Annotated in this window: 45 protein-coding genes and 1 pseudogene (2 of these 46 running past the window's edge); 20 read left to right on the top strand and 26 right to left on the bottom strand. The window is 63.3% G+C overall.

Annotated features, from left to right (window positions below):
* Both F8N66_RS05225 and F8N66_RS05220 read left to right on the top strand, forming a co-directional pair.
* Positions 1 to 3,180, top strand: partial view of an efflux RND transporter permease subunit gene (locus F8N66_RS05225; protein WP_150769159.1) — the 3' portion only. 30 nt of this gene lie to the left of the window's left edge; only the last 3,180 of its 3,210 coding nucleotides appear in the window; the start codon falls outside the window, past its left edge; it ends in the stop codon at positions 3,178 to 3,180.
* 1 nt (position 3,181) lies between these two features.
* Positions 3,182 to 4,612, top strand: coding sequence for an efflux transporter outer membrane subunit (locus F8N66_RS05220; RefSeq protein WP_150769158.1), 1,431 nt, complete (start codon positions 3,182 to 3,184; stop codon positions 4,610 to 4,612).
* A 20-nt stretch (positions 4,613 to 4,632) separates the two neighbouring features.
* Here the strand turns inward: F8N66_RS05220 and F8N66_RS05215 are convergent, their stop codons facing one another.
* The 4 genes from F8N66_RS05215 to arcD (F8N66_RS05200) form a co-directional block, all read right to left on the bottom strand.
* On the bottom strand, positions 4,633 to 6,420 hold the full coding sequence (locus F8N66_RS05215; protein WP_150769157.1) for a SulP family inorganic anion transporter: 1,788 nt from the start codon (positions 6,418 to 6,420) through the stop codon (positions 4,633 to 4,635).
* 32 nt (positions 6,421 to 6,452) lie between these two features.
* Positions 6,453 to 7,277: a polyphosphate kinase 2 gene (gene ppk2 / locus F8N66_RS05210; RefSeq protein ID WP_150769156.1), complete on the bottom strand. Its 825-nt coding sequence runs from the start codon at positions 7,275 to 7,277 to the stop codon at positions 6,453 to 6,455.
* Between the two features lie 42 nt (positions 7,278 to 7,319).
* Positions 7,320 to 7,982 carry a hypothetical protein gene (locus F8N66_RS05205; protein ID WP_150769155.1) on the bottom strand — a complete coding sequence of 221 codons (663 nt, stop codon included), beginning with the start codon at positions 7,980 to 7,982 and terminating at the stop codon, positions 7,320 to 7,322.
* A 126-nt stretch (positions 7,983 to 8,108) separates the two neighbouring features.
* A complete protein-coding gene (gene arcD / locus F8N66_RS05200; RefSeq protein ID WP_150769154.1) occupies positions 8,109 to 9,536 on the bottom strand; it encodes an arginine-ornithine antiporter in 1,428 nt (475 codons plus the stop codon).
* A gap of 421 nt (positions 9,537 to 9,957) precedes the next feature.
* Here arcD (F8N66_RS05200) and arcD (F8N66_RS05195) point away from each other — a divergent pair, with 421 nt between their 5' ends.
* The 5 genes from arcD (F8N66_RS05195) (at position 9,958) to F8N66_RS05175 (ending at position 15,245) form a co-directional block, all read left to right on the top strand.
* On the top strand, positions 9,958 to 11,385 hold the full coding sequence (arcD, locus tag F8N66_RS05195; protein WP_150769153.1) for an arginine-ornithine antiporter: 1,428 nt from the start codon (positions 9,958 to 9,960) through the stop codon (positions 11,383 to 11,385).
* Between the two features lie 31 nt (positions 11,386 to 11,416).
* Positions 11,417 to 12,673: an arginine deiminase gene (gene arcA / locus F8N66_RS05190; protein WP_150769152.1), complete on the top strand. Its 1,257-nt coding sequence runs from the start codon at positions 11,417 to 11,419 to the stop codon at positions 12,671 to 12,673.
* 56 nt (positions 12,674 to 12,729) lie between these two features.
* Entirely contained in the window at positions 12,730 to 13,740 is a 1,011-nt protein-coding gene (locus F8N66_RS05185; RefSeq protein WP_150769151.1) for an ornithine carbamoyltransferase, read from the top strand.
* 148 nt (positions 13,741 to 13,888) lie between these two features.
* Positions 13,889 to 14,818 (top strand): carbamate kinase, encoded by a 930-nt coding sequence (arcC, locus tag F8N66_RS05180; protein ID WP_150769150.1) that lies wholly within the window; start codon positions 13,889 to 13,891, stop codon positions 14,816 to 14,818.
* A gap of 64 nt (positions 14,819 to 14,882) precedes the next feature.
* Positions 14,883 to 15,245: a DUF5064 family protein gene (locus F8N66_RS05175; protein ID WP_150769149.1), complete on the top strand. Its 363-nt coding sequence runs from the start codon at positions 14,883 to 14,885 to the stop codon at positions 15,243 to 15,245.
* A gap of 49 nt (positions 15,246 to 15,294) precedes the next feature.
* Here the strand turns inward: F8N66_RS05175 and F8N66_RS05170 are convergent, their stop codons facing one another.
* The 10 genes from F8N66_RS05170 to F8N66_RS05125 all read right to left on the bottom strand — a co-directional run bounded on the left by F8N66_RS05170 (position 15,295) and on the right by F8N66_RS05125 (position 29,296).
* Positions 15,295 to 16,950, bottom strand: coding sequence for a dipeptide ABC transporter ATP-binding protein (locus F8N66_RS05170; RefSeq protein WP_150769148.1), 1,656 nt, complete (start codon positions 16,948 to 16,950; stop codon positions 15,295 to 15,297).
* Positions 16,947 to 17,834 (bottom strand): ABC transporter permease, encoded by an 888-nt coding sequence (locus tag F8N66_RS05165; RefSeq protein ID WP_150769147.1) that lies wholly within the window; start codon positions 17,832 to 17,834, stop codon positions 16,947 to 16,949. The genes F8N66_RS05170 and F8N66_RS05165 overlap by 4 nt, the downstream gene beginning before the upstream one ends.
* On the bottom strand, positions 17,831 to 18,841 hold the full coding sequence (locus F8N66_RS05160) for an ABC transporter permease (RefSeq protein WP_150769146.1): 1,011 nt from the start codon (positions 18,839 to 18,841) through the stop codon (positions 17,831 to 17,833). Before F8N66_RS05160 ends, F8N66_RS05165 begins: the two co-directional genes overlap by 4 nt.
* 10 nt (positions 18,842 to 18,851) lie before the next feature.
* On the bottom strand, positions 18,852 to 20,462 hold the full coding sequence (locus F8N66_RS05155) for an ABC transporter substrate-binding protein (RefSeq protein ID WP_150769145.1): 1,611 nt from the start codon (positions 20,460 to 20,462) through the stop codon (positions 18,852 to 18,854).
* A complete protein-coding gene (locus F8N66_RS05150; RefSeq protein ID WP_150769144.1) occupies positions 20,459 to 21,826 on the bottom strand; it encodes an LLM class flavin-dependent oxidoreductase in 1,368 nt (455 codons plus the stop codon). Before F8N66_RS05150 ends, F8N66_RS05155 begins: the two co-directional genes overlap by 4 nt.
* A 13-nt stretch (positions 21,827 to 21,839) precedes the next feature.
* Positions 21,840 to 24,284, bottom strand: a complete 2,445-nt coding sequence (locus F8N66_RS05145; RefSeq protein ID WP_150769143.1) for a TonB-dependent receptor plug domain-containing protein — start codon at positions 24,282 to 24,284, stop codon at positions 21,840 to 21,842.
* A gap of 6 nt (positions 24,285 to 24,290) precedes the next feature.
* On the bottom strand, positions 24,291 to 25,250 hold the full coding sequence (locus F8N66_RS05140) for an ABC transporter substrate-binding protein (protein ID WP_150769142.1): 960 nt from the start codon (positions 25,248 to 25,250) through the stop codon (positions 24,291 to 24,293).
* A 10-nt stretch (positions 25,251 to 25,260) separates the two neighbouring features.
* Positions 25,261 to 26,094, bottom strand: a complete 834-nt coding sequence (locus F8N66_RS05135) for a class II aldolase/adducin family protein (RefSeq protein WP_150769141.1) — start codon at positions 26,092 to 26,094, stop codon at positions 25,261 to 25,263.
* A gap of 372 nt (positions 26,095 to 26,466) precedes the next feature.
* On the bottom strand, positions 26,467 to 27,870 hold the full coding sequence (locus F8N66_RS05130) for an MFS transporter (RefSeq protein WP_150769140.1): 1,404 nt from the start codon (positions 27,868 to 27,870) through the stop codon (positions 26,467 to 26,469).
* Positions 27,871 to 27,949: 79 nt separating this feature from the next.
* On the bottom strand, positions 27,950 to 29,296 hold the full coding sequence (locus tag F8N66_RS05125; protein WP_150769139.1) for an LLM class flavin-dependent oxidoreductase: 1,347 nt from the start codon (positions 29,294 to 29,296) through the stop codon (positions 27,950 to 27,952).
* A gap of 274 nt (positions 29,297 to 29,570) precedes the next feature.
* Between F8N66_RS05125 and F8N66_RS05120 the strand changes: the two genes are divergently transcribed.
* Positions 29,571 to 31,184, top strand: a complete 1,614-nt coding sequence (locus tag F8N66_RS05120) for an FAD-dependent oxidoreductase (RefSeq protein ID WP_150769138.1) — start codon at positions 29,571 to 29,573, stop codon at positions 31,182 to 31,184.
* Entirely contained in the window at positions 31,181 to 31,558 is a 378-nt protein-coding gene (locus tag F8N66_RS05115; protein WP_150769137.1) for a ferredoxin family protein, read from the top strand. Before F8N66_RS05120 ends, F8N66_RS05115 begins: the two co-directional genes overlap by 4 nt.
* A gap of 28 nt (positions 31,559 to 31,586) precedes the next feature.
* Here F8N66_RS05115 and F8N66_RS05110 read toward each other — a convergent pair whose 3' ends face one another.
* From F8N66_RS05110 to F8N66_RS05095, 4 genes are all read right to left on the bottom strand, one after another.
* Positions 31,587 to 32,906, bottom strand: a complete 1,320-nt coding sequence (locus F8N66_RS05110; protein WP_150769136.1) for an LLM class flavin-dependent oxidoreductase — start codon at positions 32,904 to 32,906, stop codon at positions 31,587 to 31,589.
* A 53-nt stretch (positions 32,907 to 32,959) separates the two neighbouring features.
* The gene (locus F8N66_RS05105) at positions 32,960 to 33,916 is read right to left on the bottom strand and encodes an ABC transporter substrate-binding protein (protein ID WP_150769135.1); all 957 of its coding nucleotides are present in this window, start codon (positions 33,914 to 33,916) and stop codon (positions 32,960 to 32,962) included.
* Between the two features lie 282 nt (positions 33,917 to 34,198).
* A complete protein-coding gene (locus F8N66_RS05100; protein WP_150769134.1) occupies positions 34,199 to 34,474 on the bottom strand; it encodes a type II toxin-antitoxin system RelE/ParE family toxin in 276 nt (91 codons plus the stop codon).
* On the bottom strand, positions 34,474 to 34,746 hold the full coding sequence (locus F8N66_RS05095; RefSeq protein ID WP_150769133.1) for a CopG family ribbon-helix-helix protein: 273 nt from the start codon (positions 34,744 to 34,746) through the stop codon (positions 34,474 to 34,476). The genes F8N66_RS05100 and F8N66_RS05095 overlap by 1 nt, the downstream gene beginning before the upstream one ends.
* Positions 34,747 to 35,119: 373 nt before the next feature.
* Here F8N66_RS05095 and F8N66_RS05090 point away from each other — a divergent pair, with 373 nt between their 5' ends.
* From F8N66_RS05090 to F8N66_RS05060, 8 genes and pseudogenes are all read left to right on the top strand, one after another.
* Positions 35,120 to 36,751 carry an ABC transporter substrate-binding protein gene (locus F8N66_RS05090; protein ID WP_150769132.1) on the top strand — a complete coding sequence of 544 codons (1,632 nt, stop codon included), beginning with the start codon at positions 35,120 to 35,122 and terminating at the stop codon, positions 36,749 to 36,751.
* Positions 36,748 to 37,698 (top strand): ABC transporter permease, encoded by a 951-nt coding sequence (locus F8N66_RS05085; RefSeq protein ID WP_150769131.1) that lies wholly within the window; start codon positions 36,748 to 36,750, stop codon positions 37,696 to 37,698. Before F8N66_RS05090 ends, F8N66_RS05085 begins: the two co-directional genes overlap by 4 nt.
* The gene (locus F8N66_RS05080) at positions 37,698 to 38,603 is read left to right on the top strand and encodes an ABC transporter permease (protein WP_150769130.1); all 906 of its coding nucleotides are present in this window, start codon (positions 37,698 to 37,700) and stop codon (positions 38,601 to 38,603) included. Before F8N66_RS05085 ends, F8N66_RS05080 begins: the two co-directional genes overlap by 1 nt.
* Positions 38,600 to 39,460, top strand: a pseudogene (locus tag F8N66_RS32075) (ABC transporter ATP-binding protein); the annotation flags it as partial. The gene F8N66_RS05080 and the pseudogene F8N66_RS32075, both read left to right, overlap by 4 nt.
* Positions 39,449 to 40,222, top strand: a complete 774-nt coding sequence (locus F8N66_RS32070; RefSeq protein ID WP_412070720.1) for an ABC transporter ATP-binding protein — start codon at positions 39,449 to 39,451, stop codon at positions 40,220 to 40,222. The pseudogene F8N66_RS32075 and the gene F8N66_RS32070, both read left to right, overlap by 12 nt.
* 343 nt (positions 40,223 to 40,565) lie before the next feature.
* Positions 40,566 to 41,348 carry a creatininase gene (locus F8N66_RS05070; protein WP_150769128.1) on the top strand — a complete coding sequence of 261 codons (783 nt, stop codon included), beginning with the start codon at positions 40,566 to 40,568 and terminating at the stop codon, positions 41,346 to 41,348.
* An 85-nt stretch (positions 41,349 to 41,433) separates the two neighbouring features.
* Positions 41,434 to 42,828 carry a GABA permease gene (gene gabP, locus F8N66_RS05065; RefSeq protein ID WP_150769127.1) on the top strand — a complete coding sequence of 465 codons (1,395 nt, stop codon included), beginning with the start codon at positions 41,434 to 41,436 and terminating at the stop codon, positions 42,826 to 42,828.
* A gap of 312 nt (positions 42,829 to 43,140) precedes the next feature.
* Positions 43,141 to 44,157 carry a GlxA family transcriptional regulator gene (locus F8N66_RS05060; protein ID WP_150769126.1) on the top strand — a complete coding sequence of 339 codons (1,017 nt, stop codon included), beginning with the start codon at positions 43,141 to 43,143 and terminating at the stop codon, positions 44,155 to 44,157.
* 116 nt (positions 44,158 to 44,273) lie between these two features.
* Here F8N66_RS05060 and F8N66_RS05055 read toward each other — a convergent pair whose 3' ends face one another.
* The 3 genes from F8N66_RS05055 to F8N66_RS05045 form a co-directional block, all read right to left on the bottom strand.
* Complete coding sequence (locus F8N66_RS05055; RefSeq protein WP_150769125.1) at positions 44,274 to 45,614, bottom strand: MFS transporter; 1,341 nt, start codon at positions 45,612 to 45,614, stop codon at positions 44,274 to 44,276.
* Positions 45,615 to 45,881: 267 nt separating this feature from the next.
* Positions 45,882 to 47,093, bottom strand: a complete 1,212-nt coding sequence (locus F8N66_RS05050) for a M24 family metallopeptidase (protein ID WP_150769124.1) — start codon at positions 47,091 to 47,093, stop codon at positions 45,882 to 45,884.
* A gap of 196 nt (positions 47,094 to 47,289) precedes the next feature.
* Complete coding sequence (locus F8N66_RS05045; RefSeq protein ID WP_150769123.1) at positions 47,290 to 48,324, bottom strand: GlxA family transcriptional regulator; 1,035 nt, start codon at positions 48,322 to 48,324, stop codon at positions 47,290 to 47,292.
* A 196-nt stretch (positions 48,325 to 48,520) separates the two neighbouring features.
* Here F8N66_RS05045 and pcaQ point away from each other — a divergent pair, with 196 nt between their 5' ends.
* The 3 genes from pcaQ to pcaG all read left to right on the top strand — a co-directional run bounded on the left by pcaQ (position 48,521) and on the right by pcaG (position 50,910).
* Positions 48,521 to 49,450, top strand: coding sequence for a pca operon transcription factor PcaQ (gene pcaQ, locus F8N66_RS05040; protein WP_150769122.1), 930 nt, complete (start codon positions 48,521 to 48,523; stop codon positions 49,448 to 49,450).
* Between the two features lie 125 nt (positions 49,451 to 49,575).
* Positions 49,576 to 50,295, top strand: a complete 720-nt coding sequence (gene pcaH, locus F8N66_RS05035) for a protocatechuate 3,4-dioxygenase subunit beta (protein WP_150769121.1) — start codon at positions 49,576 to 49,578, stop codon at positions 50,293 to 50,295.
* Positions 50,296 to 50,307: 12 nt separating this feature from the next.
* Positions 50,308 to 50,910: a protocatechuate 3,4-dioxygenase subunit alpha gene (gene pcaG, locus F8N66_RS05030; RefSeq protein ID WP_150769120.1), complete on the top strand. Its 603-nt coding sequence runs from the start codon at positions 50,308 to 50,310 to the stop codon at positions 50,908 to 50,910.
* A 63-nt stretch (positions 50,911 to 50,973) separates the two neighbouring features.
* Here pcaG and F8N66_RS05025 read toward each other — a convergent pair whose 3' ends face one another.
* The 5 genes from F8N66_RS05025 to F8N66_RS05000 all read right to left on the bottom strand — a co-directional run.
* On the bottom strand, positions 50,974 to 52,365 hold the full coding sequence (locus F8N66_RS05025) for a DHA2 family efflux MFS transporter permease subunit (protein WP_150769119.1): 1,392 nt from the start codon (positions 52,363 to 52,365) through the stop codon (positions 50,974 to 50,976).
* Positions 52,366 to 53,353: 988 nt separating this feature from the next.
* Positions 53,354 to 54,670: an MFS transporter gene (locus F8N66_RS05015; RefSeq protein WP_150769118.1), complete on the bottom strand. Its 1,317-nt coding sequence runs from the start codon at positions 54,668 to 54,670 to the stop codon at positions 53,354 to 53,356.
* A gap of 91 nt (positions 54,671 to 54,761) precedes the next feature.
* Positions 54,762 to 55,979: a fumarylacetoacetate hydrolase family protein gene (locus tag F8N66_RS05010; protein WP_150769117.1), complete on the bottom strand. Its 1,218-nt coding sequence runs from the start codon at positions 55,977 to 55,979 to the stop codon at positions 54,762 to 54,764.
* Positions 55,980 to 56,005: 26 nt separating this feature from the next.
* A complete protein-coding gene (locus F8N66_RS05005; protein ID WP_150769116.1) occupies positions 56,006 to 57,064 on the bottom strand; it encodes an Ldh family oxidoreductase in 1,059 nt (352 codons plus the stop codon).
* Positions 57,057 to 57,671, bottom strand: the 3' portion of a protein-coding gene (locus F8N66_RS05000; RefSeq protein WP_150769115.1) for an aldehyde dehydrogenase (NADP(+)). Its footprint extends 990 nt past the window's final position; only the last 615 of its 1,605 coding nucleotides appear in the window; the start codon falls outside the window, past its right edge — the gene reads right to left on this strand; its stop codon occupies positions 57,057 to 57,059. The genes F8N66_RS05005 and F8N66_RS05000 overlap by 8 nt, the downstream gene beginning before the upstream one ends.

The raw sequence follows: 57,671 nt of genomic DNA, 5'->3' as shown, positions 1-57,671 counted from the left end.
CCGATCTTCGCGTCGGTGATCTCGATCATCATCACCCTGGCCGGCGCGGTGGCCATGCTCCAGCTCCCCGTGGCCCAGTACCCGGATATCACGCCGCCGCAGATCACGGTGGCGGCGACCTACCCCGGTGCCGATGCCCAGGTCGTGGCCAATAACGTCGCCGCGCCCATCGAGCAGCAGGTCAACGGCGCGGACAACATGATCTACATGAACTCGTCCAGTTCGGCGACGGGCAACATGACCCTCAACGTGTTCTTCGAGATCGGCACCGACCCCTCCCTGGCCCAGGTCGACGTGCAGAACCGGGTCAACCTGGCGTTGCCGCAACTGCCCTCGGCGGTGCAGAGCCAGGGCATCCAGGTGCAGAAGAAATCCTCGGCGTTCATGATGGTGCTGGCCGTGTACTCCGCCGGCGACCGCTACGACAGCACCTACGTCGCCAACTACGCCAACCTGTATATCCTGGACGCGATCAAGCGGATCCCGGGCGCCAACCAGGCCAGCATCTTCGGCACGCCGGACTACGCCATGCGCATCTGGCTCAAGCCCGACCGCATGGCGCAACTGGGCATCACCAGCGCCGATGTGCAGAGGGCCGTGGCCAACCAGAACCAGCAATTCGCCGTGGGCCGCGTCGGCCAGTCGCCCACCGGGGCGCCCGTGGAGCAGTCGTTCGCGGTGACCACCAAGGGTCGCCTGACCGAGCCCGCGGAATTCGAGAACATCATCCTGCGCGCCAGCAACGAAGGCGCGGCCATCGTGCGACTCAAGGACGTCGGCCGCGCCGAACTCGGGCAGAAAGACTACTCGCTGCGCAGCACCTACCAGGGCAAGCCGGCGACGCTGATTGCGGTGTATCAACAGCCCGGCGCCAATGCCCTTGATGTCTCGGCGGCGGTCACCCAGACCCTGGCAGACATGAAGACCACCTTTCCCGAGGGCATGGAATACAAGATCGTGATGGACACCACCGCCTTCACCCGGACATCGATCAACGAGGTGATCCACACCTTCTTCGAAGCCCTGGTGCTGGTGGTCGTGGTGGTCTACATCTTCCTGCAGAGCCTGCGGGCCACCTTGATTCCGGTGCTGGCGGTGCCGGTGTCCATCGTCGGCACCTTTATCGGCATGTCGGCCCTGGGATTTTCCGTGAACATGCTGACGCTGTTCGGCATGGTGCTGGCCATCGGGATTGTGGTGGACGACGCGATCGTGGTGATCGAGAACGTCGAGCGCAACATGCACGTGCACAAGATGAACCCCAAGGACGCCGCCAAACGGGCGATGGACGAAGTGGCCGGCCCGGTGGTGGCCATCGTCCTGGTGCTGTGCGCGGTGTTCATCCCGGTGGCGTTCATGGGCGGTATCACCGGCCAGCTGTATAAGCAGTTCGCGATCACCATTGCCATTTCCGTGGTGATTTCCGGCCTGGTCGCCCTGACCCTGTCACCGGCGCTTGCGGCGCTGCTGCTCAAGCCGCAGCACGGCGATAAAAACGCCTTCTTCCGCTGGTTCGAACGCAGCTTCGAGCGCATGACCGAGGGTTATTCGCGCTCGGTGGCGTTCATGATCAAGCGCTTCGTGCTGGCGCTCTTGCTGTTTGCCGGCATGATCGTGCTGATCCTGTTGATGGCCCAGCGCATACCCAGCGCCTTCCTGCCCCCGGAAGACCAGGGCTACCTGCTCGGCGCGGTGATCATGCCCGACGCCGCCAGCCTGGACCGCACCGGTGCGGTCGGCAAGGTGGCCAGTGATTTCTTCATGAACGACGAGGCCGTCGAAGGCGTGGCCATCGTCAACGGCTACAGCCTGCTGGACGGTCAGAACAAGAACAACGCCGCGACGCTCTTCGTCGGCTTCAAGGATTTCGAGGAGCGCTACAAGGACTCGGACACCATCAAGCAACAAAGCGCCCCGGCGGTGATCCAGAAGGCGGCGCACGCCTTTTCCACCGTGCAGGAAGGCATCATTCTGCCGGTCAACCCGCCGTCCATTCCAGGCCTCGGCACCACCGGCGGCATGGAAGTGTGGGTGCAGAGCAAGGGCGAGGCCAACGTCGACCAATTGGCCGAGCTGGTCGGCACCCTGCTGGCCAAGGCCAAACAACGCCCGGAACTGGGCGCAATCACTTCGACGTTCAACGTGTTTTCCCGACAATTGATGGTCGATGTCGACCGGGAAAAAGCCGAGAGCCTCGGTGTACCGGTCGAGGATGTCTACAGCACCATGCAGACCATGTTCGGCTCGCTGTACGTCTCGCAATTCAACAAGTTCAGCCGGCTTTGGCAGGTGATCCTGCAGGCCGAGCCGTCCTATCGCCTCAAGGCCGAAGACCTGCAACAGATCTATGTGCGCAGCAAAAACCTCGGGATGGTCCCGCTCAAGGCCCTGCTGACCACCCGCTACGTCACCGGCCCCGACCTGCTGACCCGCTTCAATAACTTCCCGGCGGTCAAACTCACGGCCAACCCGGCCCCCGGCTACAGCTCCGGCCAGGCGCTGGCGGCGCTGGAAGAGATCAGCGCCGAGATCATGACCAACGACTACGCCTTGGCCTTGAGTGGCGAGGCGTTCGAGGAGAAAAAGAGCGGCGGCGCCTCGTCCCGGGTGTTTATCTTTGGCCTGGTGATGGTGTTCCTGATTTTGGCGGCGCAGTACGAAAAATGGTCGTTGCCCGTCGGTGTGCTGCTGGCCGTGCCGTTTGCCTTGTTCGGCGCCCTGCTCGCCGTGCTGATCCGCGGCCTGAGCAATGACGTGTACTTCCAGATCGGCTTGACCATGCTGGTGGCGTTGGCGGCCAAGAACGCCATCCTGATTTTCGAGTTTGCCGTGCTCAACCGGGAAAACGGCATGTCGGCCTACGACGCCGCCATGACCGCCGCCAAGGAGCGCCTGCGCCCGATTGTGATGACCTCGCTGGCGTTCATCCTGGGTTGTGTGCCGCTGGCGATTGCCGTCGGCGCCTCTGAAAACAGTCGTCATTCCATCGGCACGGGGGTGATCGGCGGGATGCTGGCCGCGACCGTCATCGCGATTTTCTTCATTCCGCTGTTCTACTACCTGGTGGAGCGCCTGTTCGGGGACAAGGACCCCGCCCCAAAAGCGGTGCAGCCGGGACCGGCGACACCTGCCGCGCAGATCCCCGACGGCGCGGCGCAACACCGGCATGAGGGCGATTGAGATGCGCGACCCCTCACTTGCGCTGATGCTGTGCCTGGGCCTGACCGGCTGCATGGTCGGCCCGGATTACCAGCCGCCGCCGATCGATACCCCGGCGGCCTACCGCTACGCGGACAAGGAAGCAAAAAATTTATCCAACACGCTGTGGTGGGAGCAGTTCCAGGACCCGGTGCTCAACGCGCTGATCCGCAGCGCGTTGCTGGAAAACAAGGACATCAAGATTGCGGCCGCGCGCGTGGAGCAATTCCAGGGGCGCTACGGTGAAACCCGCTCCCTGTACTTTCCCCAGGTCGGGCTGGGCGCGCAGGGTCAGCGCACCCGCTCGCCACGGGACAACGGGCCGGTGCCCCTGGATTCGTCGGTCGATCCGGTGTTCAACAACTACCAGGCCGTCCTCAATGTGAACTGGGAGCTGGACGTCTGGGGTCGCCTGCGGCGCCTCAACGAATCGGCGCGCGCCGACCTGCTGGCCTCCGAGGAAGGACGCCGCAGTGTCATCCTCAGCCTGGTGTCGTCGGTGGCGACCAGCTACGTGACCCTGCGTGACCTCGACCGGGAGCTGGAGATTGCCCGCACCACCGCCAAGGTCCGGGGCGACTCCTACGGGATTTTCAAGCAGCGTTTTGATGCCGGGGTCATCTCGGAAATGGAACTGGCGCAGAACCTGTCCGAATACCAGCGGACCCTGGCGTCGGTCGCCCAGTTCGAGCCCCTGGTCGCGCAACAGGAAAACGCGCTGGCGGTGCTGCTGGGGCGCAACCCGGGGCCGATCCTGCGCGGCCGTGAACTGGCGCAACTGGCGCTGCCGTCGGTGCCCGCCGGTTTGCCATCGGACTTGCTGGAACGCCGCCCCGACCTGCGCCAGGCCGAGCTGAACCTGATCTCGGCGAATGCGCAGATCGGCGCGGCCAAGGCCCAGTATTTCCCGACCATTTCCCTGACCGGGCTGCTGGGCTCGGTCAGCAACCAGCTGTCGAACCTGTTCACCGGGCCGGCCGCGACCTGGTCCTATGGCGTGGCGTCGAGCATGCCGATCTTTACCGGTGGCGCCATCGCCGGGCAGGTCCAACAGGCCGAAGCCTTCCAGCAACAAGCCCTGCTGTCCTATCAAAAAGCCATTCAATCGGCCTTCGGCGATGTGGAGAACGCCCTGGTCGCGTCCAGCAAATCCCGCGAACAGATGACGTTCCAGGCCGGCCAGGTCGAGGCGCTAAGGACCTACGCACACTTTGCGCGGCTGCGCTACGACAACGGCTACACCAGCTACATCGAGGTGCTGGACGCCGAACGCAGCCTGTTTGACGCCGAGTTGAACTACACCCGCACCCGGGGCGCGGTGTTCACCACCATGATCGATCTGTACAAGGCCACCGGCGGCGGCTGGGTAACCGAGGCCGACACGCTGACGACCACGGCAGTACCGGGGCGCTAAATCGACACCTGCCCGCTTGCTCACTCGCGACCCTGATCCTGCCCGTCCCTGGACACCGTTGGATGGGCCTGGAGATAACTGCTGACCGCGACGCCCAGGGTCGGAAAAAACACCCCTTCACCAAACCGTGCGAACAGTCCGAAGCGCTTCATCTTGTCTTTGACCGGGTCCTTCATCTCCGCCATGCACAACTCGATGCCGGCCGCGTGCAAGGTTTCGTCCAGTTCGGCCAGCATGTCGGCGGAGGTCACGTCCACGCTGGTGACCGGTTCGGCGGCCACGACCAGCCAGCGTACAGGGGTGGGCGATGCCGCCACGGCGTCCAGTACTCGGTCATGGAACAGTTCCGCGTTGGCAAAAAACAGCGGTGCATCCCAGCGAAACAGCACCAGGCCGGGAATCAGCCGTGCATCCGGATAACGCTTGATGTCGTGATAGCCCTGGATGCCTTCTACGCGGCCGAGCACCGTCGAATACGGGCGCCAGCCATCCCACAGGAACTCGATCACCGCGATGACAATGGCCAGGCCAATGCCCTCGATGGCGCCGAACACCGCCACACCGGCGGTACAGGCGATGGATAACCAGAACTCCCAGCGCTGCATGCGATAAATCCGCAGCAGGTCGGTGACTTCAATCAGGCCGATGGCCGAGGCGATGACCACCGCCGCCAGTGCGCTGGTCGGCAGGTTTTTCAGCAAATCCGGGGCGAACAGCAGTAACAGGGCCACCGCCAGCGCACCGACCACGCCGGCCAGCTGGGTGCGGGCACCCGCCGCCTCGGCCACGGGCGTGCGTGATGAACTGCTGCTGATCGGGAACCCCTGGAACAGGCCGCCGGCCAGGTTGGCCACGCCCAGGCCCACCATCTCCTGGTTCGGATCGACGTAGGTCTGGGTCCGCGCCGCATAGACACGCGAGAGCACGCTGGTGTCGGCGAACGAAACAAGGGCCACGGCACAACCGCCGATCAGCACCGGAACAATGTCGGCACGGCTGATCCACGGGATGGCAAACGCCGGCAAGCCCTGCGGCAGCGAACCGAGCACCGCCACGCCCTGGGTGGCGAGGTCCAGCACGCCCACGGCGACGGTGGCGCCTGCCACGGCGATCAGGATCCCCGGGACGCGCTTGTGGTTCTTGAGCAACAGGATCACCGCCAGGGTGGCCGCGCCGATCATGAACGTGGTCCAGTTGGTTTTTCCCTCCAGCACCGACGAGCCAATGGCCCACAGGTTGCGCAACGGCCCGTCGGCTTCGATCGAAAAGCCGAAGAACTTGGGGAGCTGGCTGATCAACACCGTCAGGGCGATGCCGTTCATGTAGCCATAGCGGATCGGCTTGGACAGCAGCTCGGTGATGAAACCCAGGCGCGCGACCCCCGCCAGGATGCACACCGCCCCCGAGACGATCGCCATCATGCCGGCCAGGGCAATCGCACGTTGCGGATCGCCACCGGACAACGGCAGGACGACCGCGAGAATCACCGCGGCCAGGGAAGAGTCCGGCCCCAGTACCAGGATTCGGCTGGGGCCGAACAGCGCGTAGGTGAGCAACGGCACAATGGTGGCGTACAGGCCATAAATGCCGGGCACCCCGGACGCCACCGCGTAGGCGATGCCGACGGGCACCAGCATGGTGGTGAGCACCAGCCCGGCCACCAGATCGTGCTGCAACCAGGCCAGCCTGTAATTGCGCAACGTGCGCAACCCCGGCAGCCAGCGACCCCAGCCGGCCTGGTCGGCGGTATCGCTGCGCCTGATCCGGCCCGGTTCGGGTACGGGAGGCGAAACATCCGGTTCGCTCATGGGACTTGGGTCCTCGGGGGGCACAGGCACCGTCAGAATTTTTCAGGTATGTGCCTGAACGGATAGTCCGGCTCGCGATAACCCCCGGGTTTCTGCCGTTTGGGCAGGGTCACTTTGGCACGCGCCACGGCCTTGTAAGGGATGCGGCTGAGCAGGTCGCTGATGATATTGAGGCGGGTGCGCCGCTTGTCGTTGGAATTGGCCACGAGCCACGGCCCGTACTCGGTATCGGTCGCCTTGAACATCGCGTCACGCGCCCGCGAATAGTCGTACCAGCGGCCGTAAGACTTGAGATCCATGGGGGACAGCTTCCAGATTTTACGGCCGTCCTCGATTCGCGCTTCCAGTCGCCGGGTCTGCTCCTGCTGGCTGACGTCGAGCCAGTACTTGAGCAGGATCACCCCCGAATCGACGATGGCCCGTTCCACCAGGGGCACCGATTTGAGGAACTTGTCCGCCTGCTGTTCGGTGCAAAAGCCCATGACCCGCTCGACCCCGGCGCGGTTGTACCAACTGCGATCGAAGATCACCACTTCGCCAGCGGCCGGCAGGTGGGGCAGATAGCGCTGCAAGTACATCTGGGTCTTTTCGCGCTCGGTTGGCGCAGGCAGGGCCACCACGCGAAACACCCGGGGGCTGACCCGCTCGGTCAGCGCCTTGATCGTCCCGCCCTTGCCCGCCCCGTCGCGGCCCTCGAAGATGACGCAGACCTTGATGCCTTCCTGCTTCACCCATTCCTGCAACTTGACCAGCTCGACATGCAGGTCGCGCAGTTTGGACAGATAGTCTTTGTTCTTCAGTTTCGCACGTTCGGCGGGCTGCTTGGCGAGGGAGCCCTTGCTCTTGCCTTTGGCCATGACACACCTCCTGGATTCAAGTGGCTGACGATCGGTGACGGTTTATCCGCCGAGGGCGATGATCGCCAGGATCAGCAACGCGCCGGTGACTGCCAGCGCAACGGCGCCCTGCCAGGGTTTCGCCCCGGCGTACCGCGCCAGCATCCAGCCGGCCACGAACAGCACCACCAGGCCGATGAGGTTGGACAGGCGTACGGCAAGCTGCGTCTGGTCCAGCAGCAGGAACGGCACCACCAGCGGAAAGGTCGCGGCCACGACCAGCAGGAACACCCCGAGCGCGCCTTTGCAATCATCCAGGTCCAGCAACGACCGGGGCGGCAGCGCCGGCGAGGCGATCAGGCGCAGGCGCAGGGCTTCCAGGCCCTCGGGACCGGCGGCCGCGGCGATTCGCGGCCCCAGCGCATCGGCCACCAGCGCCTGCCCGGTGGCCGCATCGGCGCCGCTGCACAGGCCGGCAAACAAAGTGCGGTTACGCGTGCGTTCGATCAACGCTCGCAGCAGGTACATCACCGCATCGGCAAGGCCCCAGGCCAGGTTACAACCGAGCGCGGCAATCATCATGGTGCGCTCGGCCTCCTGGTCGGCGGTGGCCACGCTGATGGTGCCGGTAAAGGTCATGGCCATGAGCAGGCCGAAAATCACTTCGGTGATGCGATCGACCGGATCGAGCACCCGCGCCGACGGTTCTCCAGGATTGTTCTGCATGCGGCCAACCTTTTGCAGATTCGACCTGGCGGGTCTTTGCCAGGCCCAGTTGAGTGTAGATTCAAACAATCGCGCCGCCACAATCGTTGGTGGCGTGGTGGCCGGCAGAAGCCGGCGCCGACTCGCTTACAACGACAGCAAGCCGCTGTACAAGCCGTAAGCCGCCAGCCCGGCACCGGCGACCACACAGGCAAAAATCCCCTTCTCGACAGTCGTGAACAACGGCAAGCCCTGCTCATGTTTGGCCTTGGCGAACAGAATCACTCCGGGCGCATACAACAGTGCGGATAACAGCAGGTACTTCACCCCGCCGGCATACAACAACCAGGTCGCATAACCCAGCGCGACACCACCGATCAACAGGTCCTTGGTCCGTTCCGCCGGGGCCGACTCGTAGCTTTCGCCGCGTCCGCTCAGCAGCACCGCATAGGCCGCCGACCACAGGTAAGGCACCAGAATCATCGAGGACGCAAGGTAGATCAGGCTGGTGTAAGTGCTGGCGGAAAACAGCGTGATCAACAGGAAGAGTTGAATCATGGTGTTGGTCAGCCATAACGCATTGACCGGCACATGATTGGCGTTTTCCCGCGTCAGGAAGGCCGGCATGGTCTTGTCCCTGGCCGTGGCGAAGAGGATTTCGGCACACAGCAGCGCCCAGGACAGCAGTGCGCCCAACAACGAGATCGCCAGGCCGACGCTGATCAGCCACGCCCCCCACGGGCCGACGATGTGCTCCAGCACGGCCGCCAGCGACGGGTTCTGCAGGTTAGCCAGTTCCGGCTGGCTCATGATCCCGAGCGACAACACGTTGACCATCACCAGCAGTGCCAATACCCCAAGAAACCCAATGACCGTGGCCCGGCCGACATCCGAACGCTTCTCGGCCCTGGCTGAATAGACGCTCGCGCCTTCGATACCGATAAAGACGAAAACGGTGACCAGCATCATGTTGCGCACCTGATCCATGACACTGCCGAAGTTCGGGTTACTGCGACCCCACAGATCGCGGGTAAATATGTCGGCCTTGAAAGCCACGGCAGCGATGACGACAAACATGAGCAACGGCACGATCTTGGCCACGGTCGTCAGTTGATTGATGAACGCGGCTTCCTTGATGCCGCGCATCACCAGAAAGTGCACGGACCACAGCAGCACCGAGGCGCAGCCAATGGCAACCGGGGTATTGCCCTGGCCAAAGACCGGAAAGAAATAGCCCAGGGTGCTGAACAACAACACGAAATAACCGACATTGCCCAGCCAGGCGCTGATCCAGTAGCCCCAGGCCGAAGAAAAACCCATGTAGTCGCCAAATCCGGCCTTGGCATAGGCATAGACGCCGGAGTTGAGTTCCGGCTTGCGGTTGGCCAGGGTCTGGAACACGAACGCCAGGGTCAGCATGCCCACGGCCGTGATCCCCCAGCCGATCAGCACGGCACCGGCATCGGCCCGCTCTGCCATGTTCTGTGGCAAGGAAAAGATCCCGCCGCCAATCATCGATCCCACCACCAGGGCAATCAGCGCGCTCAAGCGGAGCTTTTGCGTCGGTTGCGACATTGCACCCTCTCCGTCTTGTCATGAGAAACATGTATAGGCCGACCCAACTGAACTAATGAAGCGTAATTACGTTTATTAACCAACGCCACTGTGCATCATTGTTTATATCCAAACAGTCTATCAATGGGGACTGGAAATTGCGGATCAGTCTGTAATTGTACAAGTACCTTTAGAAGCCAAAATACAGTTCTTTACCCACCACAAAATGAACTAGCGCCTAAAATTAAATGGACTAACATTATCCTCTCCCTGCTCTACAAGCGTTCTTTAAAAAGGCTTCACGACTATAAATGTATTGGTCTGACTATTATCAGGCCACTCATTAGTCATCAGATGCTACCCGCCGTTGATCCAAGTCAGTTGATTGAATAGCAACCCAAATCCACCTGCTTTCACTCTTCTCCCACTCTGGAGTCATGCCATGTCTGAATCCCCTGGAAAGTTGCGACTGGGTGCACTTGTCGCCTTGGTCGTCGGCTCAATGATCGGTGGCGGGATTTTCTCTTTGCCGCAGAACATGGCCGCCAGCGCCGATGTCGGCGCCGTGTTGATCGGCTGGGCGATTACCGCGGTCGGCATGTTGACCCTGGCCTTCGTGTTCCAGACCCTGGCGAACCGAAAGCCTGACCTGGACGGCGGTGTCTACGCCTACGCCAAGGCCGGTTTCGGCGACTACATGGGCTTCTCGTCCGCCTGGGGTTACTGGATCAGCGCCTGGCTGGGCAACGTGGGGTATTTCGTCCTGTTGTTCAGCACTTTGGGCTACTTCTTCCCGGTGTTTGGTGAGGGCAATACCGTGGCGGCGGTGGTCGGGGCCTCAGTACTGCTGTGGGCCGTGCATTTGCTTGTATTGCGGGGAATCAAGGAAGCCGCGTTCATCAACCTGGTGACCACGGTCGCCAAAATCGTACCGCTGCTGCTGTTTGTACTGATTGCGATTTTTGCCTTCAAACTGGAGATCTTCACGGCAGACATCTGGGGCCTGAAAAACCCCGACCTGGGCAGCGTGATGAACCAGGTGCGCAACATGATGCTGGTCACCGTGTGGGTGTTCATCGGTATCGAAGGCGCGAGCATTTTCTCGGCACGCGCGGAAAAACGCAGCGATGTCGGTAAAGCCACGGTGATCGGTTTCATCACCGTGTTGCTGATACTGGTGCTGGTGAACGTGCTGTCGCTGGGCATCATGACCCAACCGGAGCTGGCGAAACTGCAGAACCCGTCGATGGCCGCCGTGCTCAAGCATGTGGTGGGTGAATGGGGGGCGGTGTTGATCAGCGTCGGCCTGATCATCTCGCTGCTGGGCGCCTTGCTGTCGTGGGTGCTGTTGTGTGCGGAAATCATGTTCGCCGCCGCCCGCGACCACACCATGCCGGCGTTCCTGCGCAAGGAAAACGCCAACCATGTGCCGGTCAACGCCCTGTGGCTGACCAATGCCATGGTGCAGCTGTTCCTGATCATCACGCTGTTTTCGGCCAGTACCTACCTGTCGCTGATCTACCTCGCCACCTCGATGATTCTGGTGCCGTACCTGTGGTCGGCGGCCTACGCGTTCCTGCTGGCGGTGCGTGGCGACAGTTATGAAAACGCCGCGGCCGAACGCCAGAAGGACCTGTTCATCGGTGCGATCGCCCTGCTGTACGCGATCTGGCTGATCTATGCCGGCGGCGTCAAGTACCTGCTGCTGTCCGCCCTGCTCTACGCCCCCGGCGCAATCCTGTTCGCCAAAGCCAAGCTTGAAGCCAACAAACCGGTGTTCACCCACATCGAGAAACTGATTTTCGCTGCCGTCGTCGTGGGCGCCCTGGTGGCGGCCTATGGTCTTTATGACGGCTTCCTGACCCTGTAACGACCGCTTTTTCGTTTGGAGGATTACTGTAATGACCACGGAAAAAGTTAAGTACGGCGTCCACTCCGAGGCCGGCAAACTGCGCAAAGTCATGGTGTGTTCCCCCGGCCTTGCCCACCAGCGGCTGACCCCGAACAACTGCGACGAGTTGCTGTTCGATGACGTGCTGTGGGTGGCCCAGGCCAAGCGCGACCATTTCGATTTCGTCACCAAAATGCGCGAACGCAACATCGATGTGCTGGAAATGCACAACCTGCTGACCGATATCGTAGCCATCCCCGAGGCCCTGGACTGGATTCTGCAACGCAAGATCACGGCCAACTCGGTCGGCCTGGGCCTGATCAACGAAACGGGCTCCTGGCTGCGCAGCCTCGAACCCCGCCAGATCGCCGAGTTCCTGATTGGCGGCGTGTCCGCCGATGACCTGCCGGACAGCTTCGGTGGCAAGACCATCCAGATGTTCCGCGACTTCCTGGGCAACTCCAGCTTCATCCTGCCGCCACTGCCCAACACCCAGTTCACCCGCGACACCACATGCTGGATCTACGGCGGCGTGACGCTCAACCCGATGTACTGGCCGGCGCGCCGCCAGGAAACCCTGCTGGCCACGGCCATCTACAAGTTTCATCCGCAGTTCACCAACGCCGACTTCCAGATCTGGTACGGCGACCCGGACAAGGATCACGGCAACTCCACCCTCGAGGGCGGCGACGTGATGCCGATCGGTAATGGCGTGGTGCTGATCGGCATGGGCGAACGCTCATCCCGCCAGGCCATCGGCCAACTGGCGGTGAACCTGTTCCAACACAAGGCCGTGGAAAAAGTCATCGTCGCCGGCCTGCCCAAATCCCGCGCGGCGATGCACCTGGACACCGTCTTCAGCTTCTGCGACCGCGATGTCGTGACCATCTTCCCGGAAGTGGTGAACCAGATCGTCGCCTTCACCCTGCGCCCGGACGAGAGCAAGCAAGGGGGCATCGACATCCGTCGCGAAGACACCAACTTCCTCGACACCGTGGCCCAGGCCCTCAACCTCAAGGCCCTGCGCGTCGTCGAAACCGGCGGCAACAGCTTCGCCGCCGAACGTGAACAGTGGGACGACGGCAACAACGTGGTGGCGGTGGAGCCCGGCGTGGTCATCGGCTACGACCGCAACACCTACACCAACACCCTGATGCGCAAGGCCGGGGTCGAGGTCATCACCATCAGCGCCGGCGAACTCGGCCGTGGGCGCGGCGGCGGCCATTGCATGACCTGCCCGATCATCCGTGACCCGATTGACTACTAACCTGTAAACCCTGGTTCGCGTGGCCAGGGGTTAACCAAAACCTTAGGAGATCCAAAATGGCGTTCAACATCCATAACCGCAATCTGCTGAGCCTGGAACACCACACTGCCCGCGAATTGCGCTATTTGCTCGACCTGTCCCGCGACCTCAAGCGCGCCAAGTACACCGGCACGGAGCAGCAGCACCTCAAGGGCAACAACATCGCCTTGATCTTTGAAAAGACCTCGACCCGCACCCGCTGCGCCTTCGAAGTCGCGGCCTATGACCAGGGCGCCAACGTCACCTATATCGACCCGAACTCCTCGCAGATCGGCCACAAGGAAAGCATGAAAGACACCGCCCGCGTGCTGGGGCGCATGTACGACGCCATCGAATACCGGGGCTTCAAACAGGAAATCGTCGAGGAACTGGCCAAGTTTGCCGGCGTGCCGGTGTTCAACGGGCTGACCGATGAGTATCACCCCACGCAAATGATTGCCGATGTGCTGACCATGCGCGAACACGCCGACAAACCGATCCACGAAATCAGCTACGCGTACCTCGGTGATGCGCGCAACAACATGGGCAACTCGCTGCTGCTGATCGGCGCCAAACTCGGCATGGACGTGCGCATCTGTGCCCCTAAAGCCCTGTGGCCGGCCGATGACCTGGTGGCGCGCTGCAAACAATACGGCGCGGAAAGCGGTGCCCGCATCACCCTGACCGATGACCCGAAAGCGGCGGTCAAGGGCGTGGACTTCATCCACACCGACGTTTGGGTGTCGATGGGCGAGCCCGTCGAAGCCTGGGCCGAGCGCATCCAGCAACTGCTGCCCTACCAGGTCAACGCCGAACTGATGAAGGCCTCCGGCAACCCGCGCACCAAGTTCATGCACTGCCTGCCGGCGTTCCACAACAGCGACACCAAGGTCGGCAAACAGATTGCCGAACAGTACCCGCACCTCAAGAACGGCATCGAGGTCACGGATGACGTGTTCGAATCGCCGGCCTGCATCGCCTTCGAGCAAGCGGAAAACCGCATGCACACCATCAAGGCGATTCTGGTGTCGACATTGGCTGATCTGTAAAGAGCGATCATGACTCTATGATCAATCACTGACCTGTAGGAGCTGCCGAAGGCTGCGATCTTTTGACTGTGTTTTTTGAATATCAAAATCAAAAGATCGCAGCCTTCGGCAGCTCCTACAGGATCACCGAACTCAGAAGGACTGCATCATGCGTATCGTCGTTGCACTGGGCGGTAACGCCCTTCTCCGCCGGGGTGAACCCATGACCGCGGACAACCAGCGCGCCAATATCCGGCTCGCCACCGAACAGATCGCCAGGATCCATCCCGGCAACCAGTTGGTGATTGCCCATGGCAATGGCCCGCAAGTCGGCCTGTTGTCACTGCAAGCGGCGGCCTACACCTCGGTTTCACCTTACCCGCTGGACGTGCTCGGTGCCGAAACCGAAGGCATGATCGGCTATATCATTGAACAGGAACTGGGCAACCTGTTGGCCTTCGAGGTGCCGTTCGCCACCTTGCTGACCCAGGTTGAAGTCGACGCCAACGACCCCGCGTTCCAGAACCCCACCAAACCCATCGGCCCGGTCTACACCAAGGCCGAGGCGGAAAAACTGGCCGCCGAAAAAGGCTGGGCGATTGCCCCGGATGGCGACAAGTACCGCCGTGTAGTCGCCAGCCCCAAACCGAAACGCATCTTTGAAATCCGTCCGATCAAATGGCTGCTGGACAAGGGCAGCATTGTGATCTGCGCGGGCGGTGGCGGCATTCCGACCCTGTACGATGAAAACCGCAAGCTCCAGGGGGTGGAAGCGGTGATCGACAAAGACTTGTGTTCGGCGCTGCTGGCCGAACAGCTTGAGGCCGATTTGCTGGTGATCGCCACCGACGTCAACGCGGCCTTCATCGACTTCGGCAAGCCGACGCAGAAAGCCATTGCCCAGGCCCACCCGGATGAAATTGAACAACTGGGCTTCGCCGCCGGCTCCATGGGTCCCAAGGTCCAGGCAGCCTGCGAGTTTGCCCGCCATACTGGAAAGGTTGCGGTGATCGGCTCGCTCGCGGACATCGAAGCCATCGTCCAGGGCAAGGCCGGCACCCGTATCAGTACGGCGAAACCCGGCATCAGTTACGTATAAAAAAGAAACTACGGGGGCAGATCCAGGGTCTGCCCTTCTCCAAGCCTTCGAAGGAGAAACGACAATGGCCACGTTCGAGCCCGGTCACCTGCACATCGAGCGCCATGCGCTGAACAAGGATGATGTCAGCTACAACCTGTGTATCGACTATGAAGTCACCCAGGACCCCAAGGAAGGCAAGGGCATGCTGTTCACCATGCACGGCAGCATCCAGGGCAAGGAGCTCAAGGAGACCTTTTACCTGCCCAAGGACCAGGCGTACAACTTCGCCAGCAACGTGACGAAGATCGCCGAGAAATACGGCATTCCCAAGGCGCAGAGCAGCATTGGCTCGATACACAGCCACTACGACGCCATGTTCGAAGACGTGCGGGTCCAGCTGAATATGAAATCGGGGGACCCGGTGAAACCCGAGCACCTGGTGTGATCACTCGCCGGCCAGGCCCTCAGGTTTCAGGGCCTGGCGCGAGCGCCGCTCAGGCCCTTGCCGCATCGAGTTCGGGCAAGTGGCTGGCACCTTCGAGGGGGTAGCGCTGGCCAGGGACGTCGGCCAGCAGCGCACGGGTGTAGTCACTGGCCGGGAACTGGAAGATCTGCTCGCAGGCCCCCTGCTCCACCACGCGCCCGGCTTGCATCACCACCACCTGATCGGAGATTTGCCGCACGACCGCCAGATCGTGGGAAATGAACAGGTAGCTCAGGCCCAGCCGCGCCTGCAATTCGCCCAGCAATTTGAGTATCTGCCCCTGGACCGAAGCATCCAGCGCCGACAGCGGCTCATCGAGCACCAGCAGTTCCGGCTCCAGCGCCAGGGCCCGGGCAATCGCCACCCGCTGGCGTTGACCGCCGGACAGTTCGCCAGGGCGGCTGTCGAGCAGCCTCGCCGGCAACTCCACCTGTTCCAGCAGGGTCGCCGCCCGTTGCCGGCGCCCGTTGGCATCGCCGATCGCGAAGGCTTGCAAGGGTTCGCTGATGATCTGCGCCAGGGTCAAGCGTGGATTGAGCGACGCGTAGGGGTTCTGGTAGACCACCTGAATCCGCCGCCGCAGGGCCAGCCACTCGCGACTCGACACCTGGCTGATGTCCTGGCCGTCGAACGTCACCCTGCCGGCGTCGCGCCGTTCCAGGCCGAGGATCAAGCGCGCGGTGGTGGATTTGCCGGACCCCGACTCCCCCACCAGGCTGGTGGTGCCGCGCCGGGGCACATGGAACGACACGCCATCGACCGCCGCCGGGCCGGGGTTGCGCCAGCTGGAAAAATCCTTGCTCAGGTGCTTTGCCTCCAACAGGGGGGCCTCGCCGTGCGCGGCCACCGCAGGATGGCGCCGTTGCTGCACCACGCTGCTCGGCGCCGCCTGCAGCAATTGCCGGGTGTAGGCGTGTTGCGGCGCCTGGAACACCCGCCGGGCGTCACCGGCCTCGACGATCCGCCCCTGATGCATCACCAGCAACCGGTCGGCGCGATCCAGTGCCACCCCCAGGTCATGGGTGATCAACAACACGGCGGTGCCGCGTTCCCGCGCCAGTGCCTGCAAGCGGTCGAGAATCTGCCGTTGCACGCCGACGTCCAGTGCACTGGTGGGCTCATCGGCGATGATCAGTGGCGGGTCATTGGCCAGGGCGATGGCGATCAACACCCGCTGGCGCATGCCCCCCGACAGTTGATGGGGATAGCCGCGAAAGACCCGCCCGGCATCCGCCAGGCCGACCTCGCGCAACAATTCCAGGCTGCGCAACCGCGCCAGGGCTTTGGGCATGCCGTGCAGGGTCAGCGCTTCGATCAACTGACTGCCGATGCGCTTGACCGGGTCCAGCGACAGGCCGGGGTCCTGGGGCACGAAGCCGACACGGCGGCCACGAATCGCCTGCCACTGCCGCTCGCTGGCCTGGGTCAACTCCTGCCCCGCCAGCCGGATGCTGCCGGCTTCGATCCGCGCATTGGCGGCCAGCAACCCCATCAAGGCGGCGGCCGTGGTGGATTTACCGGAGCCGGACTCGCCGACAATCGCCAGTATTTCCCCCGCCCGCAGCTGGAAATCGATGCCCGCCACGCCTTCTGTGCGCCCGTCGCGGCCGTGGTAGGCAATGCGCAGGTCGCGCACGTGCAGCAAGGGTTGCGGTTGATCACTCATCGGCTGACTCCCTGATTATCCTGAATGGCCCTGGCCAGTTGGTTGGTCGCCACCACCACGGTCGCCACCACCAGCCCCGGCAAACTGGTGTACCACCAGGCCGACACCATGTAGTTGCGCCCTTCCGACACCAGCAGCCCCCACTCCGGTTGCGGCGGTGGCGCGCCGAAACCGAGAAAGCTCAAGGCCGACACCGCCAGCACCGCGCTGCCGAACTCCAGCGCGGCCAGGGCCAGCACCGGCGCACTGGCGTGGGGCAGAATGTGCCGGGCAATGATGGTCCAGGGCCCGACCCCGCAGGCGGACGCCGCCTCGACGAAGGTGCTGGCGTTCCAGCGCAGCACCTCGCCCCTGACCAGTCGCGCAAAGGTCGCCACCGATGACAGCCCGACCGCCAGGGCAATGTTCAGCGTGCCGAAACCCAGCACGGTGATGACCGCCATGGCCAGCAGCAACGCCGGAATCGCCATCAGCACATCCACCAGGCGCATCAGCGCGGCGTCCAGCCAACCGCCAAAAAAACCCGCCAGCACACCCAGCACAATGCCGCTGAACAAGGCGATGACCACCGCCAGCAGCGTCGCCCGCAACGACAGCGCCGCGCCGTGCACCGTGCGGCTGTACAAGTCGCGGCCCAGATGGTCGGTGCCGAACCAGTGCGCCAGCGACGGAGGCTGCACGGCCTGGGCAGGCACCCCGAGCAATGGATCGTAGTGAGTGAACAGCTGCGGCCACAGCGCCCAGCCCAGCACCCACAGCAGCACCAGAAGGCCCAGCGGCAGCAGCGGTCGGCGACGCACGACGCGCCACAGCGTTGCCGAGCCGCCCGAAAGCAGCCGCGTGCGGCCCGGGATCGGCAGTGTCTTGATCGTTCCTTCGCTCATCCCCTGGCTCCTGTAGCAGTGGCGCGGATACGCGGGTCCAGCAGCGGATACAACAGATCCACCAACAGGTTGACGACAATGAAAATCAGCGCTGCCAGCAGCACCACACCCTGGACCACGGGAATGTCCTGGGTGCTGACGGCCGCTTGCGCCAGGCGCCCGACGCCTTCGCGGGAAAACACGGTTTCAGTCACCACGGAACCGGCCAGCAGTGAACCGACGATCACCCCCGACAGGCTCAGCACCGGGATCAGCGCGTTGTGCAGCAAGTGCACCAGCAATAGGCGCACCGGCCCCAGCCCCTTGGCCCGCAAGGCTTCGACAAACGGCTGGCCACGGGTCGCCGCCAGCGAGCGGGCCAGGACCTGGGCGATCACCGCACTGGTGGGAATGGCCAGCGTCAGGGTTGGCAGCACCAGCGAGGCCAGCCCCTGATTGCCCATCGCCGGAAACCAGTGCCAGCCAAAGGAAAACCACTGCAACAGCAACAGCCCGACCCAGAACGTCGGCAACGACACCGACAGGGCCGGCAAGCCCAGCAGCAGATCGCGCAACCACTGCCGGCGCGTCACGCTGGCGGCCAGGGCCAGGCCGGTTCCGGCGACCAACGCCACCGCCAGGGCCAGGAAGGTCAGTGCGGCGGTGGCCGGCAAGGCGTCGGCCAACGACCGCGACACCGGTTGCCCGGTCTGGATCGAATCACCGAAATCCAGCTGCACCGCCCGCCACAGTGCAATGCCGTACTGCACCGCCAGAGGCTCGTCGAGGTGGTACTGCGCCCGCAGCGCCGCCACCTGTTGCTGATTGACCGTGCTCTGCTCGCCGCTCTGGTTGAGCATGATGCTCACCGGATCGCTGGGCAGCGCGTAGAGAATCAGGAACGACAGGCTGAACGCCGCCCACAGCACCACCAGCGCCTGCCAGGCACGGGCCAGCAGATATCGCCAGAGACCCGAGCCCCGGCGCCGTGCCAGGGCCGGGTTCGCGACCGTCAGGGAATCACTCATCGCCTTGCCCTCATCGCTGCAACCAGGTGTCGAAGAACTGCAACCGCGATGACGCCTCGTAATGCAGGCCGTGCACCGCTTTGCCGTGGGCCATGACCGTCGCCAGCTCAATCAGCGCAATCGCATGGCCGTCGCGCAGCAGCAACTCGCTGGCCTGATCGATCAGGACCTGGCGCTTGCCGCTGTCGAGGGTCTCGGCGGACTCGCGCAGCAGCCGATCCACCTCGCCCGGCGGGCGCTGGTTGATGTTGTAGCCGGCCGCGTCGTACAAGGTGCGCAGCACGTCGGGATCGGCGCGCGTCAGATTGAGGAAGCGCAGGCTGAAGTCGCCGCTGGCCTGGAGCGCGGTGACCTGGCTGATGGTCGACTTGTTCAGGCGCAGGTCGATGCCCACCCGCTTCAACTGTTGCTGGACCAGTTCCAGGATCGGCGTCGGCTGCCAGTAATCGAGGCGGAACGACAGCTTCTGACCGTCCTTGGCGCGGATGCCGTCCGCCGCCGGTTGCCAGCCGGCTTCGTCGAGCAGGCGTCGGGCGCCGTCCGGGTCGTAGGCCAGCAGGCTGGAAAACTCGCGGTAGAACGGCGTGCTGCTGGCCAACAAGGCGCTGGCCGGTTTCTGGTAGCGGGAAATGATGCTTTGCAGTTCGGCCCGGTCAATCGCCTTGTTCAGCGCCTGGCGCACCTTGATGTCGGCGAACAGTGGCGTCGACTCGTTGAGCGCCAGGTTGTACACCACGCCGGGATTGGCCCGGGTCAACAGCACCAGGCCCTGGCGCTCGATGCTTGGTTCATCCTGCGGCGCCACCCCGGTGTTCACATCGATCTGGCCGGACGCGAGGCTTCCCAGGCGCACGCCGGACTCAGGAATGATCAGGTATTCAATGCCGTCGAGCCAGGCTTTGCCGGTGTGCGAGGCCAGCGACGAAGCCCAGTCATAGGCATCGCGCCGTTGCAGCGAAACACTTTGGTTGTGCACGAAGGATTTCAGGACGAAAGGCCCCGAGCCCACCAATTGACCCTGGCAGCGTTCGCCCGCCGCCAGGCCCAGGGTCGCTTTGGACAACAGGCCCAGGGTCATGGTCGAGGTGGCCTGGAGGAACTGTGCGTTCCGTTGCTCGAACTCGACCACCACCGTCTGGCTGTCCGGTGTCTCGATGCCCTTCAGGCCGGCCAGGTAGGTCGAGCCGAGGACCGAGCGTGCGCCAAGGGCGGCAACGCCTTCGAAGTTGGCCTTGACCGCCGCCGCATCCACCGGCGTGCCGTCGCTGAAGCTGGCGCCCCCGCGCAGGTGGAAGGTGAAGCGCCGGGAGTCGGCGTCGACTTCCCAGCGCTGCGCCAGCCACGGCACGATCGCCCCGTTGAGCGGGTCCTGGTCGGTCAGCGAATCGACCAGTTGCCGCCCGACATTCAGCGCGGTGTTGTTGCCGGCCTGCTGGGGGTCAACGCATTGCGGATCGCCTTCCAGCGCCACCCGCAGCGTGCCGCCACTCTGGGGTTTGGCCGCCACCGCGCTGCTCGCGGCATCTGGCGGCGCACCGCAAGCGCCCAGCAACAGCGCCAGCATCGGCGCCGAGAATTGCAGCCAGCGCGCGGGTTGGCTGTCCTTGAACCGCTCACTCATGACTGAACCTCTGCAAGCGGTTGCAGGCTCTGCCCGGCATGGCGGTTGGCGATGTAGGGCAAACCGAGGTTTTCGCGCAGGGTCTTGCCCTGGTACTCACGGCGGAACAAGCCGCGCCGCTGCAACTCCGGCACCACGCCGTCGACGAAATCGCCAATGCCCTGCTGCAAGCCGGAAAACATCACGTTGAAGCCGTCGGCGGCACCGTTTTCGAACCACTCCTGGAAATCATCGGCAATGCTTTGCGGGGTGCCGATCAAGATCCGGTGGCCACCGGCCGTGAGTTTGTTGAACAACTCGCGCACCGTCGGGCGCTCCCGGCGGATCAGGTCGAACACCAGTTTCTGCCGGCTTTTGTGGGTGTTGGTGTCGAAGTGCTCGGGCGGCAACGGCACCTGCGAATCGAACGGCAATTCGGACAGGTCGAAGCCCAGGCTGGTAAAGCGCGAGATCGAACGCAGGAAGGATTTCGGGTCTTGCAGCTCCTGCAGCCGGTCGTATTTGTCTTGCGCCTCGGCCTGAGTCTTGCCGATGACCGTGGACACCCCCGGCAGCACCTTCAAATGTTCCGGGTTGCGCCCCAGGCGCTGGGCACTCTGCTTGATCTCGCGATAAAACGCCTGGCCCTGCTCGACCGTGTGCTGGGCGGTGAAAATCAGCTCCCCGGCCCGCGCCGCCAGGCGTTTGCCGGAGTCCGACGAACCGGCCTGGGCGATCACCGGGTAGCCCTGCACCGGGCGCGCCGCGTTCAGCGGGCCCTGGACCTGGAAGTACTTGCCGTGGTGATTGAGCACATGCAGCTTGTCGACGTCGAGCCAGCGCCCGGACGCCTTGTCCTGGACAAACGCATCGTCCTGCCAGCTGTCCCACAGGCCGGTGACCACGTCGTAAAACTCCTCGGCGCGCTCGTAGCGGTCGGCGTGCTGGATGTGCGCGTCGAGGTTGAAGTTTTCGCCACCGCCCAGCGACGTCACCAGGTTCCAGCCCGTGCGCCCGCCGCTCAGGTGGTCGATGGAGGCGAACTTGCGGGCGATGTTGTAGGGCTCGTTGTAGGTGGTGCTGGCGGTGGCGATCAAGCCGATATGGCGGGTCGCCAGGGCCAGCGCCGGCAGCAGCACCAACGGGTCCCAGCGCACACTGTTGGGGCCGCTGGCGAGGGCCAGCGGGTCGAGGTCGACGTTCACCGTGTCGTTGAAAAACAACGCATGAAAACGCGCGGCTTCAAGTTTTTCGGCGATCCAGCGATAGTGTTCGAAGTCGCGGAACGAGTCGCCCGCCGCCGTCGGATGGCGCCAGGCGGAACCCTGGATACCGGCGCTGGGAATGAAGGCGCCCAGAATGATTTGTCTGTTGTCCTGGCTCATGTCGGGATCCTCATCAGAAGTTGTAACTCACGCGGGTGTACCAAAAGGCCCCGTAGGGATCGAACGGCGAAATGCTGCCGAACTTCGGAAAACCGTTGATATCGCCGTTGGGGTAGGCGTTGTTGTCGGCCTTGACGTTGAACAGGTTGTTGGCGCCGACGGCGAGGTTCAGGCTATCGGTCAGGTTGTAGGCGACTTCCAGGTCGGTGAGCCACTTGGCGCCATAGGTCACGTCGAAATCGGGGTTCACGTCCCGGGCGATGACTTTGTCGTAGCGGCTGACCGAGGTATTGATGTCGAAGCGGTCGATCTTCCAGTTGGCGCTCAGGATCAGCTTGGTCTTGGGGTTGGCCACCGTCAGGTAACCCTGGGCCACCCGGTCGAACAGCTCCAGGTTGCTGCCCACGGCGGTGAGCGCGGCCGGCGTCGACTTGATGCTGTCGATGTCGGTTTTGTTGTAGTTGAACGCCAGGCCGTACTTGACGTTGCCCCAGGCGCCGTAATCGACGCGGTAGTCGGTGACCAGGTCGACGCCGCGGGTGGTGGTGTCCGCCGCGTTGGTGAAGTACTTGACCCGGTAACCCGGGCGGAACCCGTTGGCCACCAGGATCTGGTCGACCCCGTTGCCGAACAGGAAGCCGGTCTGGGCGATGCGGTCCTTGATTTCGATCTGATAGGCATCGAGCGTGACGCTGGCTTCCGGCAACGGCTTCCAAGCGAAGCCGACACTGATGTTGCGCGACTTCTCCGGGCTCAGGTCTTCAGCCCCCAGTGCCTTGGCCAAGGGTGAGTCGACGCGCACCGACTTGGCCTCGACGAACTGCGGCACGCCATTGACCGTGGTGTACTGGTTGGCCGTCTGGGCATACACCGACTGTGACAACGACGGTGCACGGAAACCGTTGCTCAAGGTGCCGCGAATGGCGAACTCGGGCGTGAAGTCGTAGCGCAGCGACAGCTTGCCGCTGGTGGTGTTGCCGGCGCTGTCGTCATAGCTTTCGAAGCGCCCCGCCACGCCGACGTAGAATTTTTCGGTCGGGTTGAGCCCGACATCCACATAGGTCGCATAGCTGTTGCGGCTGGCCTGGCCTTCGTCTTCCGGCGTCAGGGTGATCGCGCCCTGGGCGCCGACCGCCGCCGGCTGGCCACGCAACGGGCCCGAGGGGTAGATGTAGCCACCGTTGATGAACGACAGCGGATCATCGGACTCGGTCTTGTAGCGCTCGTGCCGGTGTTCCAGGCCGGCGGACACTTGCAGCGGTTTGCTCAACCCCACCTCGAACGCGCGGGTCAGGTCGAAGTTGTTGGTCCACTGGTCAAAGTAATTGGTGTAGCTGTCGAAGCGCGTCGGGCTCAACGGGCCCAGGGACGCGTTGAGGGTTTCATCGGCGCCCGCCTCGCCCTTGTCACGGCCGAAGGTCGAGCTCAAGTCCCAGTTCCAGTCGGCCACCGCGCCCTTGGCGCCGGCGGCCACCTGGTAATCGGTCTCGTCGAGGGTGTAGAACGGCGCGGTGCCGTCGGGGTAGATCTCGGGAATGATGTTGGTCGAATTGGGCCGGCGGAAATTCTGCCCGCCCCGCGCATCACGCCGGGTCAAGGTCGAAAAGGAGTACAGGGTGACGTCATCCAGCGGCAGTTCGGCGTTGTAGGCCACGCCCACGGCCTTGATTTTCGGCAGGCCGTTTTTTTGCACGTCCTTGTCGGCGGTCGCCTCACGGGGGTCGGCGGACCCGTCAGGTTGCCGGTAGTAGAACGAGCCGGTGGCGTCGCGCGCGCGCACGGCCGTCTGTTGTGACTTGGCGTCCAGGGAAACGTTGAAAAAGCCGTCGTTGGGCAGCTGGAAACCACTGTTCAGGGTCTGGCGGATGGTGCCGCCGTCGCCTTTGGTGTACTCGCCATACGAGGTGCTGGCCGAGCCGCCGTTGTCGTTTTGCTTGAGGATGATGTTGATCACCCCGGCGATCGCATCCGAGCCGTATTGCGCCGAGGCACCGTCACGCAGCACCTCGATGTGGTCGATGGCGCTGATCGGAATCATGTCCAGGTCGACCGGGTTGGTGCCGTAGGCCGCCGTGGAATCGAGGTTGATTACCGCACTGTTGTGCCGGCGCTTGCCATTGACCAGCACCAGCACGTTCGAGCCATTGAGGCCGCGCAGGCTGTAGGGCCTGGCGATACTGTCGTTGGAGGTCCCCGATGGCCGTTGCGAAAAGGACGGCAGGGTTTTCTGCAAGGCCGTGCGCAAACTGTTGGCACCGGTTTTTTCCAGTTGCTGCGCGCTGATCACATCGATCGGCGAAGGGCTGCTGGTGACGGTGCGCGCCTCGCTGCCGCGCGAGCCGGTGACAATCACGGTGTCCAGGGTGTCATTGGTGGCGGCATACACCGGCAGTAAGGCAAAGCCTGCAAACACCAGCGGTGCGCGTTGCAGCGTCGAAACGAAAGCGTTGGATTTCATGGCAGTTCAACTGTTCAGAAGAGGATTGAAGTCGTTGCGCCACAGCGGTCGGACATCGACGCTCTGGCGAATCAGGCGGTTTTCGAAAAACAGGTCGGCGACCTGTTGCTGCGAGGCGATGGCGCTGTCGTCGATGCCGACCAGCCGCGCCGGCTGGCTGCGCTGGCGGAACTGGCGCAGGTACAGCGTGCGGTCGATGCCGGTCAGCGCTTCACTGCGTCGTGCCCATTGCTCGGGGTGGGCGTCGACCCAGGCCCAGGTGGCCTTTTCGCGCTGCAGAAAGTCGCCGATCTGGCTGCGCCGCAATGGGTCGGCCAGTACCTGCTCGGTGGTGGCGATCACGTAATTGCCGGAGTAGTAGCGACTGACGTTTTCCAGCAGTTCGCCGTCCATTTGGGTGGCGGCCTGCAAGGCACTGATCCCGCCGGTGGCCAGCGCGTCGATGTGGCCGTTGCGAAACGCGGTCAGGGCGTCCTGTACCGGCAACGGCACGGCGTTCACGTCGGCCAGGGACAAGCCGTTCTGGCGCAGCATGTTGAGCACGAAGTAGTGGGTGTTGGTGGCCCGCACGTAGCTGATGGTCTTGCCCTTGAGGTCAGCGATGCGGCGGATCCCGGAGCCCTTCTTGACCACGATCCCGCTGTCGTTGTTGTCCCCCTTGAACACGGCGACCAGCGCCAGCGGCACCTTGGCAATCGAGGCGAAAATCGGCGGGATCTCGCTCATGAACGCGTAGTCCAGGTGGCCACTGGTCAAGGCTTCGAGCACCAGGTTGCCGCCACCGATGTCCACCCACTCCACCGGGTAAGGCGTGTCGGCCTGCCCGGCATCGGCGAGGAAGGACGCGGCCGAACCCTTGTAGCGCCAGACCCGCAACGGCGCCGGCGCGGCCTGGGCACCGAGCAAGGTGCCGGCGGCCAGGACGCCAGTGGCCAGCAGCATTTGCCGACGAGAGAGCATGTGCATGGCCAGGTCCTCAGTCGAGCAGATCGGGTTCTTCGGTGCGGATCAGGTCCCACAGCGGCAGGAAGTTGAGCCAGCCGAAAAACTCGTGACGGGCCTTGTCGATGCCGCCTTCGAGGGCGTCCGCCGCCGGAATCGACGGCGTACCGGCCGAGTGCGCCAGCAGATGAGCGCGGGCGGTGTCTTCAGCGAGGATGAAGCGCCAGGCCGCGCTTTCCACCGTCCCGCCGGTGACCCACAGGCCGTGGTTCTGCCAGATCAGCAAATTGTTGTCGGCAAAACGCTCGACGAAGGCGCGGCTGACGATGTCCCGGTCCTGCTCAAGGGCTCCGCTGGCGGTGCGCAGGTCGTGGCGGCGAAAGATCACCTGGTCGTTCTGAAAGGCACCGGCCTCGGCCGTGATCGGATCGAACAGGCGATCCAGCGACGACCACACCCGGCCATGAAACGAATGCAGATGGGCGATGCCCACCACGTCCGGACGCGCCTGCTGCAAGTCATGGTGCAGTTCCAGGGCGCTGGTATTGAGCAGGCCATCGCCCTCCACCACCTGGCCGTGACTGTCCACGCGCAGCAGATGGGAAACGGTGATCTGCGAAAACGGCACGCCGAGCGGGTTGATCCAGTAGTGCGAGGGATGGATCGGGTCGCGGGCGGTGAAATGCCCGGCCACGCCGACTTCGTAGCCATAGCGTGCGAACAGCCGGTAGGCGGCGGCGAGCCGCTGCTTGCGGTGCAGGCGCTCCTGCAGCGGGTCTTCGTGGCGGGGCACGCCCCCCAGGGTCAGGCGGTTGTTGTCGGAAGGCAGCGTGTAGATGCTTTGCGGAAAACGCTTGGTCGTACTCATTCGGGCAAACCTTGATCAGGCACTCGGCGGGCGAGCGGTTTTTCTCAGGCGAACGAAGCCCTGGCTCGGGCGTTGCCGGCACGGGGATCGCGAGGGTGATCGTGGCGGATGGCGGCGCCGGGACGTTCGGCGAGAGCCGTGCGCGGCCATATCGGGAAATGAGGTCAGGTGGTCATGGTCAGGCGCCCTCGCAGGTGGTTCAGGTCTTGGCTCTCCTCCACCGTGCGAGGGGTCGGGTCGAGTTGTCTTCAGAGAAAGATCTCTTGATTCAAAGATATTCGTCTAAAAAACTTCTGTAAAAGTCTTAATAGTTATATGTTAATAATTACTTTATTTAATATTCACTGATTCTGTTATCAGTTAAATGCATTTTTATTTTCGTTCGGCCACGGCGTACAAACCGGCGCCCGCCGCACCGCGCAAACGGCGAAAAAGCCACAGTGAAGACCCGCACACCACCCCGCTGAACAGCATCACCAGGCCGATGTCCTCGACCGTCACCTGGGCGTGGCCGCGCCAGCGCTGCACCATCCCCAGAAAGGTGGCGGCCAGCCCCACCGACAGGCTCAGGCTCAGTTGCATGGACATTGCCGCCAGGCTGCTGGCCCGGCTCGACAGCGCCGGCGGCACATCGGCATAGGTCAAGGCACCGAGGGTGCTCATTTGCAGCGAACGGGCCAGCCCACCGACAAACAGCAGGCCAATCACCAGCCAATACGGGGTGTCCACCCGGAACACGGCACAGACCGCCACGGACAATCCGCCCAGCACCGCGTTGCCCACCAGCGTCTGGCGGAAACCGAATCGCTGCACGATGGGCGCGGCCAGAAACTTGATCGCCAGCGCGCCGGCCCCACCGGCAAACGTCAGCAGGCCGGCCATCAACGGGCTGAGTCCCAAACCGAGTTGAAACAGCAGCACCAGCAAGAACGGCAAGGCGCCACTGCCCAGCCGGAACAGGTTGCCACCCCAGATCGCGATGGAAAACGTTGGAATATCGAGCAATGCCAGGTCGATCAAGGGCCGTTCACAGCGCCGCGCATGGCCGACGTACAACCAGGCGAACAGCGTACCGGCCAGCAACAGCAGGGCAATCGGCACGGCTGGCAGCAGGCCATGACCCAGGGCTTCGAACGCAAACACCAGGCACGCCAGGCCTGCCGCGCTGAGCAGCAGCCCCTTGCCATCCAGCGGGCCTGCCTCGCCGGGCGGGTAATCCGGAATAAAGCGCCACACCAGCCACAGTCCCAGCAGGCCGATGGGCAGGTTGATCAGGAAAATCCAGTGCCACGAGGCGTAGGTCACCAGCAACCCGCCCAGCGGTGGCCCGACCACCGGCCCCAGCAGCGCCGGCGCGGTCAGGAAGGCCATGGCCCGCAGCAGGTTGCCCCGGGATGACCAGCGCAGCAGGATCACCTGCCCCACCGGCACCATCATCGCCCCGCCCGCGCCCTGGGCCAGGCGCGCCAGCGACAGCTGCACCAGCGAGCCAGACAAGGCGCACGCCAGGGACGCGCAGGTAAACAGCGCAATGGCGAACAGGAACACCCGCCGCGGCCCGAAACGATCCGCCGCCCAACCACTGGCGGGCACGAACATCGCCGCCGCCAGCAGGTACAACGACACCACCAGGTTCATCCGCAATGCCGGCTCGCCGAAGTCCTCGGCCATTTGCGGCAACGCCGTCAGGACCGCCGTGGCGTCCAGCAGCTCCATAAATAACGCACAACCGGCAATCGCCGGCACCCGAAAATCGAAAGGCCGGCTTGCCGACATGCAGGATGCTCACAGAGGTAAAGGTCATGTAGCGAGGGCGCTTGCCCTCCTACAGGGTGGAGGGCAAGCCACGCGAGATTTATGCCCGCCTGGCCTCTAAAGGTTCACGCGCCGCACTATAGCGATTGACCGGCACCGGCAAGCCGAGGTGCCCGCGCAGAGTGCTGTGGCTGTACTCACTGCGGAACAGGCCGCGTTCGCGCAGCAGCGGCAGGACTTCGTCAGTGAACCGGGCGAATTCGCCGGGTGCGCCGACCCGGATGTTGAAGCCGTCGACGGCGCCCTCGACAAACCAGCGTTCGATCTCGTCGGCGACGGTTTTCGGCGAGCCGACGAAGTTCGAAAACGGTGCGGCGAAGCGCAAGGCGGTCTGGCGCAGCGTCAGCCCCTGGTCACGGGCGACGCGCTTGATGTGTTCGGCATGGCCGCGATAACCGTTGCTGCCCAGGTCGCCCAGTTCGGGGAAGGCTTCATCGAGCGGGTATTGGGTGAAATCGTGATAGTTGAACGGGCGCCCCAGGTGCACCAGCGCCTTGTGCAGGTCCAGCTCGCCATTGCGTTCGCGGTCGATGGCCTGGGCCTGCTCGTCGGTGTCGGCAATGATCGGGGCGATCCCCGGCAGGATGGTCACGTGATCGGGGTTGCGCCCGGCCGCTGCGGTGCGTTGCTTGATGTCCTGATAATAAGCGCGGGCGTCCTCGAAATTGTCCACGCCGGCGAAAATGCCTTCGGCATAGTTGGCCGCCAGCTGGCGTCCGGACTCTGAAATCCCGGCCTGGAATATCACCGGCTGGCCCTGTGCCGAACGCGCGATGTTCAGCGGCCCGGCGACCGAAAAGAACTCACCCTGGTGATCCAGGCGGTGCTGGCGCTGCGGGTCGAGGAACACCCGGCTCTGTTTGTCGCGCACAAAGGCGTCGTCTTCATAGGAATCCCACAAGCCTTGCACCACTTGCAGGTGTTCGCCGGCCCGGCGATAGCGCTCGGTATGGTCGATGTGCTGCTCGCGCCCGAAATTCCCGGCGGCGCCTTCAAGCCCGGTGGTCACCACATTCCAGCCCGCCCGGCCGCCGCTGATCAAGTCCAGGGACGCGAATTGCCGCGCCACGTTGAAGGGTTCGGTATAGGACGTGGTCAAGGTGGCGACCAGCCCGATCTTCGACGTCGCGCCAGCCACGGCGGACAACAGGGTCAGGGGTTCCAGCCGGTTGAGAAAATGGGGCGCCGAGTCCGGGGTGATGTAGGGGCTGTCGACGATGAAGATCAAGTCAAACTTCGCCGCCTCGGCTTGCCGGGCCTGCTGGCGATACCAGTCGATATCGATACTGGCATCGCCGGGTATTTCCGGGTGCAGCCATTCATTCTGGGCGGTGCCGACACCGGTGAGGATGGCGCCGAACTTGAGTTGTCGTGGTGCAGTGGTCATGGGCATCTCCCCCGTTTGATAGCGGCGCTGCTGGCCTGTGGGGGCTGACCTTATGCGTTGCAAATACACCTGTGAAATGCTTTGTTGATCTAACCTAATAATGCATTTGTTTAATATTCTGAAAAACGAACATCAGTTAATTTAATATCGTACTTATAACCAAAGAGCATTTCACAGCGCCTTTTTATGGAGATAGCTTTATCTCCAGACCGACCCCCTTACTCCAGGCGGAGGCAAACCCACTTACCGATAATCTGCCTGGAGCCTGCTTGTCATGACGATCCCCCTCGCCTCCCGTACGACCCTCGACCTGGTCGCCGATGTGCTGATCATCGGTGGTGGCCTGGCCGGCACCTGGGCTGCCGTCGCCGCGGCCCGTGAAGGCGCCCGGGTGATCCTGGTCGACAAGGGCTATTGCGGCACCAGTGGTGTCACGGCCACGGCCGGCCCGGGCCACTGGTGGGTGCCGCCGCTGCCCGGCGCGCGCGAAGCGGCCATCGACAAACGCCTGGCCACGGCCCATGGCCTGGCCGATGCGCGCTGGATGGCGCGGATCATCGACACCACCTGGACCAGCCTGCCGACCCTCGCCGGCTACTACGATTTCCCGCAGAACGAGCAAGGCGTGACCCAGTATCGCGGGCTGCGCGGGCCGGAGTACCTGCGCGGCATGCGGCGGCTGGTGCTGGACAGCGGCGTGACCATCCTCGATCACAGCCCGGCCCTGGAACTGCTGCGTAACGAGCGTGGCGAAGTGGCCGGCGCCCGAGGCTGGCGCCGGCAAGCAGGCGGCGACTGGCAGATTCGCGCCGGTGCCGTGGTGCTGGCCAGCGGCGGTTGCGCGTTCCTCTCACGCTTGCTGGGGAGCCACACCAACACCGGCGACGGTTACTTGATGGCCGCTGAAGCGGGCGCGGAGTTGTCCGGCATGGAGTTCTCCAGTTATTACTGCATCGCGGCGGCGGGCAGCAGCATGACTCGCTCGATGGTCTACAGCTTCGGCGAGTATTTCGATGCCGCCGACCGTCCGCTGAACATCTCCACCGGCCCGGACTTTACCGATGCCCTGGCCAAGGCGTTGCTCAACGGCCCGGTGTTTTGCCGGCTCCATCGCGTGCCCCCGCACATCCGCGCCCAATTGCCGGTGATTCAACCGAACCTGATGCTGCCGTTCGACCGGCGCGGCGTCGACCCCTGGCGCGACAGATTCGCCGTGACCCTGCATCCCGAAGGCACCATCCGTGGCGTCGGCGGCCTGCGGGTGATTGACGACGACTGCCAGACCACCGTGCCCGGTGTGTTCGCCGCCGGGGACGCCGCCAGCCGTGAGTTGATTGCCGGCGCGACCTCTGGCGGTGGCGCGCAGAACTCCGCCTGGGCTTTGTCTTCCGGCCAGTACGCCGGGCGCGGCGCCGCGCGACGGGCCCTGGGTAACCCCGAGCGCAATGTCGCGCTGCAAGGCTTTGGCGGCGCGGGTTTGCAGTCCCGACTGTCTTGCACCGCGACCCGGCCGAACGAGCTGATCCAGCGCATCCAGGCCCAAGTCCACCCATTGGAGAAAAACCTGTTCCGCTCAGGCAGCGGGATCGGGCGCTCCCTGCAAGCGCTGGACAGCGTTTGGGATGAGGTGCGCGAGGGCTTGTCGGTCGATCAGGACAACCCGCTGCGGGCCCGGGAAATCGCCGCGATGGCGGCCACCGCCCGCTGGTGCTACAGCGCCGCCGAGCAGCGCAAGGAAAGCCGCGGCATGCACCAGCGCAGCGACACTCCTGAACAGAATCCGCAGTTCGACGCCCACCTGCGGATCGCCGGCGTCGACCAACCCTGGATACGCCACGACCCGCTGCCCTCCTCCCTCAACCCATCGCCACAAGGCAACGCCCAATGATTGAGCTGATTTACCAGGACCTGTGCAACGATTGCGGCCAGTGTGTCCAGGTGTGCCCCACCAACGCCCTGCGCCTGGATGCCGGGGGCAAGCCGCAGATCGCCAACCAGCAAGCCTGCCAGACCTGCTTCATGTGCGAGCTGTATTGCGCGAGCGATGCGCTGTACGTCGACCCCGACTGCGAACAGCCCCGTCATCCCGACCCCGATGTGGTCCGCAGCGCCGGCCTGCTCGGGCAGTACCGCCGCGACTCGGGTTGGGATGAGTGGGCGGCTGACCCGTCACTCACCAATCAGCACTGGCGCATGGACGGCATCTTTGCCCTGGCTCGCGGTGCTGTCGAGAGCACGGTCGCTCCCGACAAACCGCAATAAAAGGACGGGGCCAACTACCTGGACGGCCTCACCGACGGAATCGGGGAATCTCCAGCCCCAGGCTTTCGCGCAAAGTCGTACCCTCGTAGGCCGTGCGGTATAACCCGCGCTCCTGCAACAGCGGTATGACCTCTTGGGTAAACCGGCGGAACTGCCCTGGGTGGCCAATGTAGATGTTGAAACCGTCCAGGGCCCGCGCCTCGAACCAGTCAGCCATTTTTTGCGCCACCGTCTGTGCCGATCCCACGAAGGCACCGGGGCGCAATTGCCGCCCGAATTCCACGGCCTGACGCAGGCTGAAGCCTTTCTCAAGCGCCTGGTCGGCGATGCGCTTGGCGTTGGTGAAGAAGCTGCTGCGCGCCGACTCCAGGCTTTCCTGAGGAAAAGGCGCATCCAGGTCGTACTGGGTGAAATCGTGCCAGCCAAAGTTGCGGCCAAATTCCTTCAATGCCAGTTCGAAGCTGTGGTCGGCCTGATGGTAGTGCTGCTCGATCTCGCGGGCGTGCTCGTCGGTGTCACCGACATGGATCTCGGCGCCGGGCAGCACCAGCAGTTGTTCCGGATCGCGGCCAAGGCGCGCCGCCCGGGCCTTGATGTCGCGGTAGAAGGCCTGGCCCTGTTCGATGCTCGCCGCATGGGTGAACACCACATCGGCCGTGGCGGCGCCCAATTCGCGGCCCTGCTCGGAATCACCGGCCTGGAAGATCACCGGCTGGCCCTGGGGCGAACGCTGAATGTTCAGCGGGCCGACCACGGAGAAGTGTTCGCCCCGGTGATCGAGGCTGTGCAGCTTGCTGGCATCGAGGAATTGCCCCGTCGCCCTGTCACGCACGAAGGCATCCTCCTCATAGGAATTCCACAACCCCTGGACCACCTGGACGTGTTCCTGCGCGCGCCCGTAGCGGGTGTCGTAGTCGTAGTGCTCTTCGCGGCTGTAATTGCCCGCAGTGCCCGCATCGCCACTGGTGACGACGTTCCAGCCGGCGCGGCCTTTGCTGATCAGGTCGAGCGAGGCCAGGCGCCTGGCCACGTTATAGGGCGAGTTGTAGGACGTCGTCAGCGTGCCGACCAGGCCCAGGTGCCGCGTGCTGACCGCCAGCGCCGAGAGCAGCGTGAGCGGCTCCAGGCGATTGAGGTAATGGGAAGGCGACCCCGGGGTGATGAACTGGCTGTCGACGATGAACATCAGGTCAAACAATGCAGCCTCCGCCTGGCGTGCGATGTCGATGTACCAGTCGATGTTGACGCTGGCATCGGCCGGCAGCTCGGGGTCGAGCCACAGGTTATGCCGGCCGGGTCCGCCGCAGCCCATGGTCAGGGCGCCCAGTTTGATCTGTCTGTTGGTCATGTCCGAAGTATTCCTTGTCAATCGGGGAAACGGCCGCTGCCAGCCGAACGCCTTCACGGCAGTGCGCGGGCAGTGGCCGGCTGCAGGGACGCCGCGAATGAATCGTCGAACAGGCTGGCCGCGGGATAGGCCTTGATCAGGCCCAGCCCAGCGAAGAAGTCCACGGTCTTTTGCGCGTCGCCCGTCGCTTGCGGGCTCACGGGCTCGACGCTGGTCCGCGCGCGGGCAAACCAGGCCCGTGCGATTTCACCCTCGGCCCGGGTGCGCTTGGCCCATGCATCGGCATACGCCTGGGTATTGGCGGGGTTTTGCAGCGTCCACTCACGGGCTTTCTTCAAACGCTGGAGAAAATCATTGATCTGGCTGCGCTTGGCCTCCACCGCCCTGGCGTTGGCGGCTACGAAGCTTTGCGCCGCGATCAGCCCTTGCGCCGTGGCCAACACCCGGGCGCCCTGGCGTTCCTGTTGGGTGACATAAGGTTCCCAGGTCGCGATGACATCCACTGAGCCACCGTCCAGCGCGTGGGAGGCATCCAGCGCGCTGATGTAGCGCATGTCCAGGGAATCCCGTGGGACGCCGGCTTTATCCAGCGCGGTCAAAAGCAGTTGCTGGCTCCACGAGCCTTTCCAGACGGCGGCGCGCTTGCCGCGAAGGTCCGCCAGGCTGTGAATGCTGGAGTCCTTCCTGACCAGAATGGCCACGCCATCCAGGTTCTGGCGGCCCACGGCAATGATCTTGATGGGGGCGCCCAAGGCGCCGAGGAACAGCGCCGGGGCATCGCCGAGCAAGCCGATATCCAGGCTGCCGACATTCAATGCCTCGGCGACAGGCGAGCCTGCGGTGAATTGCTTCCACTCAAGGGTGTAGGGCAGATCGTCCAGCACACCCGCCGCTTCCATCACGGCCTGGGCGTTGTAGCTCTGGTCGCCGACCACCAGCGTTTGCGCGTTCGCAGCCAGGCACATCCATGCGGCAGCCATGCCGGCCGCCAATTTCGTCAGGTAACGCACGTTCGTCTCCAGATGCCTTATCAAGGCAGTTCGGGTCGATCCGCGCGCGCGGTCTCGTGGGGTATTTACGGGGAAAGGACAAGACCGATAGGGCTCACTCGATAGGCCGCAGCCTTGAAGCGACTGAATCTGAGGAGATCTCCTTTGAGCAGGATAAGATGCCGAGCGCGCCCTGCAAAATACCATTTACGCATATGTTAATGCTATTAAAATGCATGTTAATCATATTAAGCCGCCTTGGCAGCCTTGCGACAAATCAACGAGTCGCCACAAAACCTGCGGCTATCGATCCTCGCGGGTGTGCCATAGGCGCAGCAGGTAGACAGTGGAACCCACGATCTCGTATCGCATCTCGTAGTGACCGATCTGAATTCGGCGCACATTCCGTGGCTCGAATTCTTCCAGGCGTTCACCCATGCGCGGATTGCTCAACAACATGACGAGTGCGGCCGTGAGTTGCTGCACTGTACGTGCGGCGGCAGGCTGATTCACCGATGCGAGAAACTCGTACAGCCGGGAAATGTCGGAAAGCGCCTTGTTCGTCCACTTCAATTCCATCAGCGCGGCACCGGCAACGGCGTGTCGGTGCCGAGGCTATCGGCCCAGGCCTGGACAGCCTGGTGATCAATTACCCGACCTGCATCAACATCATCCAAGGCTTCGCGGGTCAGGCGGCTGCGCTCTTCTTCCTGCTCTATCCAGGCGGTCAGGGCCTGCTTGACGATCCAGTTTTTGGAGCGCTCCAGACGCTCGGCCATCAAATCGACCTTTTGCGCCAATTGCTCAGGAACGTGCGCGGTGACAGATCGGGTTTTCGTAGTGGTTGCCATGATCAGAGGGACTCCTGCTCGCTGCTGCTTGAAGTGGGTATCGCCGGGTTGTGCAACGAATGACTTCATCGGTTCATTCTTGACTATTAACACTGATCGGTTTATTAGCATACTGAATCAACATTAATCATTATGAATAATCTTGCATCATCCAGCGAACTGCCAAGTCGAGCTGCGCCGCAGCCTGCCAACCGAGGAACCGCATTCAAGCCTGTTTCGTGCATATTGAAGAACAAACATAATTCAACAAACACATAATTAGCTTAGATCAAAAAAGCCTTTTACAGCCATCATCCATAAGATTACGGTCTTAGAAAGTCTGCCACGCCAGCCCTGACAGGGCACTCACTTTCTGCAAGACAAGGACAAATCCATGGACATCCCTGGCTCACCACACCGCTGGCTCGCGATTCTGGCCGTGACTTCAAGCCTGGTCGGCTGCTCGCCTTCAGTGGATCAACACACGGACAACAAAACCCTGAAAATCGGATTTTTCCGCGATAACACCACCCTCGTCAGCCTCGATCCCTTCCAGGTTTACTGGCTGGAACACCGGGTGGTGCTGCGCAACGTTGCCGAGTCCCTGACCGATCAGGACCCGCAGACCGGCAACATCATCCCCTGGCTGGCGACAACGTGGGACATCAGCCCGGACGCCCTGGCGTATACCTTCCACCTGCGCAAGGACGTCACGTTCAGCAATGGCACGCGCTTCGACGCCCATGCCGTCAAGGCCGCCTTTGATTCCAACAAGGCCTTCGCCGCGCAACTGCCGGCGACCTTTGGCGCCACCTACCTCGCGGGCTACGACCATGCCGAGGTCGTCGACGATTTCACGATAAAACTCGTGCTTGCACGTCCCAATGCCGGCTTCCTGCAAGCCACCTCCACGACCAACCTGGCCATCCTGGCGCCCGAGAGCTACGCGAAATCGGCCAAGGAGCGCTCGCTGGGGGCCATCATCGGCACCGGGCCGTTCGTGCTCGACCGCTACACCCCGGAATCCGGCCTGCGCCTGGTCAAGCGGACCGGCTACGCCTGGTCTTCGGCCAATTCGCAGAACCGTGGCGAGGCGCACCTGGATGAGGTCGACGTCAGCTACATTCCCGAGGAAAGCGTGCGCAATGGCCAGTTTGTCCAGGGCCAGCTCGACATCCTCTGGCCCCGCGCGCCGTTCTCCGAAGTGGACACCCAACTCTTCACCTCGAAAAACGCCACCATCCAGAGTCGCTCGCTGCCCGGCCCGGCGTTGAACTGGTTTCCCAACACCCGTGGCGAGCGCCTCCTTGCCGACACGGCCCTGCGCCAGGCGCTGCAGAAGGCCATCGACCGCAAGACCTATGCGTCGACCGTCTACAGCCAGCAGTTTCCGGTGGTCAGCGGTCTGTACGACACCACGACGCCGTTTTTCAAAAGCCAGGGCAACAAGCTGGCCTTCGACCCCTCGGGCGCGCGCAAACTGCTCGATGACGCGGGCTGGGTGGCCGGTGCGGACGGCTACCGGACCAAGGACGGCAAGCGCCTCAAGCTGACCTATAACCTCCAGGTGGCGGAAACCGCCGGTGATGTGCTGATCCAGGACCAACTGCGCCAGGTCGGCATCGATCTCAAGCTCAACGTCCTGACCACGGCGGACTGGGCCGCCGCGAATGCCGCCGGCAACTATGACCTGACGTCCACCTACATGACGCGCGCCGACCCGATCATCCTGCAAACCATCATTGATCCGCGCACCGCCAACAGTTCCACCGTGGCCACCAACCTGTACACGCCGCAAACCCTGCCCAAGGCCCAGGCGCTGTTCGACGCCGGCATGACCGCGACCTCCAGCGACCAGCGCGCCCGGGCCTATGGCGACCTGCAGGACCTGCTGATCGACGAGGGCTCGGTGTTCCCGATCTATGAGCGGGTCTGGCAAGCCGCGACCAGCCCTCGGGTGCATAACTTCCGCTGGACGGCGGAGGGCTTTGCGCTGCTGGGCGACATTGAGCTCAAACAGCCATGAGCCGCTACGTGATTGGCCGAATCGGCCAGGCGCTCTTGGTGTTATGGGGCGCCTACACGGTCGCCTATCTCATTCTTTACCTGCTTCCGGGCGATCCACTCTCGATCATGTTGAGTGCCTCCGGCGTCGAGATTGACTCACTCTCGGCGCCGGACCTGGCGAAGGCCCGCGCGTACTACGGCCTGGACCAGGGGGTGCTGGAGCAGTACCTCAACCTGCTGTCGGGCGCGGTGCACGGTGACTTTGGCCAGTCGATCGCGCTGAACCGTCCAGTGGCCGAGCTGCTGCTTGAACGCCTGCCACAGACCCTGGCGCTGGCGGGGGTGGCGATCCTGTTGTCGCTGGCGGGCGGGATCGGGCTGGGGTACCTGGCGGCCTATGTGCGCTGGCGTCCCCTGCAAACGGCCCTGGCCCGGGTGCCTTCGCTGGGGTTTTCCGTTCCGGTGTTCTGGATGGGGTTGCTGCTGATCCAGGTGTTTGCGTTCAGCCTTGGCTGGCTGCCATCGACCGGCAATCAAGGGCCCGCCAGCCTGGTGTTGCCGGCGATCACCCTGGCCATCCCCAGCGCGGCGGTCTACGCCCAAGTGTTGATCCGCGGTTTCCAGGGGGTGCGTCATGAGCCCTGGCTGGCGACCGCCTACGCCAAAGGCCTGAGCCGTGCACAGGTGCAGCGGCGCCACGCCTTCAAGAACGCCGCCCTGCCACTGCTGACCCTGATCGGACTGCAAGTGGGCAACACCGTGTCCGGTGCGGTGCTGGTGGAGACCATCTTTGCCCGCAGCGGTATCGGTCGCCTGGCCCAGGAGGCCGTCCTGCGCCAGGACATCCCGGTGGTCCTGGCCATCGTCAGCGTGGCGGCAGCGGCATTCGTGCTGGTCAACCTCATCGTCGACCTGCTCTACCCCCTTCTGGACCCACGCATCACTCATACGCCGAGGATTGCCTGATGCCTGTCACCACACCCGCCTTGACTGAAACCTTCCCCGGCCACCTCAGCCCCGCCGCCGTCTGGCGACCGCGCAGCCGCTGGCAACGGGCGCGCATCGCCCTGGCGCCGTTGCTGCGCCGGCCGGGCTTGCTGCTGGCGCTGGCGATCGTCGGCTTCGCGCTGTTGTCGGCCATCGCCCCGGGGCTGCTGAGCCACGCCGATCCTTATGCCACCGCCCCGATTGCCAAGCTGGTGTCACCCAGTGCCGCCCATTGGTTTGGTACCGACGAACTCGGGCGCGATTTGTACAGCCGCGTCGTCTACGGCGCGCGCCTGTCGGTCACCGCTGCCCTGCTGGCCGTGGGCATTGCCCTGGTCGGCGGCCTGGGGCTGGGCATCCTGGCCGGCTTTGCCGGTGGGCGCGTGGACACCGTGCTCATGCGCCTGATTGACGTCATGCTCGCCCTGCCCGGCCTGCTGCTCGCCCTGGCCATCGTCACGGCCATTGGCTTCGGCACCGTGCCCGTGGCCATCGCCGTCGGCGTCGGCATCGTCCCCGGCTTCGCCCGCACCACCCGGGCGGAAGTGCTGCGCATCAAAACCCTGCCGTATGTCGAAGCGGCGCGGCTCGGCGGCGCCAGTTGGACACGCACCCTGCTGCGCCACGTGTTACCCAACGCCTGGGGCCCGGTGGCGGTACTGGCGACCCTGGATTTCGGCGCCGCGATTCTCGCCACGGCCGGCTTGAGCTTCCTCGGTTTCGGCGCGGCGCCACCGGCCGCTGAATGGGGCACGCTGATTGCCAACGGCCGCTCTTTCCTGATGACCGCACCCTGGGTGCCGTTGCTCCCCGGCCTGTTTCTGGTGGCCGTGGTCTTCAGCGTCAATCACATTGCCCGTACGCTGGAGGAAAGCCCGCGATGAATGCCCCCGTGCCCCTGATTGAAATCGCCGACCTGCATGTCTCATATCACGCCCGTGGCCAGTCGACACCCGCCGTGCGTGGCGTTTCGTTCACCCTGGAGCGTGGCGAGACCCTGGCCATCGTTGGCGAATCCGGCTCGGGCAAATCGACCCTGGCCAATGCTTTGCTGGGCTTGCTGCCAGACAACGCGAGCATCCACAACGGCCATTTACGCATTGATGGCCGGGACGTGACCCAGGCCAGCGAGCGTGAATGGCAAGCACTGCGCGGCCGCACCGTGAGCCTTGTGCCGCAAGACCCGATGGTGGGACTCAACCCGACCTTGCGGATCGGGCAACAGATCGGCGAGGCGCTGATTCAGGCGCAAGGTCGCCGTTACCCCGGGGTTGACGCGGACATCATTGAGCTGCTGGAACAGGTCGGCCTGGACCAGCCGTTGCTGCGCGCGCGTCAGTATCCCCACGAACTCTCCGGTGGCATGCGCCAGCGTGTGTTGATCGCGATCGCCCTGGCCGGCAACCCGCGACTGATCATCGCCGACGAACCCACCAGCGCGCTCGACGTCACGGTGCAACGCAAGATCCTCGATCACCTGCAGCGCCTGGTGTCCGAGCGCGGCATTTCCCTGCTGATCATCACCCACGACCTCGCCGTGGCGGCCGATCGCGCCGATCGACTGCTGGTGATGAAAGACGGTCTGCTGATTGAACAGGGCCCTCCGGCAAGTGTGCTGGCGCACCCTGCGCAACCCTATACCCGGGCGCTGATTGCCGCCGCGCCGGCCTTCGGCACGCGTGCGCGCCCACTGCCGATAACGGCGGCCAACAGTGCCCGGCTGTTGTCGGTGGAGGGCATTGGCAAGAAGTTCCAGCTGCCCGGGCACAAAGGCCAACCGAATGTTTTCCAGGCGCTCCAGGGTGTCGGTTTCGACGTTTACGCCGGCCAGACCCTGGCGATCGTCGGTGAGTCGGGCTCTGGCAAGAGCACGCTGTTGCGCATTGCATTGGGACTGGAACGCCCCACCGAAGGCCGTGTGATCTTCGACGGCAAGGACGTCACCGACCTCAGCTGGCGCGAATTTCGCCCGCTGCGCCAGCGTATCCAGCTGGTGCAGCAAAACCCGTTCGCGGCACTCGATCCGCGCATGACGATATTCGAGAGTGTGATAGAGCCGCTGGTGTCGTTCGGCCGACTCAAGGGACGCGCCCTGGAACAGGCGGCACGCCAACTGATGGATCGTGTCCATCTGCCCCTGGCTTTTCTGGATCGGCTGCCCCGCGAGCTTTCCGGCGGGCAGCGCCAACGCGTCGCCATTGCCCGCGCCCTGTCGCTGCAACCGGACTTGTTGCTCCTGGATGAACCGGTGTCGGCGCTGGACGTCTCGATCCAGGCACAGATCCTCGACCTGCTGGGCGAGTTGCAGGCCGAACTGGGGCTGGCCTATCTGCTCGTGTCCCATGACCTGGCGGTGGTGGCCAGCGTGGCGCATCAGGTGCTGGTGCTGCGTCACGGCAAGGTGGTTGAACGAGGCACGACCGACGAAGTGTTCAACAGCCCCCAGGCCGCCTATACCCGGGAACTGCTGGCCGCCGTGCCGGGGAAAAAACTGAGCGCCTGATGGATCGGCCGCCGCGGTTCGTTCGCCGGGCCGCGGTTCCCCCCTCCCACACCCTTCTTTTTGCACGTCCGACCCGAACTTTGCCAGATCCGACTTTCCCCCCTGCTTGCCCAAAAGCGGCCTGTGCGTAGCTGATTCACCGGTCAGAAACGCCAAATTAGAGGGTGTTTTGTCATTTACGGGTCGGATTCAGACAAGTTGCCCGCCTCCCTATCTGATCGAATTGCTCTCGCCCCCACCTCGATTTCCGCCATCGCAGGAGAGGGTCACATAACAGGCAAACGCCCCCCCACCACCGGTTAAACAACCCGCAAACGGTCAATCACTTTCAAAGGGTGTGCAGATGAACAACAGCGTCGTCATTGGAGAACTCACCTGGCCGGAATATGCACAAAAGGTGGCCACCGGTTGCCCTGTGTTCCTGCCAGTGGGCGCACTGGAGCAGCACGGGCATCACATGTGCATGGAGGTCGATGTCCTGTTGCCCACCGCGATTTGCAAGGCGGTCGCGCAAAACGTCAGCGGGCTGGTGCTGCCGGCCCTGGCCTACGGCTACAAGTCCCAGCAGAAATCCGGCGGCGGCAATCATTTTCCAGGCACCACCAGCCTCGATGGCGCCACGCTGACCCGTACGGTGCTGGACATCATCCGCGAGCTGGCGCGCCACGGCGCCCGCAAACTGGTGCTGATGAACGGGCATTTTGAGAACTCGATGTTCATAGTCGAGGGCATCGATCTCGCCCTTCGCGAACTGCGCTACGACGGCATCACTGACTTCAAGGTGGTCGTGCTCTCCTATTGGGACTTCGTCAACGATCCCGCCGTCATCGCCAAACTGTACCCCGACGGATTCCTCGGCTGGGATATCGAACATGGCGGTGTGTTCGAAACCTCGCTGATGCTGGCCCTGCACCCGGACAAGGTCGACCTGAGCCGCGCGGTCGACCACCCGCCCGCAAAATTCCCGCCTTACGACGTGTTCCCCATCATCCCGCAGCGCACACCGGCCTGCGGAACGCTGTCATCGCCCAAAGGGTCGAGTCGCGAAAAAGGCGAGCTGATCCTCGAAGTGTGTATCTCGGGCATCAGCGCCGCAGTGCGCGAAGCCTTTGAACTGGACACCTGAACACCTGAACACCACACGGACGTGCCGAAACGATCACCACGGTAAACGCTTCACCCTCCCCCATAGAATAAAAAGGGTAAGTCTAATGTCCAGCAGCTCAAACCTGGCCCCCGGGCTCAAGCAGCGTCACGTCACCATGCTCTCCATTGCCGGCGCCATTGGCGCCGGCCTGTTCATCGGTTCAGGCCACGCCATCGCGTCGGCGGGACCGGCCGCGATCCTGGCGTACATTTTCTCCGGCACCCTGGTGGTGCTGGTGATGCGCATGCTCGGCGAGATGGCCGTCGCGTCACCGGATACCGGTTCATTTTCGACCTACGCCGAACGGGCAATGGGGCGCAGCGCCGGATTCACCATCGGCTGGCTGTACTGGTGGTTCTGGGTGCTGGTGATTCCCATTGAAGCCATCGCCGCGGCGGCCATCCTGCACGCCTGGTTTCCCGGCATCGAGACCTGGGAATTTGCCATCGCGGTCACCGGCTTGCTGACCTTGACCAACCTGTTCAGTGTCGCCCGTTACGGGGAGTTCGAGTTCTGGTTCGCCATGCTCAAGGTCATCGCGGTGCTGGGGTTCATCGCCCTTGGCGCGCTGGCCCTGATGGGCGGACTGCCGCAGACCACAGTGAGCGGGGTCGTTCAGCTGAGCCGTGAGTTCGGCGGCTTCATGCCCAATGGCATGACCGCCGTGATCGGCGCGATGCTGACCACCGTGTTCAGCTTCATGGGCACCGAAATCGTCACCATTGCCGCCGCCGAATCGAAAGACCCTTCCAGGCAGATCACCCGCGCGACCAACTCGGTCGTCTGGCGCATGGGGATCTTCTATATCGTCTCGGTGTTCCTCATTATCTCCATCGTGCCCTGGAACGACCCCATGCTCATGGCCGTGGGCTCCTACCAGCGCGCGCTTGAGCTGATGAACATTCCACACGCGAAAATGATCGTCGACATCGTCGTGCTGATCGCGGTCGCCAGTTGCCTCAACTCCGCGATCTACACGGCGTCGCGCATGGTCTACTCCCTGAGCAAGCGCGGCGATGGCCCTCGCGTCCTGCAGAAGACGTCGTCTTCCGGGGTGCCCTATATCGCGGTGCTCGCCAGCACGGCGGTGGGCTTCCTGACCACGGCCCTGAATTACTTCGCCCCCAACGAAGTGTTCTCCTTCCTGCTGGCCAGCTCGGGCGCTGTTGCGCTGCTGGTCTACCTGGCCATTGCGGCTTCGCAGCTGGTCCTGCGCAAAAAGATGAATGCTTCAGGTCAGCCGATCGCCTTCAAGATGTGGTTGTTCCCCTGGCTGAGTTACCTGGTCATCGCCTGCATCCTGAGCATCCTGGGGGTCATGCTGATACTGCCGGAGCACCGCATGGAAGTGATCGCCACGGGGGCATTGACCCTGTCCATCGTCTGCATGGGCGCCATCTTCAATTCCAGGAAGAAGACCGCTCAAACCCTTGGCGTGGCGCAAACCGAAAACCCCTGATACTGCGATTCCTGTAGGAGCGAGCTTGCTCGCGAAAGAACCAGGGGCACCGTTGGTTAACTGGTGTTACGCGTAATCGTTCACGATCATCGCGAGCGAGCTCGCTCCTACAGGTTGTCACCTTCCCGTTCACCTCTTTCCGGCCACTCTCCACCACGGAGCTGGCCGGTTTTTTGCTTATGCCTTACGGACACTCCCTGTAAAACCCTGAAGCCTGTCAACAGGGCTTACAATCACAAAAACGAGATGACGATGCCCGTTGCGGCAGCTTGCCGCAGCGCACGTCACTGATGCAGTCGAGGAGCGGTAACAATGGCCAAACTCCAGGTGGCGAAACCCGCCGCAGGACGCTCGGCGAATGAACAACAGCCAGTGAAAACCGTGGGTTTCCTGATCATCCCCAACTTCACCACCATCGGCTTCGCCTCCGCCGTGGAAACACTGCGCATGGCCAATCTCGCCGCACGCAGACCGATGTTCCGCACCGTCATCATCGCCGCCAGCCTGGACCCGGTGATGGCCAGCAATGGCATGCGCGTGCTGCCCGATCACAGCATCAGCGATGCACCCAAGCTGGACATGCTGTTCGTGGTTGGCTCAAACCCCATCGTTTCCAACCACAGCAGCCGGCCCCTGCTCAACTGGCTGCGCAAGCAGGCCCATGACCAGGTGCCATTGGGCGGCATCTGCACGGGCAGCCACTTGCTGGCGCGCGCCGATTTGCTCAAGGGCTATCGCTGCACGATTCACTGGGAGGACATCGAAGCCCTGAAGGAGCGGTTCCCGGGGATCATCATTTCCAACCAGTTGTTCGAGCTGGACCGTGACCGCTACACCTGCTCAGGCGGCGTGGCGTCCATGGACATGACCCTGCAGCTGATCGCCCGCGAACCGGGCGGCCGGGACATCGCCGCCCATGCAGCCGAGTTGCTGTTGTGTGATCGGGTACGGGGTGCCCAGGAACAACAGCGCGTGCCGTTGCGGCAGAAGCTGGGCACTTCGCAGCCCAAGCTCAGCCAGATGGTGGCGATCATGGAAGCCAATCTTGAGGAGCCGGTGAGCCTTGAGGAACTCGCCCGGTTGAACGAGGTGTCGGTGCGGCAACTGGAGCGCCTGTTTCACAAGCACCTGCAACGCACGCCGAGTCAGTACTACCTGGAACTGCGCCTGGCCCGGGCGCGGCAATTGTTGCTGCGTAGCGAATCGCAGGTCCGGGACATCGCCCTCGCCTGCGGCTTCGTTTCGCCGGCGCATTTCTCCAAATGCTACAGCCGGTTCTTTGGAGTGTCGCCGATTGGTGAGCGTAAGCAGGTGGCTGCCTTGCATTGATTCGATGTGGAACTGACTGGCCTCTTCGCGAGCAAGCCCGCTCCCACATGGATTTTCAGAGTCACTGAAGATCCTGTGGGAGCGGGCTTGCTCGCGAAGGCGTCGTTGAGGTCACCTCAGTCCTGCAAGGCCCTGTGCGCCGTCTCCCGACTCGCCAGCATGGCAATCAAGGCCACCGCCGCGGCCGCCAGCAGATACCAGGCCGGGGCCATTTTGTTGCCGGTCAGTTGAATCAGCCAGGTCGCGATGAACGGTGCGGTGCCACCGAACACCGCGTTGGCGATGTTGAAGCTGAAGGCAAAGCCGCTGAAGCGCACGCGGGTGGGGAAGATCTCGGCGAGGAAGCACGGCAAGGTGCCGTCGTTCATTGCCAGGATCGCGCCGAAGGCTATCTGGATCATCAGGATCACGATCAACGGCTGGTTCTCCAACATCCCGAACAGCGGGAACGTCAGGGCCAGGAACAACACCGAGGCGGTCAGCAGCATGGTCTTGCGCCCGAACCGGTCCGACAGTTTGCCCATCAGGAAAATCAGGCCGATGTAGGTCGCCAGCGACACCGTCGAGGCCAGGAACGAATCACTCTCGCTCATGCCCATTTCAGTCGACAGGTAGGTCGGCATGTAGCTGAGCAGCAGGTAGAACGCCACGGCATTGAGGCAGGTCGCACCGATCCCGATCATCACGCTGCGCCGGTGCACGGTCAGCAACTCGCGAACCGGCGCGTGGGTCGCGCACTCCTTCGCCTCCAGGCGTTTTTCCATTTCCAGGAACTTGGGCGTGTCCTGCAAGCTCATGCGGATGTAGCGGCCCACCAACCCGAAGGGCGCCGCCAGCAGGAACGGCAAGCGCCAGCCCCAGCTGTGCAGGTCCTCGACGCTCATCCACGCATGCAGGCCGGCGACGAACACGGCGCCGAACAGCAAGCCGGCCGCGGTGCTCGCCGGCACGATGCTGGTGTACAACCCGCGCTTGCCCTCGGGGGCATACTCGGCGAGAAAGGCCGAAGCCCCGGCGTACTCCCCGGAGGCCGAAAACCCCTGGAACAAACGAATCAGCAACAGCAGTGCCGGTGCCCACAGGCCGATATGGTTGTAGGTCGGCAGGATACCGATGCAAAAGGTCGACACCGACATGATCAGGATCGACCAGGACAACGCACTGCGCCGGCCGTATTTGTCACCGAAATGCCCCCAGACCAGTCCGCCCAGCGGGCGGACGATGAACGACAGCGCGAACACGGCAAAGGTCGCCAGCAGCGCGGTGGCCTTGTCGGTTTGCGGGAAGAACGTCAACGCGATGACGGTGGCCAGGTAGCCGTAGGCCGCGTAGTCGAACCACTCGACGAAATTGCCCATGAAACTGGCACTGGCGGCGCGGCGCAGGGCCTTGCGTTCGGCGGTCTGTTCACGTTTGTCTGCCATGGTTGGCGTCAGGCTTGCGGTTTGGGTGCTCATTGTGCACCTCCGGGGTTGGAGGTGCGGTGATCGAAACGAAACATCGGGACGTGGGACATGACAAAACCCTCTATTGTTTTACTTGGGCAGGGTTAAGGCTCCGTAGGAGCTGCCGAAGGCTGCGATCTTTTAAGATCAAGATCAAAAGATCGCAGCCTTCGGCAGCTCCTACGGGGTCAAATGCTGCGCGTTCTTGGGCGCGCATGCGTCGTTTTTTCTGGTGAACAAAGTAAAACGCCGCACAGGGTCACTGTGCGGCGCAAGGTCTTACTTCCTGATGATGTTGTGTTCAGGGCCATACGGGAACTTGGTGATGTTTTCCCCGCCCTGTTCGTTGACGATCAGGATGTCGTGCTCACGATAGCCACCGGCACCGGGAAGGCCTTCGGGCAACATGATCATCGGCTCGATCGACACCACCATCCCCGGTTCCAGCACCGTGTCGATGTCTTCGCGCAGTTCCAGCCCGGCTTCGCGGCCGTAGTAATGGCTCAGCGTACCGAAGGAGTGGCCGTAGCCGAAGGTGCGGTATTGCAGCAGGTCGTGTTCCAGGAAGATCTCGTTCAATTGCAGCGCGATGTCGCAGCAGCGCATGCCCGGCTTGATCAGCTTCAGCCCGGCCTCGTGCACTTTTACGTTGACTTCCCACAGGCGCAGGTGCTCGTCGGAGCAGTGGTCCAGGAACAGGGTACGTTCCAGTGCGGTGTAGTAACCGGCGATCATCGGGAAGCAGTTGAGGCTGAGGATGTCGCCCTTGTTGACCTTGCGCGACGTCACCGGGTTGTGCGCGCCATCGGTGTTGATGCCGGACTGGAACCAGGTCCAGGTGTCCATCAGTTCGGAATCCGGGAAGGTGCGGGCAATTTCGCGCACCATCGCCTGGGTGGCGTGCAGGGCCACTTCGTACTCCGGCACCTGGTCACGCAAGGCTTCGACGATGGCCGCACCGCCGATGTCCGCGACCCGTGCGCCATGGCGGATGATCGCGTGTTCTTCGGCGGACTTGATCATGCGCATGCGCATGCAAGGCGCGGCGATGTCCACCAGTTCAGCCTGCGGGTAGCGGTCGGCCAGCTTGTCGCGGTTGAGCAGGTTCAGATGGTCGAACTCGATGCCGATGCGCCCGGCCCTGGGCAGGGCCTGCTGGATCGCGACGAAGTAGTTGTCGCGCTGCCAGTCGGTGTAGACGATGTTGTCCGTGCCGACCGTGCGGCGCCATGGCTGGCCGCCATCAATGTTGGCGCTGATGGTCACGGCGCTGTCCTGGGTCACGACCAGCGCGTAGGGACGCCCGAAGGAGCAGAACAGGAAATCGCTGTAGTAGTTGATGTTGTGGTAGGAGGTGAAGACGGCCGCGTCGATATTGTTCTGCGCCAGGTAGGCCCGCAACTTGGCCTGGCGGTTGGCGTATTCCTGGGCCGAGAACGTCGGGCTGACCTTTTCGCCGTTCTTGATCTGGATGGTTTTCGGCATTTGCATGTCTCTGATCCTTTTCATTGTTTGAGCTACAGATGGCGCCAGTCTGGCGGGCCGCTGAAGATCATTCGAACAGATGCGAACCGAGGTTTTTTGTGCGAATCCGACCTGTAGTTGATCAGATCCGCTGTTTGCCAAAGTGCCTCGCAGAAACACCAATGCCCCCGGCAGGCGGGGGCATTGGCAAAGGCTGGACCGGTCAGTGTGGGAGCGACGGTGCGACGATTCGACCTGCTCGCGAAGAGGCCGGTGCTTTCAACCGGGATGCCTGCCGACTGTGCGCCGTAGCCGCCACATGGTCCCGAGGGTGTACACCGAAGTACTGCCGATAACAGCGAAAGAAATGCTGCAACGAGACGAATCCGCAGGCCACGGCCACTTCCGCCAGCGCCGGGTCACCGGCCCGCAGCAGCTGCCGCGCCTGTTGCAGCCGCAAGTCCAGGTAGTGCCTGGACGGTGAACAACCCAGGCTGCTTTTGAACAACCGCTCCAGATGTCGACGGGAAATGCCCAGGGTCCGGGCCAGTTCGTCGATCCCCAGGGTTGGGCTCAGGTGCTGGTTCATCAAGGCGACGGTCGCCTGAAGCTTCGCTGGGGCGTCATGCACCGGCAGCAGCGGCCGGGCCTGGCGGGCGGCATGTTTTTCCATGCGCAGGATCAGGCCACGGCCGTGGGTCTGGGCGAGCAATTCGTGCATCAAGCCCTGGGCCGCCTGCGGGCCGACGCAGGTCAGGCGCTGGCGGTCGACGCAAAAAGGCGCCGCCACCGGCGTCAGCTGGCTGAACGCGCTGAACGTCAGCGATGCGGTGGGCTCCGGCAAACTGCAACGGAAACCCGCCAGCGCGCCTGTCTGCGCCAGCAGCCAACCTGCCCCGCCCAATGCCCCCAGGCCGACGGGCTGCGCCGCCCAGTGAATCAACTGCGGGCGCAGGTCCGGATGCTCCGGCTGAAGCGGCAAGCTATCGCCACCACAGAGGATCAGCACATCGAACGCGGGCGCCTGGTCCAGTCGTGCCGTGGCGGTGGCGATACCGTTGCTGGCGTTCAATGCCTGGCCGTCCAGGCTCAACATCTGCCATTGGCAGACATTGCGCCCCGCCAACTGGTTGGCCAGGCGCAGTGGCTCCAGCGCGTTGGCCAGGGCGTACATATCGAAGGCGTCGAGCAACCAGAACCCGATTCGCAACACCGGCGGTTGGGCACGGTCGCAAACGTCAAGAATATTGAGGACCATCGTCGATCTCCGCGCCGTTTCAAAGAGCTGATTGTCGGCGTGGGGGATCCACGCGGCGTGTCAGAAATCGACCCCTGAGTGCCCGTCGCTACCGATATGGCCTGCGGACGATGTCATTCAGGTTATCCTTGGCGCTGAACACGCATTCGTGAACTGGCGAACGCCGGATGTCATCAGCCGAAGGTAGCGACCCCGATTGAACATCGATACCCGCATCAAATTCCGTCATCTGGTGTGCTTTCTCGAAGTGGCGCGCCATGGCAGCCTGGCCCGGGCCTGCGACAAACTGGCCATCAGCCAGCCGGCCCTGTCCAAGACGCTGAAGGAGCTTGAGACGCTGCTGGCGGCGACGCTGTTCGAGCGCAGTAAAAAGGGCTCGACGCTGACCGAGGCCGGCGTGGCCTTCCTGCGCTATGCCGGCCCGAGCGTGCAATCGCTGCGTGATGGGGTCAACAGCTTGCGTTCGGGGGTCCATGAGCCGATTACCGTGCGGCTGGGCGTGCTCTCCACGGTGGAAAGCCTGCTGATTCCCGAAGTGGTGTGCCGCCTGCACGATCGCCATCCGGCGCTGGCCGTCAGTGTGGTGACCGGGCCCAGTGCCTATCTGCTGTCGCAACTGCGGGTCGGCGAGCTGGACCTGGTGGTCGGCAGGATGACCGACAGCCCCTTGATCCAGGGCCTGGCCTTCGAGCACCTCTACAGCGAATCCATGACCCTGGTGGTTCGTAAGGGGCACCCGCTGCTGACCGATCCGCTGGGGCCGAAAAACCTCGAAGACTACCCCGTGGTCCTGCCGTTGGCGGGGACGACCATCCGCAAATTTGCCGACGGCCTGTTTGTGCAGCACGGCATCACCCCTTCGCGCCAATCCCTGGAAACCCTGTCGGTCGCCCTGAGCCGACGCTACGTGCAATCCAGCCAGGCGGTGTGGGTCGCGCCTTTCGACGCGGTTCGCCAGGACTTGAAGCAAGGCGAGCTGGTGGAGCTGGACCTGGGCATGCGTGAACCCGGCGGGTCATTGGGGCTGTGCACCAACCCCGTACTGCCGATGACCCCGGCGGCGCTGTGGTGCGTCGAGGCCCTGCGCGAGGTGGGGCAAGAGTATCGCGAAGGGCATTATCCATAACCTTTTGGATATGTATCCGGTCGGTTTTTTCACTTTTGGGCAAGGTCACACAAGAGGAGACTGTGCTGCAAGTCGCCGCCAACCGGCGCTTGTCTCTGACTAACCATAAGAACAGGAAAAACGACATGTCTGATGCGCACGACAGCCGCTTCGTCATTCGTGACCGTAATTGGCATCCCAAGGCCCTGACCCCTGACTACAAGACCTCGATCCTGCGCTCCCCGCGCCAGGCACTGGTGAGCATTCCCCAATCGATCTCGGAAACCAGCGGCCCGGATTTTTCCCATCTGCAGATGGGCCGGCACGATAACGACCTGCTGCTGAACTTCAATCACGGCGGCCTGCCCGTCGGTGAACGCATCATCGTCGCGGGCCGGGTCTGCGACCAGTTCGGCAAGCCGATTCCCCATACCCTGGTGGAAATGTGGCAAGCCAACGCCGGTGGCCGCTACCGGCATAAAAAAGACAGCTACCTGGCGCCCCTCGATCCGAACTTCGGCGGTGTCGGCCGCGCCTTGACCGACCGCGATGGCAACTACAGCTTCCGCACGGTCAAGCCGGGTCCCTACCCTTGGCGCAACGGTCCCAACGACTGGCGGCCGGCCCACATCCATGTCTCCATCAGTGGTCCGTCCATTGCCACGCGGTTGATTACCCAGCTGTATTTCGAAGGTGATCCGCTGATCCCGATGTGCCCGATCGTCAAGTCGATCGCCAATCAGGACGCGGTGCAGAGCCTGATCGCCAGGCTCGACATGAGCATGGCCAATCCCATGGATTGCCTGGCTTATCGCTTTGATATCGTCCTGCGCGGCCAGCGCAAGACTCACTTCGAAAACCGCTGAGGAGGCCCGCACATGCCCGTTCAACTTCTGCCTGAAACTCCGTCGCAAACCGCCGGCCCCTATGTGCACATCGGCCTGGCGCTGGAAGCAGCCGGCAACCCGCCGCGCGAGCAGGAAATCTGGAACCTGATGGCCAAGCCTGGCGCGCCCGGCGAGCATATTGTGCTCAAGGGCCAGGTGTATGACGGCAATGGCCAGCTGATTCGCGATGCCTTCCTGGAGGTGTGGCAGGCCAACCACGAGGGCGTCTACGACAGCGACTACAACCTGGACAAACCCTTCAACTGTTTCGGCCGCACCGCCACCACCGATGTCGGCGAATGGACGATCAAAACCGTGAAGCCCGGCCGGGTGAACAACGCCGCGGGTGTGCCCATGGCGGCGCACATCAACGTGTCGCTGTTCGCGCGGGGCATCAACATCCACTTGCAGACCCGCCTGTATTTCGACGACGAACCCGAGGCAAATGCCGTGGACCCGGTGTTGAACCTGATCGAACAGCCGCATCGGCGTGAATCGCTGATCGCCAGGCGTTGCACGGTGGATGGCAAGCTGGCCTACCAGTTCGACATTCACCTTCAGGGCGAAGCCGAAACCGTATTCTTCGACTTCTGACGCCCCGCTACCCTCACCACCTGTTCGTGCCCATGCGTGGGAACGAACAGGTGGAAGGTGCATCTATGATCGCTGCAACACCGACTCCCCCGCGCCCGGCGGCAACCGCAGGTTGTCGAGCAAGGCGATCGCCGCAATCACCGCCACGCACAGAAAGGTCAACTGGAAGTCGACGGTCTCGGCATGCTCGGCATGCCCATGGATGTTCATCGCAAGACGCAGCAGCAACGCACCGATCGCCACCCCCATCGCCATGCTCAACTGGAAGAACATGCTGAACAAGGTTGAAGCGTCGCTCATCTGCGCCTTGGGAATATCGGCAAAACCCAGGGTGTTGAACAGGGTGAACTGCATGGAGCGCGACAACCCGCCGACGAACAGAATGAACGCAATCATCGCCCAGCTCATCCGCTCATCCAGCAAGGCACAGGCTGCAATCGCGAGGACGCCGAGCAGGCCGTTGACCATCAACACCGGACGAAACCCCCAGCGCTGCATCACCGCCGTGGTGAACGGTTTCATGGCCAGGTTGCCGGCGAACACCGCCAGCACCAGCAGTCCTGCATCGAAGGCGGACAGACCGAACGCCAGTTGAAACATCAGCGGCAACAGGAAGGGCAAGGTGCTGATGGCGATGCGAAACACCGACCCGCCACACAGGCAGACACTGAACGTGCGCACCCCGATGACACCCAGCGCCAGCAGCGGTTGCGCATGCCGACGCATATGGCGCCAGGCAAGGACACCGAGCAGCAGGCCGACAGCGCTCAGCGACAGTCCCTGCACCAGGTTTGCCCGGCTTTGCCCCAACATCTCCACGCCGTACAGCAACGCTGCACTGGCGATGCCGACCAGCAGAAAACCGCTGAAATCGAACGACCTGGCACTCACCTCGTCACGTTTGGGCAGCAACACCCGCGCGGCAATCAGGGCCAGTACACCCAGTGGCAGGTTGAGGTAGAAAATCCACGGCCAGGACGCGTGGGTGACGATGAAACCACCCACGGGCGGCCCAAGGATCGGAGCGACCAGGCCGGGCCAGGTGATGAAGGAGATCGCCCGCACCAGGTCTTTTTTCTCGGTGGCGCGCAGCACCGCCAACCGCCCTACCGGCACCATCATCGCCCCGCTGATACCTTGCAACACGCGCGCGGCGACGAAGGTTTCCAGGTTTGCGCTCAGCCCGCACAGCAACGACGACAGGCTGAACAACACGATCGCCCCACTGAAGACCCGGCGCGTGCCCAGGCGATCCGCCAGCCAGCCGCTGATGGGAATGAACACCGCGACCGCCAGCAGGTAGGCGCTCATGCCAATGTTCACGTCCACCGCCGCGACGCCGAACGTCCTGGCCATGTCGGGCAACGCGGTCGCGATGACCGTGGCGTCGAGGTTCTCCATGAAGAACGTGACGGCGACCAACAGGGCAATCAAGGTGGATCGGCGTGGCGACATGACGCTCATCGCTGTCCGGCGGCGCTGACCGCCCGCCACAAATCGATATCAACCTCAGCGGCCCGCATGATGAATTCGCTCTTGAACTGAATGCCCGCCACAGTATGCGCCTGGCTTGTGGCTGGCAAACGCTTGATGGGAATGGGGATGTCAGCGAAATATTGTGGGTTGTGGGGTAGATCCGTTGCTGCAGTAATGACGGCTGGGGGGTACATATCCATTGCTGCGGTAACGGCGGCTTATGGTTTCGCCCTTACGGCGACTCCCTTTTCCAAACGCCGAAAAGGAAGCAAAAGGCTTTGCCCCACCACTTGGTGCCTCGCTTGGGCTCGGCATGCCCGATCGAAGGCATTGCTCCGTGGGTCGCCGCGATGGGCCGTCCCTGGCCCAGCGCGGCTAAACCGGCGTCCTGCCGGTTTACCCACGGAGCAATGCCTGCGTTCGGCCATCGTGGTTTAACGGGGCGCCCAGATCAAAATCAAACGCGAGGCGGCCTTAAAGCCGACCTGACATTGGCTGGTGTACGCGATCCCCTGTAGAAGCCAGCCTGCTGGCGATGGAAGTCAACGATAACGCGCCCTGTCTGGATGAACGCGTTGCCTGGAAGTCCATCGCCAGCAGGCTGGCTCCCACAATGGGATCGCCGACAGACCTGCAATCAGGTCGGCTTTAAGGCCGCCTCGCTTTTGATTTTGATCTGGCTTTTGATCTTCTTGCCCCATCGAGAGGCCGAGTGGAGGTTCTGCGCAGTGGGCACCTCGGCATGGATGCCGAGGTAGCCGCCCCCGGCCATGGATGGCCGATGGCGGCGGGCCCACGGAGCAGGACCGGAACGAGGGCATACCGAGCCTTAGCGAGGCACCGAACGACAGGGGCAAGAGCGCTTGGTTACTTGGCGCTTCTCCAAGTAACTCGCCGTAAGGGCGAAACCGCCAGTCGCCATTACCGAAGAAACGGATATGTACCCCACCCTACAATGGAAGAGCCTTTACTCCGTCACCCCCACAATATCCTCAACCACGGGCTCCGCACTGCCAATCGGCGCATTCAGCAGCAAGTAGTACGCCAGCGCCGAACACAACGCCACCACCGCACTGATCATGAACGCCGTATTGAACGACCCCGAATACTGGATGCTGAACCCGGTGACGATCGGCGCAACAGACCCGGCGATGTAGCCACCGAAGTTCTGGATCGAGCCGAACGAGGCCACCCGGCGACTGTCAACGATGGTGTTGACGATCATCCAGGCCGTGGCACTGGCCATGTTGATGCTGAACAGCGCCAGGCACAGCAGGATGATGCAACCGGTAAGCCCGCTGACAAACGACAGCGGCAAAGTGAACAGCGCCGCCAGCACCAGGCCGGTGATCACGCCGAACTTGCGGCTGGCCAGGATGCTCATGCCACGGCGTACCAGCCTGTCGCAGAAACGCCCGGCGACGATGGTGCCCAACGCGCCGAACCCATAGGCCAGCGACACCAGCCACGCGGTCTTGTACAGGTTCATGCCATGTTCGCGCTCGAAGTAGCCAGGCAACCAGGTCAGGTGCAGCCACAGCATGTAGATCACACCCATGAAGCCCAGCACTGCGCCCCAGGTGCTGCGATGCTTGAACAGGTCGAGCCAGCCGGCAAAGTAGGACACCTTCGGTGCCTGCGAATCGGCCGCCTGCACCTGCGGTTGTTTCTCGGTCGGCAACGGCTTGCCTTCAGCGGCGAGTTCGGCCAGGTATTGCGCCTTGCTCTTGTAGAAGGTCAACCAGCACACCGCCAGGACGATACCGATCGCGCCGGTGATGATGAACATCCCGCGCCAGCCGAAGTTGACCATGAACAGCGTCAGCAAGGGCGGCGCCAGGCATGGGCCCAGGCAGGTCGAGGACCAGACGATTCCGGTCGGCGTACCGCGCTCGTTGGCATCGAACCATTCCGACAGCGCCTTGGCCGCCGAAGGGAACATCGGTGCTTCGCCAATCCCCAGCAGCACGCGCAGGCCCATGAAGCCGGCAAAGCTGTTGACCATGCCGAACGTCGATTGCGCCACCGACCAGGCCAGCAACGAGGCGCCCAGGGCGATCTTGCTGCCCAGGCGGTCGATGATCATGCCCATCGGCAACTGCGCAAAGGCATAGGCGATGGAGAAGGCCGACAACAGAATGCCCATTTGCGAGGGGCTGATCATCATGTCCTTCTGGATCGAGGTATTGGCGATCGACAGCGCGCTACGGTCCAGGTAGTTGACGATGCCGATCAATAGCAGGAAGACAACGGTGATGCTTTGATACTTCTTCAGTTTGTTCATCGGGTGGCCTTTATTATTGTTATTGCAGCGGTTTCAAAGCCGGGGCGATCCTTCAACCGGTGCCGCATTCATCCCTGGGAGAAACGAAAAATCAGGGCTGACGCGCCGTCACCGCCGCTTCGAGCAGGCCACGCCGGCTCAGGCTGTCGATCAGCGAACGCAGGCCGAAGTCCCACTGCGGCGCCTGGTCGCTGGTGGTCACGCGGTTGCACAGGGTGCCCAGTTGCGCATTGCTGATCGCCACCACATCACCCCGCTTGTGGGTGAAACCGTTTCCCGGCTGGTCGCGGTCCTGCTTGGGGGCGAACAGGGTACCGAGAAACAGCACCAGGCCGTCGGGATATTGATGGTTTTCATTGAGGGTCTGCTGGACCAGGTCGAGCGGATCACGGCTGATCTGGCGCATGGAACTGCGGCCTTCAAGGATGAAGCCGTCCTGCCCTTCTACACGCAAATCCACTTCAGCGCTGCGCACGTCATCCAGGCTGAACGTCTCGTCGAACAGACGCAGCAAGGGCCCTACTGAAGTGGACGCGTTGTTGTCCTTGGCCTTGGACAGCAGCAAGGCGCTGCGCCCTTCGAAATCGCGCAGGTTGACGTCGTTGCCGAGCATGGCGCCCTGGATCGTGCCGTTGCTCGACACCGCCAGCACCACTTCCGGCTCCGGGTTGTTCCAGCTGGACTTGGGGTGAATACCGATGTCGGCGCCATGGCCGACGGCCGACAGTGGCTGGGCCTTGGTGAAGATTTCGGCGTCCGGGCCGATGCCCACTTCCAGGTACTGCGACCACAGGCCCTGCTCCACCAGCACTTTGCGCAAGGCCTCGGCCTGGGCCGAACCCGGGACGATTTGCGAAAGGTCGGCGCCAATGCGGCTGGCCAGGGTGTCGCGGATCGCGTCGGCCTTGGCCGGGTCGCCCTTGGCCTGCTCTTCGACCACCCGTTCCAGCAGGCTGGCGGCGAAGGTCACGCCGGCGGCCTTGACCGCCTGCAGGTCGATCGGTGCCAGCAGCCACGGCCGGTTTTCATCGCGCAGGCCCGGATCGCTGTTGTCCAGCAGCGCGGGCAGTTCGATCAAGGCCTCGGCCAGGGGCAAGGCGCGCAGGTACGCCACCGGGTCGGCCAGTTCAAGCAAGGCCGAGACCGTCGCCACGTGGGCGCTGATATCGTGCACGGCGCCGGCCTTGACCAGCACCACGGCGGGCCCCTGCCCTGGCAGCCAGACGCGTCCGACCCAGCTGCCGGTGTTGAAGACATCGGCATTTTTGCTCAATTGCAGCGGTGCTTGTGCGTTCGATTGGTGGGTCATGTCTGCACTCTTGTTGTCGTTTTCAGTCATTGATTAAGCGCGGGCAATTGCAACTGCCCGGCGGTCTGGTTGAGGTCGTCGACCAGCTTCTGCGACAGGCTCACGCCGTCGAGCAGCGCTTGCTTGCGCAACTTCAGGCCGGCCTGGCCCGGCAAACGCACCGGGCGCTCGGGATCGACCGGGCGGCTGGCCAGGATCAGCTGGCTCAGGAACGAACTTTCGTCGGTGAAAGCCTCCAGCCCGCCGAAGAAGCGCGGGTCGATCACCACCGCCGTGGCGGAGGCGCCCCACTGGTCCGGGGCATCCTTGCGCCCGTGGCCGGCCAGCCCCGAGGTCAGGGCCTCAACCAGAATCGCCAGGGCGAAACCCTTGTGCCCGAAGGCCTGGCCACCCAGGGGCAGGATGCTGCCCGGTGGCGTGGTGTAGAAATCGGCCGGGTCGTCGCTCAGCCGGCCCTCGTTGCTCATCAATACCGGGTGCGGCAGTGTGCGGCCGGCATCGCGGCACTGGCCGACCAGGCCCAGGGTCACGGTCGACATGCTGACGTCCAGCAGGATCGGCTCGCCCCGGGTCGGGATGCCGGCGGCAATCGGGTTGGGTGTGTAGATCGGGTCGATCCCGCCATGGGCGGACACCAGGCCCACCGACGGGTCCGAGGAATACACCATGGCCACCAGGCCCTGGTCGGTGAAGGGTTTGAGGTAAGCGGCCAGGCAACCGATGTGCGAGGCACGACGCACCACGGCGATGCCGATGCCCTGCGCCGTGGCCCCCTTGGCCGCGCAGTCCAGGGCACGGCTGACGCAATAAGGGCCGAGCACATAGTGGCCATCGAACAGCGCCGAAATGCCGCTGTCCGAGACCTGTTCGAGCAAGCGGGCCTGGGACTTGACCTGCCCGTCGAGCATGCCGCCGATGTAGCGGCTCACCAGGTTGAGGCCATGGGTGCGATGGCCCAGCAGTTCACCTTCGAGCAGGACCCGGGTCACCACCTGGGCGACCTCGGCATCGGCCCCGGCTTTTTCGAACAGTTGCTCGACGAACGTGGTGAGCGATTGTGTGTCGTAGCGTTTGGCGTCAGTCATGCTTGCCACTCCGTGATCCATTCAAGGCCGCTGTGCTGTGCTTGCCATCGACCAGGCGCTGGATGCCCAGTGGGTTGGCGTTCTTCAAGGCATCGGGCAACAACGGGTCCGGCACGTTCTGGTAGCACACCGGACGCAGGAAGCGGTCGATCGCCAGGGTGCCCACCGACGTGCCACGGGCATCGGAGGTGGCCGGGTACGGGCCGCCGTGGACCATCGCGTCGCACACCTCGACACCGGTCGGGTAGCCGTTGAGCAGCACACGACCGACCTTCACTTCCAGCGCACCGAACAGTTGGCCGAAAGCGGCCAGGTCATTCTGGTCGGCCAGCAACGTGGCGGTGAGTTGACCGTGCAAGGCGCCGACCGCGCGCAGCAATTGCGCCTCGTCGGCCACCTGGACGATCACCGTGCACGGGCCGAACACTTCTTCCTGCAGCAGCTCATCCTGCTCCAGCAACAGGCTGACATCGGCCTCGAACAGCTGTGGCTGCGCCTGGTTGCCCTTTTGCGCCAGGCCACTGAGGTGTTTGACGCCCGGGTGCGCCAGCAATGCCTCCAAGCCTTTGCCGTAGCTGTTCAACGCGCCGGCATTAAGCATGGTCTG

Origin of the sequence: Pseudomonas fluorescens (assembly GCF_902498195.1) — a bacterium.
Lineage (GTDB): Bacteria > Pseudomonadota > Gammaproteobacteria > Pseudomonadales > Pseudomonadaceae > Aquipseudomonas > Aquipseudomonas fluorescens_BU.
This window is presented reverse-complemented; position numbering and strand designations above follow the sequence as displayed.

Bases quoted from the DNA above. Each gene is read 5' to 3' on its own strand.
- F8N66_RS05220 (WP_150769158.1), top strand. From the start codon at position 3,182: ATGCGCGACCCCTCACTTGCGCTGATGCTGTGCCTGGGCCTGACCGGC.
- F8N66_RS05005 (WP_150769116.1), bottom strand. From the start codon at position 57,064: ATGACTGACGCCAAACGCTACGACACACAATCGCTCACCACGTTCGTC.
- F8N66_RS05050 (WP_150769124.1), bottom strand. From the start codon at position 47,093: ATGCAAATGCCGAAAACCATCCAGATCAAGAACGGCGAAAAGGTCAGC.
- arcD (WP_150769154.1), bottom strand. From the start codon at position 9,536: ATGTCGCAACCGACGCAAAAGCTCCGCTTGAGCGCGCTGATTGCCCTG.
- F8N66_RS05150 (WP_150769144.1), bottom strand. From the start codon at position 21,826: ATGAGCCAGGACAACAGACAAATCATTCTGGGCGCCTTCATTCCCAGC.
- F8N66_RS05110 (WP_150769136.1), bottom strand. From the start codon at position 32,906: ATGACCAACAGACAGATCAAACTGGGCGCCCTGACCATGGGCTGCGGC.
- F8N66_RS05120 (WP_150769138.1), top strand. From the start codon at position 29,571: ATGACGATCCCCCTCGCCTCCCGTACGACCCTCGACCTGGTCGCCGAT.
- arcA (WP_150769152.1), top strand. From the start codon at position 11,417: ATGACCACGGAAAAAGTTAAGTACGGCGTCCACTCCGAGGCCGGCAAA.
- pcaH (WP_150769121.1), top strand. From the start codon at position 49,576: ATGTCTGATGCGCACGACAGCCGCTTCGTCATTCGTGACCGTAATTGG.
- F8N66_RS05115 (WP_150769137.1), top strand. From the start codon at position 31,181: ATGATTGAGCTGATTTACCAGGACCTGTGCAACGATTGCGGCCAGTGT.
- ppk2 (WP_150769156.1), bottom strand. From the start codon at position 7,277: ATGGCCAAAGGCAAGAGCAAGGGCTCCCTCGCCAAGCAGCCCGCCGAA.
- F8N66_RS05155 (WP_150769145.1), bottom strand. From the start codon at position 20,462: ATGAGTGAGCGGTTCAAGGACAGCCAACCCGCGCGCTGGCTGCAATTC.
- F8N66_RS05100 (WP_150769134.1), bottom strand. From the start codon at position 34,474: ATGGAATTGAAGTGGACGAACAAGGCGCTTTCCGACATTTCCCGGCTG.
- arcD (WP_150769153.1), top strand. From the start codon at position 9,958: ATGTCTGAATCCCCTGGAAAGTTGCGACTGGGTGCACTTGTCGCCTTG.
- F8N66_RS05160 (WP_150769146.1), bottom strand. From the start codon at position 18,841: ATGAGTGATTCCCTGACGGTCGCGAACCCGGCCCTGGCACGGCGCCGG.
- F8N66_RS05095 (WP_150769133.1), bottom strand. From the start codon at position 34,746: ATGGCAACCACTACGAAAACCCGATCTGTCACCGCGCACGTTCCTGAG.
- F8N66_RS05130 (WP_150769140.1), bottom strand. From the start codon at position 27,870: ATGTCGGCAAGCCGGCCTTTCGATTTTCGGGTGCCGGCGATTGCCGGT.
- F8N66_RS05170 (WP_150769148.1), bottom strand. From the start codon at position 16,950: ATGAGTGATCAACCGCAACCCTTGCTGCACGTGCGCGACCTGCGCATT.
- F8N66_RS05070 (WP_150769128.1), top strand. From the start codon at position 40,566: ATGAACAACAGCGTCGTCATTGGAGAACTCACCTGGCCGGAATATGCA.
- F8N66_RS05140 (WP_150769142.1), bottom strand. From the start codon at position 25,250: ATGCACATGCTCTCTCGTCGGCAAATGCTGCTGGCCACTGGCGTCCTG.
- F8N66_RS05055 (WP_150769125.1), bottom strand. From the start codon at position 45,614: ATGAGCACCCAAACCGCAAGCCTGACGCCAACCATGGCAGACAAACGT.
- F8N66_RS05060 (WP_150769126.1), top strand. From the start codon at position 43,141: ATGGCCAAACTCCAGGTGGCGAAACCCGCCGCAGGACGCTCGGCGAAT.
- F8N66_RS05045 (WP_150769123.1), bottom strand. From the start codon at position 48,324: ATGGTCCTCAATATTCTTGACGTTTGCGACCGTGCCCAACCGCCGGTG.
- F8N66_RS05165 (WP_150769147.1), bottom strand. From the start codon at position 17,834: ATGAGCGAAGGAACGATCAAGACACTGCCGATCCCGGGCCGCACGCGG.
- F8N66_RS05025 (WP_150769119.1), bottom strand. From the start codon at position 52,365: ATGTCGCCACGCCGATCCACCTTGATTGCCCTGTTGGTCGCCGTCACG.
- F8N66_RS05090 (WP_150769132.1), top strand. From the start codon at position 35,120: ATGGACATCCCTGGCTCACCACACCGCTGGCTCGCGATTCTGGCCGTG.
- F8N66_RS05085 (WP_150769131.1), top strand. From the start codon at position 36,748: ATGAGCCGCTACGTGATTGGCCGAATCGGCCAGGCGCTCTTGGTGTTA.
- F8N66_RS05185 (WP_150769151.1), top strand. From the start codon at position 12,730: ATGGCGTTCAACATCCATAACCGCAATCTGCTGAGCCTGGAACACCAC.
- gabP (WP_150769127.1), top strand. From the start codon at position 41,434: ATGTCCAGCAGCTCAAACCTGGCCCCCGGGCTCAAGCAGCGTCACGTC.
- arcC (WP_150769150.1), top strand. From the start codon at position 13,889: ATGCGTATCGTCGTTGCACTGGGCGGTAACGCCCTTCTCCGCCGGGGT.
- pcaG (WP_150769120.1), top strand. From the start codon at position 50,308: ATGCCCGTTCAACTTCTGCCTGAAACTCCGTCGCAAACCGCCGGCCCC.
- F8N66_RS05205 (WP_150769155.1), bottom strand. From the start codon at position 7,982: ATGCAGAACAATCCTGGAGAACCGTCGGCGCGGGTGCTCGATCCGGTC.
- F8N66_RS05080 (WP_150769130.1), top strand. From the start codon at position 37,698: ATGCCTGTCACCACACCCGCCTTGACTGAAACCTTCCCCGGCCACCTC.
- F8N66_RS05145 (WP_150769143.1), bottom strand. From the start codon at position 24,284: ATGAAATCCAACGCTTTCGTTTCGACGCTGCAACGCGCACCGCTGGTG.
- F8N66_RS05175 (WP_150769149.1), top strand. From the start codon at position 14,883: ATGGCCACGTTCGAGCCCGGTCACCTGCACATCGAGCGCCATGCGCTG.
- F8N66_RS05125 (WP_150769139.1), bottom strand. From the start codon at position 29,296: ATGACCACTGCACCACGACAACTCAAGTTCGGCGCCATCCTCACCGGT.
- F8N66_RS05010 (WP_150769117.1), bottom strand. From the start codon at position 55,979: ATGACCCACCAATCGAACGCACAAGCACCGCTGCAATTGAGCAAAAAT.
- F8N66_RS05215 (WP_150769157.1), bottom strand. From the start codon at position 6,420: ATGAGCGAACCGGATGTTTCGCCTCCCGTACCCGAACCGGGCCGGATC.
- F8N66_RS05015 (WP_150769118.1), bottom strand. From the start codon at position 54,670: ATGAACAAACTGAAGAAGTATCAAAGCATCACCGTTGTCTTCCTGCTA.
- F8N66_RS05135 (WP_150769141.1), bottom strand. From the start codon at position 26,094: ATGAGTACGACCAAGCGTTTTCCGCAAAGCATCTACACGCTGCCTTCC.